The 56,341-nt window shown below is 70.0% G+C and carries 53 protein-coding genes and 2 pseudogenes (1 of these 55 running past the window's edge); 21 read left to right on the top strand and 34 right to left on the bottom strand.

Features of this window, described 5'->3' with window-relative positions:
* A protein-coding gene (locus AB5J50_RS27090; protein ID WP_369260867.1) for a serine/threonine-protein kinase crosses the window boundary here: on the top strand, positions 1 to 580 show its 3' portion. It extends 1,304 nt beyond the left edge of the window; the window shows 580 of its 1,884 coding nt (coding positions 1,305-1,884); the start codon falls outside the window, past its left edge; the stop codon is at positions 578 to 580.
* Positions 581 to 734: 154 nt separating this feature from the next.
* Here the strand turns inward: AB5J50_RS27090 and AB5J50_RS27085 are convergent, their stop codons facing one another.
* Together AB5J50_RS27085 and AB5J50_RS27080 are read right to left on the bottom strand one after the other, a co-directional pair.
* Positions 735 to 1,226, bottom strand: a complete 492-nt coding sequence (locus AB5J50_RS27085; RefSeq protein WP_369260866.1) for a hypothetical protein — start codon at positions 1,224 to 1,226, stop codon at positions 735 to 737.
* Positions 1,227 to 1,411: 185 nt separating this feature from the next.
* Positions 1,412 to 2,698, bottom strand: a complete 1,287-nt coding sequence (locus AB5J50_RS27080) for an adenylosuccinate synthase (protein ID WP_369260865.1) — start codon at positions 2,696 to 2,698, stop codon at positions 1,412 to 1,414.
* Between the two features lie 191 nt (positions 2,699 to 2,889).
* Between AB5J50_RS27080 and AB5J50_RS27075 the strand changes: the two genes are divergently transcribed.
* From AB5J50_RS27075 to AB5J50_RS27065, 3 genes are all read left to right on the top strand, one after another.
* Entirely contained in the window at positions 2,890 to 3,741 is an 852-nt protein-coding gene (locus AB5J50_RS27075; RefSeq protein WP_369260864.1) for a diacylglycerol kinase, read from the top strand.
* A gap of 192 nt (positions 3,742 to 3,933) precedes the next feature.
* Positions 3,934 to 4,347 (top strand): hypothetical protein, encoded by a 414-nt coding sequence (locus AB5J50_RS27070; protein WP_369260863.1) that lies wholly within the window; start codon positions 3,934 to 3,936, stop codon positions 4,345 to 4,347.
* 100 nt (positions 4,348 to 4,447) lie between these two features.
* Positions 4,448 to 5,211 (top strand): IS5 family transposase gene (locus tag AB5J50_RS27065; RefSeq protein ID WP_369265526.1). Its coding sequence is split into 2 segments (ribosomal slippage): positions 4,448 to 4,747 and positions 4,750 to 5,211, totalling 762 coding nucleotides; the frame shifts between segments, so codons are not numbered across the junction.
* A 135-nt stretch (positions 5,212 to 5,346) separates the two neighbouring features.
* On the opposite strand, the gene eutC is transcribed toward AB5J50_RS27065, so the two are convergent.
* Together eutC and eutB are read right to left on the bottom strand one after the other, a co-directional pair.
* Positions 5,347 to 6,147, bottom strand: coding sequence for an ethanolamine ammonia-lyase subunit EutC (gene eutC, locus AB5J50_RS27060; RefSeq protein WP_369260862.1), 801 nt, complete (start codon positions 6,145 to 6,147; stop codon positions 5,347 to 5,349).
* Entirely contained in the window at positions 6,144 to 7,538 is a 1,395-nt protein-coding gene (eutB, locus tag AB5J50_RS27055; RefSeq protein ID WP_369260861.1) for an ethanolamine ammonia-lyase subunit EutB, read from the bottom strand. The genes eutC and eutB overlap by 4 nt, the downstream gene beginning before the upstream one ends.
* 216 nt (positions 7,539 to 7,754) lie before the next feature.
* Between eutB and AB5J50_RS27050 the strand changes: the two genes are divergently transcribed.
* Both AB5J50_RS27050 and AB5J50_RS27045 read left to right on the top strand, forming a co-directional pair.
* Complete coding sequence (locus AB5J50_RS27050; RefSeq protein WP_369260860.1) at positions 7,755 to 9,275, top strand: APC family permease; 1,521 nt, start codon at positions 7,755 to 7,757, stop codon at positions 9,273 to 9,275.
* 77 nt (positions 9,276 to 9,352) lie between these two features.
* Positions 9,353 to 9,718 carry a hypothetical protein gene (locus AB5J50_RS27045; RefSeq protein ID WP_369260859.1) on the top strand — a complete coding sequence of 122 codons (366 nt, stop codon included), beginning with the start codon at positions 9,353 to 9,355 and terminating at the stop codon, positions 9,716 to 9,718.
* A gap of 59 nt (positions 9,719 to 9,777) precedes the next feature.
* On the opposite strand, the gene AB5J50_RS27040 is transcribed toward AB5J50_RS27045, so the two are convergent.
* Complete coding sequence (locus tag AB5J50_RS27040; protein WP_369260858.1) at positions 9,778 to 10,323, bottom strand: GbsR/MarR family transcriptional regulator; 546 nt, start codon at positions 10,321 to 10,323, stop codon at positions 9,778 to 9,780.
* A 131-nt stretch (positions 10,324 to 10,454) separates the two neighbouring features.
* On the opposite strand from AB5J50_RS27040, the gene AB5J50_RS27035 reads away from it, so the two are divergent.
* Both AB5J50_RS27035 and AB5J50_RS27030 read left to right on the top strand, forming a co-directional pair.
* Positions 10,455 to 11,372: an ATP-binding cassette domain-containing protein gene (locus tag AB5J50_RS27035; protein ID WP_369260857.1), complete on the top strand. Its 918-nt coding sequence runs from the start codon at positions 10,455 to 10,457 to the stop codon at positions 11,370 to 11,372.
* Positions 11,369 to 13,000, top strand: coding sequence for an ABC transporter permease (locus AB5J50_RS27030; RefSeq protein WP_369260856.1), 1,632 nt, complete (start codon positions 11,369 to 11,371; stop codon positions 12,998 to 13,000). Before AB5J50_RS27035 ends, AB5J50_RS27030 begins: the two co-directional genes overlap by 4 nt.
* Positions 13,001 to 13,102: 102 nt before the next feature.
* On the opposite strand, the gene AB5J50_RS27025 is transcribed toward AB5J50_RS27030, so the two are convergent.
* The 6 genes from AB5J50_RS27025 to AB5J50_RS27000 form a co-directional block, all read right to left on the bottom strand.
* A complete protein-coding gene (locus tag AB5J50_RS27025) occupies positions 13,103 to 14,323 on the bottom strand; it encodes a cytochrome P450 (protein ID WP_369260855.1) in 1,221 nt (406 codons plus the stop codon).
* Positions 14,324 to 14,458: 135 nt separating this feature from the next.
* Positions 14,459 to 15,142 carry a response regulator gene (locus tag AB5J50_RS27020; RefSeq protein ID WP_369260854.1) on the bottom strand — a complete coding sequence of 228 codons (684 nt, stop codon included), beginning with the start codon at positions 15,140 to 15,142 and terminating at the stop codon, positions 14,459 to 14,461.
* On the bottom strand, positions 15,139 to 16,485 hold the full coding sequence (locus tag AB5J50_RS27015; RefSeq protein ID WP_369260853.1) for a sensor histidine kinase: 1,347 nt from the start codon (positions 16,483 to 16,485) through the stop codon (positions 15,139 to 15,141). Before AB5J50_RS27015 ends, AB5J50_RS27020 begins: the two co-directional genes overlap by 4 nt.
* 455 nt (positions 16,486 to 16,940) lie before the next feature.
* The gene (locus AB5J50_RS27010; RefSeq protein WP_369260852.1) at positions 16,941 to 17,621 is read right to left on the bottom strand and encodes a response regulator; all 681 of its coding nucleotides are present in this window, start codon (positions 17,619 to 17,621) and stop codon (positions 16,941 to 16,943) included.
* Positions 17,618 to 19,237, bottom strand: coding sequence for a histidine kinase (locus AB5J50_RS27005; protein ID WP_369260851.1), 1,620 nt, complete (start codon positions 19,235 to 19,237; stop codon positions 17,618 to 17,620). The genes AB5J50_RS27010 and AB5J50_RS27005 overlap by 4 nt, the downstream gene beginning before the upstream one ends.
* 10 nt (positions 19,238 to 19,247) lie before the next feature.
* Positions 19,248 to 20,456, bottom strand: a complete 1,209-nt coding sequence (locus AB5J50_RS27000) for an acyltransferase (RefSeq protein WP_369260850.1) — start codon at positions 20,454 to 20,456, stop codon at positions 19,248 to 19,250.
* 102 nt (positions 20,457 to 20,558) lie between these two features.
* On the opposite strand from AB5J50_RS27000, the pseudogene AB5J50_RS26995 reads away from it, so the two are divergent.
* Positions 20,559 to 20,753 (top strand): annotated as a pseudogene (locus tag AB5J50_RS26995) (hypothetical protein); the annotation flags it as partial.
* On the opposite strand, the gene AB5J50_RS26990 reads toward AB5J50_RS26995, so the two are convergent.
* Positions 20,677 to 21,603: an alpha/beta hydrolase gene (locus AB5J50_RS26990; protein WP_369260849.1), complete on the bottom strand. Its 927-nt coding sequence runs from the start codon at positions 21,601 to 21,603 to the stop codon at positions 20,677 to 20,679. The pseudogene AB5J50_RS26995 and the gene AB5J50_RS26990 sit on opposite strands and share 77 nt — an antisense overlap.
* A gap of 317 nt (positions 21,604 to 21,920) precedes the next feature.
* Positions 21,921 to 22,862, bottom strand: a complete 942-nt coding sequence (locus AB5J50_RS26985) for an alpha/beta hydrolase family protein (RefSeq protein ID WP_369260848.1) — start codon at positions 22,860 to 22,862, stop codon at positions 21,921 to 21,923.
* A gap of 183 nt (positions 22,863 to 23,045) precedes the next feature.
* On the opposite strand from AB5J50_RS26985, the gene AB5J50_RS26980 reads away from it, so the two are divergent.
* On the top strand, positions 23,046 to 23,651 hold the full coding sequence (locus tag AB5J50_RS26980; protein ID WP_369260847.1) for a TetR/AcrR family transcriptional regulator: 606 nt from the start codon (positions 23,046 to 23,048) through the stop codon (positions 23,649 to 23,651).
* 247 nt (positions 23,652 to 23,898) lie between these two features.
* On the opposite strand, the gene kynU is transcribed toward AB5J50_RS26980, so the two are convergent.
* The 11 genes from kynU to AB5J50_RS26925 all read right to left on the bottom strand — a co-directional run bounded on the left by kynU (position 23,899) and on the right by AB5J50_RS26925 (position 35,068).
* Positions 23,899 to 25,092, bottom strand: coding sequence for a kynureninase (gene kynU / locus AB5J50_RS26975; RefSeq protein WP_369265525.1), 1,194 nt, complete (start codon positions 25,090 to 25,092; stop codon positions 23,899 to 23,901).
* A gap of 1 nt (position 25,093) precedes the next feature.
* A complete protein-coding gene (locus tag AB5J50_RS26970) occupies positions 25,094 to 25,972 on the bottom strand; it encodes a tryptophan 2,3-dioxygenase family protein (RefSeq protein WP_369260846.1) in 879 nt (292 codons plus the stop codon).
* Between the two features lie 157 nt (positions 25,973 to 26,129).
* Entirely contained in the window at positions 26,130 to 26,543 is a 414-nt protein-coding gene (locus AB5J50_RS26965) for a DUF3151 domain-containing protein (protein ID WP_327430366.1), read from the bottom strand.
* A 147-nt stretch (positions 26,544 to 26,690) separates the two neighbouring features.
* On the bottom strand, positions 26,691 to 28,178 hold the full coding sequence (locus tag AB5J50_RS26960; RefSeq protein WP_369260845.1) for an MFS transporter: 1,488 nt from the start codon (positions 28,176 to 28,178) through the stop codon (positions 26,691 to 26,693).
* Between the two features lie 85 nt (positions 28,179 to 28,263).
* On the bottom strand, positions 28,264 to 29,286 hold the full coding sequence (gene fbaA / locus AB5J50_RS26955; RefSeq protein WP_369260844.1) for a class II fructose-bisphosphate aldolase: 1,023 nt from the start codon (positions 29,284 to 29,286) through the stop codon (positions 28,264 to 28,266).
* 216 nt (positions 29,287 to 29,502) lie between these two features.
* Positions 29,503 to 30,051 carry an orotate phosphoribosyltransferase gene (pyrE, locus tag AB5J50_RS26950; RefSeq protein ID WP_327430363.1) on the bottom strand — a complete coding sequence of 183 codons (549 nt, stop codon included), beginning with the start codon at positions 30,049 to 30,051 and terminating at the stop codon, positions 29,503 to 29,505.
* A 10-nt stretch (positions 30,052 to 30,061) separates the two neighbouring features.
* On the bottom strand, positions 30,062 to 30,850 hold the full coding sequence (locus tag AB5J50_RS26945; protein ID WP_369260843.1) for an aldose 1-epimerase: 789 nt from the start codon (positions 30,848 to 30,850) through the stop codon (positions 30,062 to 30,064).
* A 219-nt stretch (positions 30,851 to 31,069) separates the two neighbouring features.
* A complete protein-coding gene (locus AB5J50_RS26940) occupies positions 31,070 to 31,939 on the bottom strand; it encodes an SRPBCC domain-containing protein (RefSeq protein ID WP_369260842.1) in 870 nt (289 codons plus the stop codon).
* A 67-nt stretch (positions 31,940 to 32,006) separates the two neighbouring features.
* Positions 32,007 to 33,656 carry a polyamine aminopropyltransferase gene (locus tag AB5J50_RS26935; protein ID WP_369260841.1) on the bottom strand — a complete coding sequence of 550 codons (1,650 nt, stop codon included), beginning with the start codon at positions 33,654 to 33,656 and terminating at the stop codon, positions 32,007 to 32,009.
* A 182-nt stretch (positions 33,657 to 33,838) separates the two neighbouring features.
* On the bottom strand, positions 33,839 to 34,384 hold the full coding sequence (locus tag AB5J50_RS26930) for a DUF2617 family protein (protein ID WP_369260840.1): 546 nt from the start codon (positions 34,382 to 34,384) through the stop codon (positions 33,839 to 33,841).
* A gap of 381 nt (positions 34,385 to 34,765) precedes the next feature.
* Entirely contained in the window at positions 34,766 to 35,068 is a 303-nt protein-coding gene (locus AB5J50_RS26925) for a hypothetical protein (RefSeq protein ID WP_369260839.1), read from the bottom strand.
* A gap of 116 nt (positions 35,069 to 35,184) precedes the next feature.
* Between AB5J50_RS26925 and AB5J50_RS26920 the strand changes: the two genes are divergently transcribed.
* Together AB5J50_RS26920 and AB5J50_RS26915 are read left to right on the top strand one after the other, a co-directional pair.
* A complete protein-coding gene (locus tag AB5J50_RS26920) occupies positions 35,185 to 36,372 on the top strand; it encodes a pyridoxal phosphate-dependent aminotransferase (RefSeq protein WP_369260838.1) in 1,188 nt (395 codons plus the stop codon).
* Positions 36,373 to 36,622: 250 nt separating this feature from the next.
* Positions 36,623 to 37,726: a mannosyltransferase family protein gene (locus AB5J50_RS26915; RefSeq protein ID WP_369265524.1), complete on the top strand. Its 1,104-nt coding sequence runs from the start codon at positions 36,623 to 36,625 to the stop codon at positions 37,724 to 37,726.
* 41 nt (positions 37,727 to 37,767) lie between these two features.
* Here the strand turns inward: AB5J50_RS26915 and AB5J50_RS26910 are convergent, their stop codons facing one another.
* From AB5J50_RS26910 to clpB, 4 genes are all read right to left on the bottom strand, one after another.
* Entirely contained in the window at positions 37,768 to 38,301 is a 534-nt protein-coding gene (locus AB5J50_RS26910) for a YbjN domain-containing protein (protein ID WP_369260837.1), read from the bottom strand.
* A gap of 69 nt (positions 38,302 to 38,370) precedes the next feature.
* Positions 38,371 to 38,691 (bottom strand): type II toxin-antitoxin system PemK/MazF family toxin, encoded by a 321-nt coding sequence (locus AB5J50_RS26905; protein ID WP_369260836.1) that lies wholly within the window; start codon positions 38,689 to 38,691, stop codon positions 38,371 to 38,373.
* Positions 38,688 to 38,912, bottom strand: coding sequence for a hypothetical protein (locus AB5J50_RS26900; RefSeq protein ID WP_327430354.1), 225 nt, complete (start codon positions 38,910 to 38,912; stop codon positions 38,688 to 38,690). The genes AB5J50_RS26905 and AB5J50_RS26900 overlap by 4 nt, the downstream gene beginning before the upstream one ends.
* 24 nt (positions 38,913 to 38,936) lie before the next feature.
* The gene (gene clpB, locus AB5J50_RS26895) at positions 38,937 to 41,534 is read right to left on the bottom strand and encodes an ATP-dependent chaperone ClpB (protein WP_369265523.1); all 2,598 of its coding nucleotides are present in this window, start codon (positions 41,532 to 41,534) and stop codon (positions 38,937 to 38,939) included.
* A gap of 169 nt (positions 41,535 to 41,703) precedes the next feature.
* Between clpB and AB5J50_RS26890 the strand changes: the two genes are divergently transcribed.
* Positions 41,704 to 42,117 (top strand): pyridoxamine 5'-phosphate oxidase family protein, encoded by a 414-nt coding sequence (locus tag AB5J50_RS26890; RefSeq protein ID WP_369260835.1) that lies wholly within the window; start codon positions 41,704 to 41,706, stop codon positions 42,115 to 42,117.
* 160 nt (positions 42,118 to 42,277) lie between these two features.
* Here the strand turns inward: AB5J50_RS26890 and AB5J50_RS26885 are convergent, their stop codons facing one another.
* Positions 42,278 to 42,613, bottom strand: coding sequence for a hypothetical protein (locus tag AB5J50_RS26885; RefSeq protein ID WP_327430352.1), 336 nt, complete (start codon positions 42,611 to 42,613; stop codon positions 42,278 to 42,280).
* A complete protein-coding gene (locus tag AB5J50_RS26880) occupies positions 42,610 to 42,813 on the bottom strand; it encodes a 5'-nucleotidase (RefSeq protein WP_327430351.1) in 204 nt (67 codons plus the stop codon). The genes AB5J50_RS26885 and AB5J50_RS26880 overlap by 4 nt, the downstream gene beginning before the upstream one ends.
* Positions 42,814 to 42,967: 154 nt before the next feature.
* On the opposite strand from AB5J50_RS26880, the gene AB5J50_RS26875 reads away from it, so the two are divergent.
* From AB5J50_RS26875 to AB5J50_RS26860, 4 genes and pseudogenes are all read left to right on the top strand, one after another.
* Positions 42,968 to 43,936, top strand: a complete 969-nt coding sequence (locus AB5J50_RS26875; RefSeq protein WP_327430350.1) for a helix-turn-helix transcriptional regulator — start codon at positions 42,968 to 42,970, stop codon at positions 43,934 to 43,936.
* Between the two features lie 6 nt (positions 43,937 to 43,942).
* Positions 43,943 to 44,944, top strand: a complete 1,002-nt coding sequence (locus AB5J50_RS26870; protein ID WP_369265522.1) for a LuxR C-terminal-related transcriptional regulator — start codon at positions 43,943 to 43,945, stop codon at positions 44,942 to 44,944.
* Positions 44,941 to 45,930 (top strand): annotated as a pseudogene (locus AB5J50_RS26865) (helix-turn-helix transcriptional regulator). The gene AB5J50_RS26870 and the pseudogene AB5J50_RS26865 overlap by 4 nt, the downstream one beginning before the upstream one ends.
* The gene (locus tag AB5J50_RS26860; protein ID WP_369260834.1) at positions 45,927 to 46,988 is read left to right on the top strand and encodes a helix-turn-helix transcriptional regulator; all 1,062 of its coding nucleotides are present in this window, start codon (positions 45,927 to 45,929) and stop codon (positions 46,986 to 46,988) included. Before AB5J50_RS26865 ends, AB5J50_RS26860 begins: the two are co-directional and overlap by 4 nt.
* Here the strand turns inward: AB5J50_RS26860 and AB5J50_RS26855 are convergent.
* Positions 46,873 to 47,985, bottom strand: a complete 1,113-nt coding sequence (locus AB5J50_RS26855; RefSeq protein ID WP_369260833.1) for a LuxR C-terminal-related transcriptional regulator — start codon at positions 47,983 to 47,985, stop codon at positions 46,873 to 46,875. The genes AB5J50_RS26860 and AB5J50_RS26855 overlap by 116 nt on opposite strands.
* Positions 47,986 to 48,350: 365 nt before the next feature.
* On the opposite strand from AB5J50_RS26855, the gene AB5J50_RS26850 reads away from it, so the two are divergent.
* Positions 48,351 to 49,019: a LuxR C-terminal-related transcriptional regulator gene (locus tag AB5J50_RS26850; protein ID WP_369260832.1), complete on the top strand. Its 669-nt coding sequence runs from the start codon at positions 48,351 to 48,353 to the stop codon at positions 49,017 to 49,019.
* A gap of 61 nt (positions 49,020 to 49,080) precedes the next feature.
* Here AB5J50_RS26850 and AB5J50_RS26845 read toward each other — a convergent pair whose 3' ends face one another.
* From AB5J50_RS26845 to AB5J50_RS26835, 3 genes are all read right to left on the bottom strand, one after another.
* A complete protein-coding gene (locus AB5J50_RS26845; RefSeq protein ID WP_369260831.1) occupies positions 49,081 to 50,988 on the bottom strand; it encodes a hypothetical protein in 1,908 nt (635 codons plus the stop codon).
* 260 nt (positions 50,989 to 51,248) lie between these two features.
* Entirely contained in the window at positions 51,249 to 51,956 is a 708-nt protein-coding gene (locus AB5J50_RS26840; protein ID WP_369260830.1) for an ABC transporter ATP-binding protein, read from the bottom strand.
* A gap of 173 nt (positions 51,957 to 52,129) precedes the next feature.
* Positions 52,130 to 52,504, bottom strand: a complete 375-nt coding sequence (locus tag AB5J50_RS26835; RefSeq protein ID WP_369260829.1) for a hypothetical protein — start codon at positions 52,502 to 52,504, stop codon at positions 52,130 to 52,132.
* A 496-nt stretch (positions 52,505 to 53,000) separates the two neighbouring features.
* Here AB5J50_RS26835 and AB5J50_RS26830 point away from each other — a divergent pair, with 496 nt between their 5' ends.
* Genes AB5J50_RS26830 through AB5J50_RS26820 form a run of 3 tightly spaced genes read left to right on the top strand, consistent with a single transcriptional unit; the run spans position 53,001 to position 56,334 of the window.
* Complete coding sequence (locus tag AB5J50_RS26830) at positions 53,001 to 54,545, top strand: circularly permuted type 2 ATP-grasp protein (RefSeq protein WP_369260828.1); 1,545 nt, start codon at positions 53,001 to 53,003, stop codon at positions 54,543 to 54,545.
* Positions 54,542 to 55,474 carry an alpha-E domain-containing protein gene (locus AB5J50_RS26825; RefSeq protein WP_369260827.1) on the top strand — a complete coding sequence of 311 codons (933 nt, stop codon included), beginning with the start codon at positions 54,542 to 54,544 and terminating at the stop codon, positions 55,472 to 55,474. The genes AB5J50_RS26830 and AB5J50_RS26825 overlap by 4 nt, the downstream gene beginning before the upstream one ends.
* Positions 55,475 to 55,479: 5 nt before the next feature.
* On the top strand, positions 55,480 to 56,334 hold the full coding sequence (locus AB5J50_RS26820) for a transglutaminase N-terminal domain-containing protein (RefSeq protein WP_369260826.1): 855 nt from the start codon (positions 55,480 to 55,482) through the stop codon (positions 56,332 to 56,334).
* Positions 56,335 to 56,341 lie beyond the last annotated feature (7 nt).

Below are 56,341 nucleotides of genomic sequence, written 5' to 3'. Positions count from 1 at the left end.
GCAAGTCGGCCAGAAGGGCGACACCCTGCTCGTGGTCAGCAAAGACGTCCTGTGCAAGGGCGAGGCCGACCTCGCCACGAAGACCTCCACCGAACGCGTCCTCAGCCCCGGCAAGGTCACGGCGACGGTCCGCTACGACCCGAAGGCGAACTGCAACGCATCCGCGGAGCAGCACCTGACCCCCAGAGGGGGCCGTCTGCACTGGGTCATGGCCAACCTCAGCGGCGACCTGCAACCGGCAAAGACCGGCAGCCGACCGGTACCCGCCGTCTACCTCGGCACCTGGAAGCCCGCCAGTCCCTCCACTGCCGCCGAACCCACCGACCGCCTCACCATCCACCAGGGCGGCTTCGGCAGCGAGGTGACCACGATGACCGAGACCAGCAGCACCAACGGCACCGTCTGCACCTACCGCGCGATCCTCGTCTCGGCCACCGACGCCGGCCTGGTCCTCGGCCCCGACATCGCCGACGGCTGCAACGCCAAAGCGACCCACATCTTCACCGTCACCGGCGAGAACAAGCTCCGGCGAACGGACGAGAAAACCGGCCACACCCTCGACCTCGTACGAGCGAACTGAGCCCCCGGGCGCCAACAGCCGAGGAGGGGGTCAGGGGCGGCCGTACAGCGTGAACGCCCGGCCGGAGGACCGGCCGGGCGTTCACGTTCAGGGGAAGGCGTGGATCACCGCGGGTCGATGGCGTGGAAGAAGGACACCGCGACGTCGCGGACGGTCAGACTCGGATGTGGAGGTGATTGTTCGAGATCGTGGAGGGCGTGGCCCTCAGATTGTGACCGGCCGCATCGCTGACGAAGACGTTGGAGTAGCTCACACTCTCCAGGAACAGCGTCTGTCCCGATGGGCACTTGAAGTCACCCGGTCCGAGCGGGCCCGTGGTCAAGGACCCGGTGGTCTGCCCGTTGCGCACGGGGAAATCGGCGGAGACGATCGTATCGGCCTCGAGGGTCTCCTTGTTCCTCGCCTTGGGATGGTTGCCGCCATTGTTGAAGCACTGGTACACAGCGGTCGCCGCCGCCGTGACCGTGATCCTGACGCTGGTCGTACCCGTTCCCAGGCCGACCTCCTTGAACGAGGTGATGAGGGCCCCGCTTGAATCCAGGGTGTTTCTCGCGTACCGGAATTGCGGGCTGTCGGCGAGTGCCGGCGTGGCGGCCAGCACGGTGCTGCAGGCAGCCGACACGAGTCCGAGCGCGATGCGTCGCATGTTTTCTTCCTCTTGTCCGTCAGGTTCCTCGAATGGATCGAGAAAGCCGTTCCTTGCGAAAGGAGTCCTATCGCAGAAAAGGGACAAAGTGGAGGAAAGTACCCCGTATGCCACATAGATGGCCCCGCCGGAATCATTCCGGCGGGGGCCACAGGCAGACGCGGGGAGCGGAGGCTCCCCGCGAGTTACGACAGGAACGAATTGATCTCGATCGTCTCGTCCCGGCCCGGGCCGACACCGATCGCGGAGATCGGCGCCCCGGACATGTCCTCCAGCGCCTTGACGTACGCCTGGGCGTTCTTCGGGAGGTCCTCGAAGGTCTTGGCCTTCGTGATGTCCTCCGACCAGCCCGGGAGGGTCTCGTAGATCGGCTTCGCGTGGTGGAAGTCGGTCTGGGAGTACGGGAGCTCCTCGACGCGCTTGCCGTCGATCTCGTACGCCACGCAGACCGGGATCTCCTCCCAGCCGGTCAGGACGTCCAGCTTGGTCAGGAAGAAGTCGGTCAGACCGTTGACGCGGGTCGCGTAGCGGGCGATGACCGCGTCGAACCAGCCGCAGCGCCGGTCACGACCGGTCGTCACACCGCGCTCGCCGCCGATCCGGCGCAGCGCGTCGCCGTCCGCGTCGAAGAGCTCGGTCGGGAAGGGCCCCGAGCCGACACGGGTCGTGTACGCCTTGAGGATGCCGATGACCCGGCTGATCTTGGTCGGGCCGACACCCGCACCCGTGCACGCCCCACCCGCGGTCGGGTTGCTGGACGTCACGAACGGATACGTACCGTGGTCGATGTCCAGGAGCGTGCCCTGACCGCCCTCGAAGAGCACGACCTTGTTCTGCTCCAGCGCCTGGTTGAGGACCAGGACGGTGTCCGCGACGTACGGCTTGAGCCGGTCCGCGTAGCTCAGCAGCTCCTCGACGACCTGGCCGGCCTCGATGGCGCGGCGGTTGTAGAGCTTGGTGAGCAGCTGGTTCTTGACCTCAAGGGCCGCTTCGACCTTCTGCGTCAGGATCGACTCGTCGTACAGGTCCTGGATGCGGATGCCGACGCGGTTGATCTTGTCCGCGTAGGTGGGGCCGATGCCACGCCCCGTCGTACCGATCTTCCGCTTCCCGAGGAAGCGTTCCGTCACCTTGTCCACGGTCACGTTGTACGACGTGATGAGGTGAGCGTTTCCGCTGATCAGGAGCTTGGACGTGTCGACGCCGCGCTCGTTCAGTCCGTTCAGCTCGGAGAACAGGACCGACGGGTCGACGACGACTCCGTTTCCGATCACCGGAGTGCACTCCGGCGTGAGGATTCCGGAAGGGAGGAGGTGGAGGGCATACTTCTGATCGCCCACGACTACCGTATGGCCGGCGTTGTTGCCGCCCTGGTAGCGCACCACATAATCCACAGATCCACCGAGCAGGTCGGTGGCCTTTCCCTTGCCTTCGTCACCCCACTGAGCACCGAGCAGCACAAGTGCGGGCACAGGCGTACACCCCTTCCGGGCGGGGCATGTCCAAGGTCGGGGACGTACGCGGCTGGTTTTCGATACGGCTGCGTACGCCGGCGACCTCCTTTGGCCGCGACCGTCGGACCGGATGCCCCGGAATAGACGAAGCCCCTGGCGCAATAGCGCAAGGGGCTCTTGCAGCAAGATGGTACCCGAGGAAGCGAGGCATGACCGAGGTGGCGGCTTCCGACCAGCTCTTGGTGGTCATCGACCCGGTCGCCCGTCGGACGGACGGCGAGTCTGTACGGATCGCGAAAGACGTGCTCAGCGCGGGTGCGGCGACGAAAGTGTGCCTGCCGGAGGGGCCCGAGGAATTCGCTCGGGCATTGGCCCGACGAGGGTCCCGGCGACCTGTCGTGATCGGCGACGACCGGGCCCTGCTGCGGACTGTGTCCCTTTTGCACCGGCAGCGGGAGCTCACCGCGTGTGGGCTGTCGCTGGTGCCGGTGGGGGGTGTGCTGTCGCTGGCCCGGTCGCTGGGGGTGCCGACCGGGGCCGTGGCCGCCGCGCGGGCCGTTCTCGACGGGGTCGAGCGGCGGCTGGACCTGCTCGTGGACGACAGCGACGGGGTGGTGCTGGGCGCGCTCCGGATCCCGTCGGTGCTGTCCCCGGTCCCCTCGGAGGTCCCCTCGGAGGCCGCGTCGCACCCCTGGCTGCGCACCTGCCAGTCCCTGGTCCGCACCCTCGCCGCGCGGCCCGCGCGGCTGGCTGCCGTGCCGGGGTCCGGGCCTGCGCGGTTGCGGATCGAGGTGGACGGGGTGCTGGTGGTGGATCTTGACCAGCCTGTGGAGGCGGTGTCGGTGACGCCCGGGGTGCTGGGGGGTGCGGAGGTGGAGATCCGGCCCGCGTCGGTGGGGGTCGAGGGGTCGCCCCTCCGGGTCGTGGGGCGGAGGGTGACTGTGTCCGGGGCCGACTTTCGGTATCGGGCGGATTCTGTGGTCGGGGGGCCTGTGCGGACTCGGACGTGGGTGGTGCGGGAGGGGGCGTGGGGGCTTACCTTGCCGCCGGGGCTCGCGTAGGGGGTTTCTCGCCCCCGCCGCCCCTACCCGTCCTATCCCGTCCCTGGGGGCTGCGCCCCCAGACCCCCCTAAAAGATTGCGCAGTTCCCCGCGCCCCTGGAAAGACTGGGGTTGCGCGTCGGCTGCGGGGCGGTGGGGGCTGGTCGCGCAGTTCCTCGCGCCCCTTGAGGGGCGCCTGGTTAGCCTGCTCGGATGGCCAAGGTGAGACTGAGCAACGACACCGACGGGATACTCGCGCTCTGGACCGAGCCGCTCGGTGAGGACCGTTGGATGAAGCCGGGCGAGCAGTTCACGGTCGTGGCCGGGGACTCGGAGCCCGCGCCCGCGGATGACGTGCCGTTCGACGTGGCCTTCCACGACCAGGGCATCAGCGTCTGGGTGAACGTCGGCTACGAGGCCGTCGTCTATGACCAGTCGGGCGCCGAACTGGACTGCGGCCACCAGCGCCCCCTCGAAGTCCTCCGCTCCTGGACCGAGTCGGCCGAAGCCGCCGCCACCAGAGCCGAAACCCGCCCTGACTTCTCACCATCGCTCCGCGAGTCGATACGCAAGACCGCCAGCGACATGCGCGACCAGCTCACCACCGCCGAGGCGGAGAGCTCTTAGCTTTTGGCTTTTGGCTTTTAGACGTCATCTCATTTGGCGTGTTCGATAGTCTGTGGTGGTGGGGATTGTTGAGCGGCTGGTGCCGGATGAGTTGTGGGAGATGTTCCAGCGGGTGGTGCCGGAGGCGCCTACGCGACCTCAGGGCGGTGGCCGACGTCGGCATGGTGACCGGGAGGTGCTGGCGGCGATCGTGTTCGTGGCCACGTCGGGCTGCACGTGGCAGCAGTTGCCCGCAGCGTCGTTCGGGCCGTCGGGTGCGACGGCCCATCGGCGCTTCTCCGAGTGGACGAAGGCCAGAGTGTGGGCCAAGCTCCACCGCCTGGTCCTGGACGAGCTCGGCTCCCGCGGCGAGTTGGACTGGTCCCGCTGCGCGATCGACTCGGTGAACATGCGGGCCCTGAAAAGGGGGACCTGACGGGCCCGAATCCTGTGGATCGGGGCAAGTACGGTTCGAAGATCCACTTGATCACCGAGCGGACCGGTCTGCCCCTGTCCGTCGGAATCTCGGGGGCGAACCTGCACGACAGTCAGGCCCTGATCCCTCTGGTGAAGGGCATACCGCCGATCCGCTCCCGCCGCGGACGCCGACGACGCAAGCCGGCAAAGCTCCACGCCGACAAGGGCTACGACTACTCCCATCTGCGGCGATGGTTACGCGGGCGCGGCATCGTGCACCGCATCGCCCGCAGGGGGATCGAGCCCTCACAGCGACTGGGCCGCCACCGCTGGACCATCGAACGCACCATGGCCTGGCTCGCCGGCTGCCGACGCCTCCACCGACGCTACGAACGCAAAGCCGAGCACTTCCTTGCCTTCACCAGCATCGCCTGCACCCTCATCTGCTACCGCAGACTCACCAAATGAGACGGCTTCTTAGGGGCGCGGGGAACTGCGCGACCAGCCCCCACCGGCCCGCAGACGACACACGACCCGGGGGGCTGGGGGCGGAGCCCCCAGGAACGGGATGGGACGGGTAGGGGCGGCGGGGGCGAAAAAAACTCACCCCACCGACAGCGCCGTGTCCGACTCGTCCTTCAAGGCAACCCCCGTGCGGCCCAGCTCCCGCGCCCCCCGCATCAACGCCACCAGCTTGGCGGCAGCCGCGGCATGGGTCAGACCCAGCGGCGGCCGGATGTTGGAGAGGCAGTTGCGGTCGGCGTCGGTCGTGTGGCCGGGGCGGGGGGTGTGGGTCAGGTAGGCGCCCAGGGAGTCGGCCGCCGACATACCAGGGCGCTCGCCGATGAGGACGACCACCATCGAGGCCCCCAGCGCATGCGCGATGTCGTCCCCGAGCGCCACCCGAGCCTGCTCGGCAAGCACCACCGGCGCGACCCGCCACTCGGCGGGCAGCAGCGCCGCCGTCTCCCGGATCACCGGCGCCGCATGCTCGTGAACCGCCCGGCTGGACAACCCGTCGGCGACCACGAACACCAGGTCCCAGTCATCGCGCGGCAGATGTGCACGGTCGATGTCGTCCAGCCGCCGCCCCAGGTCGGGGCGCTGAAGATACGTGAGCCGATCGGGGGCGGCACTGCGCACCCGTATCGTCGGAACGCCCGTCAGCGCGGCCGCCACCACGTCCGGCTCGAACGGCGAATGCACCGCGTCCCGCGCCGCCGCATGCGCGGCCTGCAGTTCGAGCCGGTGCCGGGTGGGCAGCGCCGACCCCGCACGGCCGAGTCCGATCCGGGCCTGGGTGTGGCGGCGCAGCGACGCCCACAGCGAGGCGTCGGACTCGGGCGGTGCCACCAACGCCCGTACGAGCGTTGCCAGTTGACCCAGTTGGCGGTCGTCCGTCATGCGGCTATCTCCTTGCCGATCGTCATCAAGGGGTGCGCCGTACCGGACACATCCCTGATGGCGCCACCGCCGTCCAGCAGTCCGATCCCGTCCAGCCACGCCTCGAACTCCGGTGCCGGGCGCAGCCCGAGGACCTCGCGCAGGTACAACGCGTCGTGGTACGAGGCGGATTGGTAGTTGAGCATGATGTCGTCACCGCCCGGCGTGCAGATCACGAAGGACGCGCCTGCCACGCCCAGCATCGTGAGCATCGTGGCGATGTCGTCGTCGTCCGCGTCGGCGTGGTTGGTGTAGCAGATGTCCAGGCCCATCGGGAGGCCGAGCAGCTTGCCGCAGAAGTGGTCCTCCAGGGCCGCCCGGAGGATCTGGCGGCCGTCGTACAGGTACTCCGGGCCGATGAAGCCCACGACGGTGTTCACCAGCAGCGGGTCGTAGCGCCGGGCCACCGCGTACGCCCGTGCCTCCACCGTCTGCTGGTCCACCCCGTGGTGCGCGTCGGCGGACAGCGCGCTGCCCTGGCCGGTCTCGAAGTACAGGGCGTTCTGCCCGACCGTCCCCCGCCCGAGCCCCTTGGCGGCCTCGTACGCCTCGTCGAGCAGCCCCAGGGTGACGCCGAAGGACGCGTTCGCGGCCTGCGTACCGGCGATGGACTGGAAGACGAGGTCGACGGGGGCGCCGCGTTCCATCAGGTCGATGCTGGTGGTGACGTGGCACAGGACGCAGGACTGGGTGGGGATGGAGTAGCGGTCGATCACTCCGTCCAGCAGTTCCAGCAGGTCCCGTACTGCCTTCGGACTGTCCGTCGCCGGGTTGATGCCGATCACCGCGTCGCCGGAGCCGAGGAGGAGTCCGTCGAGCAGGGCCGCCGCGACGCCCGCCGGGTCGTCGGTGGGGTGGTTGGGCTGGAGGCGGGTGGCCAGGCGGCCGGGCAGGCCGATCGTGGAGCGGAAGGCGGTGACCACCCGCACCTTGCGGGCGACCGCCACCAGGTCCGCGTTGCCCATCAGCTTGGACACGGCGGCCACCATCTCGGGCGTCAGCCCGGGGGCCAGCGCGGCGAGCGCCGTCGCGTCCGCCGCCTCGGACAGCAGCCATTCCCGGAAGTCGCCGACGGTGAGCGCGGACACGGGCGCGAAGGCCACCGGGTCATGGCTGTCCACGATCAACCGGGTCACGTCGTCGTCCTCGTACGGAATCACCGGCTCGGCGAGAAACCGTGCGAGCGGCACCTCGGCCAGCGCCCACCGCGCCGCCACCCGCGCCTGCGCGGACTCGGCGGCGAGCCCGGCGAGCCGGTCGCCGGAGCGCTCGGGGCTCGCGGCGGCGAGCAGCGACGCGAGGCCGGCGAAGGTGTATTTCCGGCCGCCGAGGGTGGCGGAGTAGGTGCTCATGACGGCGACCGTACGAAGGGGTACGGGGCCGGGTCCACACCCGGCCGGAGAGTTAACGCAGACGTTCGCTCCCGCACCGCTCTAAAGGTCTGGTTGACAAACATTTAACGCGGCTGCCGGTAAGACGACTCATTTGCCCAGCAGGATTCCGGCTCGTCGAACACCACCGATCACCGACCGCTCACCGACCGAGTGCATGAGGAAAGGGGCCACCCGATGGCAGTACAAGAGGGCGTGGCCCCCGAGGCCGCGGACACGGATTCCGTGCCCGGAGGGACAGTTCACCGGCTGAAGCCGAACGCGATCGGCCTCCTCGGTGTGGTCTTCATGGCCGTCGCCACCGCCGCGCCGATCACCGCCATGACCGGCAACGTGCCCTTCATGGTCTCCGCCGGCAACGGCATCGGCGCCCCGGCGAGCTACCTCGTCGCAATGGTCGTACTGGCGATCTTTTCCGTCGGCTTCACCTCGATGGCAAAGCACATCACCTCCACCGGCGCCTTCTACGGCTTCATCTCGTACGGTCTCGGCCGCACCGTCGGACTCGCCTCGGGCCTGCTGGCCACCTTCGCGTACGTCGTCTTCGAGCCGGCCCTGATCGGCATCTTCTCCACCTTCGCCACCGGAACCCTCAAGGACCAGACGGGACTTGACGTGCCGTGGTGGGCGTTCGCGATCCTGATGCTGGCCGTCAACGCGACCGGCACCTGGTTCGGCGTCTCCGTGGCCGAAAAGCTGCTGGTCGTGCTGCTGGGCACCGAGGTGACGATCCTCGCCGCGATGGCGATCTCCGTCGCCCTGCACGGCGGCGGCCCGCACGGCTTCACCTTCGGCCCGGTCAACCCGGTCAACGCCTTCAAGGGCACCAGCGCCGGACTCGGTCTCTTCTTCGCCTTCTGGTCGTGGGTCGGCTTCGAGTCGACGGCGATGTACGGCGAGGAGTCCCGCGACCCGAAGAAGATCATCCCCAAGGCGACGATGATCTCCGTCCTGGGCGTCGGCGTCTTCTACGTCTTCGTCTCCTGGATGGCCATCACGGGCAACGGCGAGAGCGAGGCCGTCTCGGCCGCCTCCTCCGCGAACCCCCTCGCGCTCTTCTTCAACCCCACCGAGCACTACGTCGGCCACTGGGCCGTCGACGTCATGCAGTGGCTGATGATCACCGGCTCACTGGCCTGCGGCATGGCCTTCCACAACTGCGCCGCCCGCTACATGTACGCCCTGGGCCGCGAGGGTGTCCTGCCCTCCCTCCAGCGGACCATCGGCCGCACCCACCCCCGGCACGGCTCGCCGCACATCGCGGGCCTGGTCCAGACGGTCGTCAGCGCGATCCTGATCGGCGCGTTCTGGGCCGCCGGCAAGGACCCGTACACCGGTACCTACGTCCTGCTCGCCATCCTCGGCACCATGGCCATCCTGATCGTCCAGGCCGTCTGCTCCTTCGCGGTCCTCGCCTACTTCCGCACCCACCACCCCGAGAGCAAGCACTGGTTCAAGACCTTCACCGCCCCCCTCCTCGGCGGCCTCGCCATGCTCGGCGTAGTGGCCCTGCTGGTCTCCAACATGGGCGCCGCGGCGGGCACGGAGTCCGGCTCCCTCATCCTCAAGTCCACCCCGTGGATCGTCGCCCTGATAGCGGTCGGCGGCCTGGCCTACGCGACCTACCTGAAGCGCCGGGCCCCGGAACGGTACGCGCTCCTGGGCCGCACGGTCCTGGAGGAGACGAAGGAACGGTAGTTCCCCGCGAGTTGACCGGCGCCCCGAGCGCCGAGGGGGCGGGCGCCACGGCGTCCGCCCCTTGTCATGATGTACGGGTGGTCAGCGACGCGGAGTGGAAGAGGATCCGTGGCCGGCTGCGCTTCGGGCAGGTCCTCACCGGCACCGTCGTGAAGGTTCCCCGGCCGGGGGCCATCGGTGTCTTCGTCGACGTCGGGCTTGAGGTGGGCGGATTCGTCGACGTCCTTCTCCTCCCCCTCGTCCCGGAGCGCTGGCCCACGGAAGGCACCGTCACCGCGTTCGAGGTGTGGTGGGCGGACGAACGGTGGCAGCTTCGGCTGAAGCCGGTGGATCCGGCCTACCTGCGCGAGGACTTCGCCGAGTTCGCGGCGCGGTGGCGGCCGAGGTGGTCCACGGAGGTGGGGCAGCCCGTCGAGCCCGCGCCGGAAGCCGCCGACGGGTAGCGTTCGCGCCTGCGGCCGGGCGACGGGGCCGGTTGGCGCGGCCTGTTGGCGCGGCCGGTTCAGCTGTCGCCGAAGACCCGGTCGCGATGCACCCGCCAGCGTTCCATCATCTCGGCGATCTCGCCGTCGACGAACTCGAAGAAGGCGAGGGTCTCGGCGAGGCGGCGACCGGCGGGGGTTTCGCGGCCCAGGCCCTCGACGCCCTCGCGCAGGGCGTACTCCCAACGCTTGAGGACCGCCTCACGGTTGGTGAGGGCCTCGTACCACTGGTTGCTGTGGACGCGGTAGCGCTCACGGCGGGATCCGGGCTCGCGCTCCCGCGAAACCATGTGCTGCTGCGCCAGATACCGCACCGCGCCGGAGACCGCGGCCGCGCTGATCCGCAGCTGTTCGCCCAGCTCGGCGGAGGTCATCGTGCCGGTGTCGGAGGCGAGCAGCGCCCCGAAGACACGAGCCGGCATCCGCTGCATCCCGGCCTCGACGAGCTGCGCCGCGAAGCTCTCGACGAACTTGGAGACCGCTTCGGCGTCCCGCTCCGCCACCCTGGGCTCCGCGGGCTCCTCGGGCTTCACGGGCCCCTTGGGCTCGGCCTTGGGCTCGGCCATCCCTGGATCATCTCCCCTGCTCACATTTCCCCTGCCCATTCCCCCTGCTCACACGCCGCCACCCAGTGTATCCGGGGTTCATACGCTTCCTTAACTTCACAAATTTGTGAAAGTAGCGTACGTTCTGAACCATGACGAAGGCGATCACGGTCTCGGGGCTGCACAAGTCGTTCGGCAGGACACACGCGCTGGACGGCCTCGACCTGGACGTCGAGACCGGCGAGGTGCACGGCTTCCTCGGCCCGAACGGCTCAGGGAAGTCCACCACCATCCGTGTCCTGCTCGGCCTGCTGCGCGCCGACTCGGGCGCGGCACAGCTGCTGGGCAGGGACCCGTGGGCGGACGCGGTGGAACTGCACCGCCAGGTCGCCTACGTCCCCGGTGATGTGACGCTGTGGCGGAACCTCTCCGGCGGCGAGGTCATCGACCTGTACGGCCGGCTCCGCGGCGGTCTCGACAAGGCGCGGCGTGCCGACCTGATCGAACGGTTCGAGCTGGACCCAACCAAGAAGGGGCGCACCTACTCCAAGGGCAACCGTCAGAAGGTCGCCCTCGTCGCCGCCTTCGCCTCGGACGTCGACCTGCTGATCCTCGACGAACCGACCTCGGGCCTCGACCCGCTGATGGAGGAGGTCTTCCAGCGCTGCGTCGAGGAGGAACGCGACCGGGGCCGCACCATCCTGCTGTCCTCGCACATCCTCAGCGAGGTGGAGGAACTCTGCGACCGGGTCAGCATCATCCGCAAGGGCCGGACCGTCGAGAGCGGCACACTCGCCGAACTGCGCCACCTGACCCGTACGAGTGTCACCGCCGAACTCGTGGGCGCGCCCGACGGGTTGGCGTCACTGCCCGGGGTGCACGACGTCGACGTACAGGGCAGGCGTGTGCGGTTGCAGGTCGACACGGACAAGCTGAACGCCGTACTGCGTTCGCTCACGGACTCCGGCGTACGGTCGCTGAAGTCGACCCCGCCGACGCTGGAGGAGCTGTTCCTGCGGCACTACCAGGAAGATGCCCCGGCTGCTTCCGAGGGGGCGAAGGCGCGATGACCACCACGGATGCCACGGGCGCCAAGAGTGCCTCGGCCTTCGCGGTGCGGGCCGGAGGGTCCCGTCAACTGGCGGGAACGGGCGCGCTCCTGAGGTTCGCGCTGCGCCGCGACCGCGTGATGATGCCGCTCTGGGCCGGTGTGATCGGCCTGCTGGTGCTCTCCATGCCGAACTCGCTGAAGACCGTCTACAGCACCCCGGCCGAACGCGCCGACGTGGCCCGCCAGATGCTCACCAACAGCTCCCTGCGCGCCACGTACGGGCCGGTGTTCAGCGACTCGCTCGGCGGACTCACCGCCTGGCGCATCGGCTGCTACGCCGGGGTGTTCGCCGGAATCATGAGCCTGCTCATCGTCGTACGGCACACCCGGGACGAGGAGGAGAGCGGGCGGCAGGAACTCATCTCGTCGGCGATGGTGGGCCGCCGGGCCCCGCTGACGGCCGCGCTGCTGGCGGCGTTCGTCGCGAACGGCGTCCTCGCGCTGCTCATCGCGGGCGGGCTGGCGGGGCAGGGCGGCGCCGGGGCACTGGCGTTGGGGCTCGCCGTCGGCGGAGTCGGCATGGTCTTCGCCACGATGGCGGCGATCGTCGCCCAGTTGACGGAGAGCGCGCGGCTCGCGAAGGGGCTGACGGGCGGGCTGCTCGGTGCGGCCTTCGTCCTGAAGGCGGCGGGCGACTCGGCGACGGACGACGGATCCTCGCCGCTGACCTGGATCTCCCCAGTGGGCTGGCTGGAGGAGATCAGGTCCTTCGCGGACGAACGCTGGTGGGTCCTGCTGCTGTTCGCGGCGGCGGTCGCAATCCAGGGCGCGGTCGCCTACGAGCTCGCCGGGCGCCGCGATGTCGGCATGAGCTTCCTGCCGACGCGGCCCGGGCCCGCCGCGGGACGGCTCGGTACGGCGGGGGCACTGGCCTGGCGCCTGCAGCGGGGCGCCGTGCTGGGCTGGAGCCTCGGGTTCCTCGCCGCCGGGGCCGCGTTCGGCGGGATGACGAAGGGGGCCTCGGACCTCGTCGGGAACAACGACAAGACCCGCGAGATCATCGAACGGATGGGCGGGCAGACCGGGATCACGGACGCGTTCCTCGCCACGATGGTCGGGATGCTGGGCATGGTCGCCGCGCTGTTCGTGGTGGCCTCCGTCCTGCGGCTGCACGGCGAGGAGACCTCGCAGCGGGCGGAACCGATCCTGGCGAACGCGGTGGGCCGACTGCGCTGGACCTCCGGCCACCTGGCCATCGCCTTCGGCGGCGCCGTCCTCATCATGCTGCTCGGCGGCCTCGGACTCGGCCTCGGCTACGGCGCCGACCTGGGCCCCATCCTCGGCGCCTGCCTCGTCCAGGTCCCGGCGATCTGGACTCTGGGCAGCCTCGCGGTCCTGCTCTACGGCCTCTCGCCCCACCTGGCCCCCGGCGCCTGGGGCGTGGCCGGCCTCGCCCTCCTGCTCGGCTGGATCGGCCCCGCCCTCAACGTCCCCCAAACCGTCCTGGACCTCTCCCCCTTCGGCCACCTCCCCAAGCTGCCGGGCGGCGACATGGCATGGACGCCGGTACTCGTCCTCACGGCCCTCGCGGTGGCGCTGACAGGGGTGGGGCTGGCGGGGCTGCGGCGGCGGGACCTGAGCGGGTGAGCCACGAGGACTGGACGGCGCCGCGTCCCGCACCGGATCGGCAGAGGTGCGGGACGCGGCCGGCGTCGTCGTGGCGGCCGGCGTCGGCTCCCTCCAGGGCTTTCAGATGTCCACCCGCAGGCCCTCCAGCCCCCGGATCACGAAGTTCGGCTTGCGCTCCGGCTCGGCTGCCAGGGACAGGGTCGGGGCCCGCTCCAGCAACGCGGCCATGGACGCCGCCAGTTCGATACGGGCCAGCGGTGCGCCGATGCAGTAGTGGATGCCCGCGCTGAAGGAGATGTGCGGGTTGTCGGCGCGGGTGAGGTCCAGCCGCTCCGGCGCCTCGAAGACCTTCGGGTCATGGTTCGCCGAGCCGAAGAGCATGGCGATCTCCGCGCCACGAGGGATCGTCGTACCGTCGATCTCGATGTCGTCGAGAACCCACCGCTCGAAGAGCTGGAGCGGGGTGTCGTAGCGCATCAGCTCCTCCACCGCCGTAGGGATCAGGGAGTGGTCCGCACGCAGGGCCGCCAGCTGCTCGGGGTGCCGGAACAACGTCCACCACCCGTTCACCGTGGCATTGACCGTCGCCTCGTGCCCCGCGTTCAGCAGCAGGACACACGTGGAGATCATCTCCTGCTCGGTGAGGCGGTCCCCCTCGTCGTGCGCCGCGATCAGGCCCGAGATCAGGTCGTCGCCCGGCTCCTTGCGACGCGCCTCGATCAGCTCCCGCAGATACTCCGTGAACTCGACCGACGCCCGGACCGCCTTCGCCGCCGTCTCCTCGGACGGCTTCAGCTCGTACATCCCGCAGATGTCCGCCGACCAGGGCCGCAGCGGCGCCCGGTCGGACTCCGGGATGCCCAGCATCTCGGCGATCACCGCCACCGGCAGCGGCTCCGCCACATCGGTCAGCAGATCGCCGCCACCGGCCTCCACCAGACCGGCGACCAGCTCACCCGCCAACCGCTCGACGTACGGCTTCAGCTGCTCGACCGTACGCGGCGTGAACGCCTTCGACACCAGCCGCCGGATGCGCGTGTGGTCCGGGGGCTCCAGGTCGAGCATCCCGTGGTCGTTGAGCACATGGAACGGCTCGTGCTCGGCCGGCGGCGCCGTCCGCCCGAAGTCCTCGTGCTCGAACCGGTGCTGATACGTCCGGCCCAGGCGTCGGTCCCGCAGCAACGCCGACACATCCGCGTGATGCGGCACCAGCCACTGCTTCGTGGGCTCGTAGTAGTGCACCCGGCCACGCGCACGCAGCTCCTCGTACGCCGGGTACGGGTCCGCCACGAACGCCGGGTCCCACGGGTCGAAGGCCTGCGGAGTCTCCAAAGCTGCCATGAACGGACGCTAGCCCGACGCACCCCCCTCTGAACAGGGGCGTCTCGACCAGCGGCGTCTCGACGAGGGGATCGCCCCAGGCCTGTGGCAGGGACCCCCGTACCCTGCCGCCTGCCCCGCCCTCGCCCCGGTTGCTCACCGCGGCGTGACCAACCGTGCCTCGTACGCGAACACCGCCGCCTGGGTTCTGTCCCGCAGGCCCAGCTTCACCAGGATGCGGCTCACATGGGTCTTGATCGTGGACTCGGCGACGACGAGACGCCCCGCGATCTCCGCGTTCGACAGGCCCTGGGCGATAAGGACCAGCACCTCCGTCTCCCGCTCGGTCAGATCCCCGTACGCCGCCTGCGCCGTGGACGAGAGCCGGGGCGCGTCCGCGAGCTTGGAGAACTCGGTGATCAGCCGCTTGGTGACGGAGGGAGCGAGCAGCGCCTCCCCGGCCGCCACCACCCTCACCCCATCGGCGAGCTGCCGCGCCGAGGCATCCTTGAGCAGGAAGCCGGAGGCTCCCGCGCGCAGCGCCTGGTACACGTACTCGTCGAGGTCGAACGTCGTCAGCACCAGCACCTTCGCGGCACCGTCCGCGGCGACGATCTCCCGGGTCGCCTCGATCCCGTTCATCTCCGGCATCCGGATGTCCATCAGCACGACGTCCGGTGCGAGCTCACGGACCCGCTCGACCGCGTCCCGTCCGTTCACCGCCTCGCCGACCACCTCGATGTCCGGCATCGCGCCGAGCAGCACGGAGAAGCCCTCGCGGACCATCACCTGGTCGTCGGCGATCAGTACGCGAATCGCGCCGCTGGTGCCGCCCGTCATCCGGACTCCTCCATCGCGGGCACCGGCAGGAACACCGTCACCTCATAGCCCCCGTCGTCCGCCTCGCCCGCCGTCATCTCGCCGTCCAGCATCGTGACCCGCTCGCGCATGCCGGTGATGCCGTGCCCCGCGCCGTGCGTGGACTTCGTCAGGCTCGTCACCGGCGCGGGGCCGTTGACTATGCGCAGGCCGAGCCCGCCGAGGACGTAACCGATCTCCACACGGGCCGCCGCACCCGGCGCATGCCGCAGCGTGTTGCTGAGCGCCTCCTGGACTATCCGGTACGCCGACAGCTCGACGCCCTGCGGCAGTTCGCGCACCGCGCCGGTCACCGCCTTCTCGACGGTCAGACCCGCGTCCCGCACATTGGCGAGGAGTGCGTCGAGATCGGCGAGGGTGGGCTGGGGGGCGTCCGGAGCCTCGTAGTCCTCGGCCCGGACGACACCGAGCACGCGGCGCAGCTCGGTCAGTGCCGCCACCGCGTTCTCCCGGATCGTGATGAAGGCCTGCTCCAGCTCCGGCGGCGGGTTCTCCACCCGGTAGGGGGCGGCCTCCGCCTGGATCGCGACCACCGACATGTGGTGGGCGACCACGTCGTGCAGCTCGCGGGCGATCGTCGTGCGCTCTTCGAGAAGGGTGCGCTTGGAGCGCTCCTGTGCCGTCTCCGACTGGTGGGCGGTGACCTCCTGCTCCGCCTCTCGGCGTATGTGCAGGACGGTGACGACGAGGAGGGCGAGGGCGGTGACGAACAGCAGCGGCACGGTGTTGGTGTCGTAATACCCCCCGCCGAAGAAGGTCTCGGCGACCATCCCGTACACCGCGGTCAGCACCCACATCCATGCGGCGGTGCGTGGCCTCGTCCTCAGCGCCACGACCGTCAGCACCACCAGGTGGGCGGCGAAGCTGCCGGGCTGCCACGGCCAGTCGCTCCAGCCGGTGCCGAGCACGGCGGCGACCGGTGTCGCCGCGAGCGAGAACCAGAAGGCACCGACCGGCCGGATCAGGGTCGCCAGGACCGGGAGCAGGGCGAGGAGTCCGGACACCAGCGTCCCGACACTGCCGGCGTCGCCGTCCACGGAGGCCACGGCCATCGCCATCAGTCCGGCCGCCGCCACCGCGGCGTGCGGGGTCCAGGCCGCGTACTCCCTTATTTTTTCGGGCAGGCGTCGGGTGAGCGGGCCGTCCAGCCGCATCCGCGGCAGCGGGCGGTAGGCGAAGGCGTCGTGGAACAGGTCCTGCCGCAGCCCGCGCAGGGCGTCCGCGGCCAGCCGGAACTCCGGGCTGCGTGGCTTGGCACCGCTTGGCGGTGTCATCTGCGTCTGGGTCTGGGTCGTCTCGGTCACGTTCAAAACGGTAGGCCGCCGCGGGGGTCTCGGTCGTCACCTGCGAGGAGGGTCCTTTCGGATCCGTCTCAGGTACTACGGGTATGGCCGGGGTCCGTCGGCCGGTGGGTCGGTCGGTGGGTGGGAGTGTCGCCTGCCGTCGGTGGGTGGGGCGCCCCTGTGCGGGTGAGTGGGGCGGGGCCGTGCCGGTGGGTGGGGCGGGGCCGTGCCGGTACGTCCAGCCCGTCGCCGGTGGGCATTACTGCCTGCTGCCACAGCATGAACTTGCCCATAACCACGTAAGCGACGGGCTGGACGTACCGACACGGCCCCTTCGGTGAGTCGCCGACTGCGAGTTGCCTGTCGGTTGGGGGTGGGTGGGGGCTGTGCGTCGGCTGCGCCGCCGTCCCGGGTGAGGGGGCGTCGTGCGTTGCCGGGTGCGCCGCCGTCTCGGTTGGGGGCTTGCGGGGGGGGAGTCAGTAGCCCGACGGGCGGACCAGGCCCGACTCGTAGGCGAAGACTGCTGCTTGGGTGCGGTCGCGTAGGCCCAGTTTTACGAGGATGCGGCCTACGTGGGTCTTCACGGTCTGTTCGGCCACCACCAGGCGTTCGGCGATCTCCGCGTTCGACAGGCCCTGGGCGATGTGTGCGAGGACCTCCGTCTCGCGTTCGGTCAGTTCGCCCACGCGCTGCTTGAGGGGGGCGCGAGGGGTGGAGTCGAGGCGGGAGAACTCGGCGATGAGGCGGCGGGTGATGCCGGGGGCGAGCAGGGCGTCGCCCGCCGCTACCACCCGTACCGCCTCGGCGAGCTGGTCGGAGGACGCGTCCTTGAGCAGGAAGCCGGAGGCGCCGGCGCGCAACGCGTCGTACACGTACTCGTCGAGGTCGAAGGTGGTGAGGACCAGGACCTTGATGTGAGGGGTCTTCTCGGTGATGCGGCGGGTGGCATCGATGCCGCCGAGCTCGGGCATGCGGACGTCCATCAGGACGACGTCCGGGGCGAGCTCGGCGACTTTGACGATCGCGTCGAGGCCGTCGACCGCCTGGCCGACCACCTCGATGTCGGGCTGGGTGTTGAGCAGCACGGTGAAGCCCTGGCGGACCATCTGCTGGTCGTCTGCGATCAGTACGCGGATGGTGCCGCTCGCGCTCGTCATGGGGTCTCTTCTCCTGGGAGGCATGTGGAGTTGTCGTCGGTGGAGCCGAGGGGCGGGGGGTCGTCCTTCGAGCCTTCGCCTGCGGGAGCCGCGCCGTTGCGGGGCAGGAAGGCCGCCACCGCGAAGCCGCCGCACGACGTCTCCGAGGTCACGAGGGTGCCACCGAGCATGGCGACGCGCTCCCGCATGCCGAGCAGACCGTGCCCGGCGCCCGGGGACGGCGGGGCGGGGCGCTCGGGTCTCGAGTTGACGACCCGGACCTGGAGGCCGCGCGGGAAGTGCCAGAGTTCGACGCGGACCGCGGAACCGGGCGCGTGCCGCAGGGCGTTGCTCAGCGCCTCCTGGATGATCCGGTACGCCGACAGCTCGACGCCTGGCGCGAGGGGGAGCTGCTCGCCGGTGATCTCCGTGGTCACGTCCAGTCCGGCGGCCCGGGTGTTCTCGACGAGGGCGTCGAGGCGGTCGAGCGTGGGCTGCGGGGCGTCAGGCGCGGCGCCCGTACCGGCACCGAGGCCGTACGGGTCCTCGGGGTTCTCCGAGCGCAGGACGCCGAGGACGCGGCGCAGTTCGGTCAGCGCCTCCAGCGCGTTCTGCCGGATGCCCTCCAGGTTCTCCTTCAGCTCCTCGGTGGGGTTCTCGACCAGGTGCGGGGCGACCTGGGCCTGAATGGAGATCACCGACATGTGGTGGGCAACCACGTCGTGCAGTTCGCGGGCGATCCGGCTGCGCTCCTCCAGGAGGGTGCGGCGGGCGCGCTCCTCCTCGGTCAGCGAGGCCTGCTCGACGAGCTGGGTGCGGGCCACGCGACGGCCTCGGAGGGCGGTGCCGAGGAGGACGACGGCGGCGAAGACGACGATCGCCATCAGCCCCGTCGAACGGTAGACCTGCCCGCCGACCAGCCCCTGCACGACGTAGGTCGCCAGGGCGGTCAGGGACAGCGCACCGACGGCCACGCGCGCGGGTACCCGTAGGGCGAGGAGGAAGAGCACAAAGGCCTGCGCGGTGATCGCGGGCGAACTCCACGGCCAGTCCGGGCCCGGCGGCAGGAAGTCGACCGGCATATGCCCTCGTGCCGCCGCGGCGGCCAGCACCGTGGCTCCCAGCGACAGCCACCAGGCCGGCACGGGCCGCCACAGGGCGAGGGCGATCGCCGCTCCCTGCGCGAGCCCGGTCGACGTGCCCAACGCGAAGCCCAGCCGATAGGAGTTGTTCAGCGCGTCCACGCCCGCGAGCGCCACCCCGAGAGCGACCCAGCACACCACGACATGCGGCAGCCAGCGCAGCCACCGCGGCCGGGACAACGGCGGCAACGGCGCGGCCGACGACGACCCGAGGTCGGTCAGGACCGAGCCGACGAGAGCTCTGACGCCCCATGTGCGGGCGGCGGAGCGGGTGTTGGACGCCGCAGCGTTGCCGGAGGCTTCCTGCGGGTTGGGCTTGTTGGGCTTGCGCGGGGCTTTCCGAGGGGTGGACTCGCCCTTGCCGTCCTGCCGTTGGGGACGGCGCGTCGTGTCCCGCGGACTGAGCCCGGCGTCGTGGGACACCGCAGGCACGGTGGGCGGCATGGGAGGTGTGGAGGGCTCACTGTCCGGGTCCCGGTGCTCCTCGCTGGTCACGTGGCCAACCCTAGGCACGAGGGCTCGCCTTCGCTCCCGCCCTGCCGGGGCGGCGGTGGACGCGGACGACTCGCGACGGGCGGCCGGCGCGGCGGCGCGGCCCCTGTTCGTAGGTGCGAAAGGCGGACCAGCAGACGGCGAGGGCGAGGGCGAAGACGGGCAGCCAGGCGAGCCGGGCGGCCACCCAGCCCAGCCCGTCCGGGGTGGTGTGCAGGCCGGGGAGACGGCCCATGAGGAGGCCCAGGGCGGTGACCGCCATCATGGACGTCTGGTGCCACAGGAATATCGTCATCGCGGAGAGATTGGCGAAGGCGATCCCCGCCCAGGCCGCGGGGCGCCGCATCACCCGGCGCAGCGGCTCGCGCAGCAGCAGGGCGAGGCCGCACTGGGCCAGACCGAAGGTGACCGCGGCCAGAGTCGGCGGGTCCAGGTTGGAGACCGCGGCGCCCGGGACGCCGACCATCGACGCCGGATAGCCGGCCCACGCCACCAGCGCCGCCGTCACGGCCGCACCGCCGGTGAACAGCACCCAGCCCGCGCGCCGCCGGTCCAGCTCACCGCGTGTCCAGGCCGCGCCGAGGGTGTACGGCACCAGCCAGCCCGCCGCGACGTTCACCCAGCCGAGCCAGGACGGGCCGCCGAGGCCGAAGCGAATGAGGTCCACATGGAGAACGACGGCCAGCGGCCACAGCGGGTTGATCCGCGTCACCAGGGGCGTCGCCGCGGTCAGTCCGGCGAAGACCAGGAGGAACCAGAGCGGGGACAGGGCGAGCTTCACCAGCGTGTGGACCGTCGCGAAGTCCGCGCCCGACGCGAGCAGACAGCCCGTGGCCGCCGTCCAGAGGGTCAGCACCGCCGCCACCGGCCTGAAGAGACGGCCCAGTCGGGCACGCACCCACTGCCCGTACGTCGTGCCGCGCGCCCGCGCCGACGCATAGCTCTTCGTCGCCACATGGCCGCCCACCAGGAAGAACACGGCGAGCGTCTGGAAGACCCAGGAGATCGGAGCCAGCCAGGGCATGTGCTGCAAGGGGCTCGCCGTGCGCAGCGCGCCGCCGTCCGCGACCAGGGCCGTCACCAGCCAGTGGCCGAGGACGACGCCGAGGATCGCGAGGGCCCGCAGGGCATCGACGGCACGGTCCCGCTCCCCGGGGGTCGCCTCGTCGATGCGGTGTGCGGCGGTGCGTATGGCGTTCAGCGCGGGACGGGGTCGGGGCACGCGGCCCACGGCCGGGGGTGACTCCTGCGGGGCGTCGGCGCGAGCCGGAGCGTTCTTCCGAAGACGCGGACTGACTTCACGCGGACTTGATTCACTCGATTCAGGCGGGCTCACTTCACGCGGACTCGATTTAGGCGCACTCACTTCACGCAGGCGCATTTCACGCCGCCGCATCTCACGCAGGCGCCTTTCCCGCCGCCGCGTTTCACGCAGGCTGATTTCACGCACGGGTCACCTCCGAGGTGTCGCCGAGGACGATGCGGGCGAGGTTGTCCAGAGACACCGAGCCCGGTGTGAAGTAGTCGCTGTGGCCGCCGTCGCCCGCCGCGAAGACGTGGGCACCGAAGGCAGGGGACACCGGGTCGGTCCCGAAGCCGACGGTCGTGCCGAAGAGGTCGGCGCTCGTGTGCGGAACATGCGCGACCCAGTCGTCGGCGCCTCGGGCCGCCCAGACGCGGGCGGACGTGTGCAGCGCCGCCGCGGAGTCCGCGCCGGTGCCCGGGCTGCCGACGAGGGCGATGTCCGCCACGTCCAGACCCTGGGCCGCGCGGCCGCAGACCACCGAGCCGTACGAGTGGCACAGCAGGGATATCCGCGCCGACTGGCCGACGACGCCGCGCAGTTCGCGTATGAACCCCTTCAGGCGCGGGGCCGCGTCTTCCGCCCGGCCCGTCGTCAGGACCGTGGGACTCACCGTGCCCGGCGTCTCGTAGCCGAGCCAGGCGACGACGGCCGTGTGCGGGCCGAGGCGGTCGTGCAGAGCGAGGGCGCCGGCGCGGAAGCGGCCGTACGTCTCCAGGGTGGTGTCGGAACCGGGGACCAGGACGGCCACGCGGTCGGCGTGGGCGAGGTCGCCGAAGACCTCGACGGCCTGGCCGGCGCCCCGGCCGTCGAAGGAGAGGAAGCGGCGGGAGGGGTCGGCCATGGCGCGGTCAGCGGCGGCGCGGGTGCGGTCGCCGTGGTCCGCGGCCATGCGGGCCGCCTCCGCGGCGTCGGCTCGGTTGGCCGCATACGCCGTGTCCAGCGTCGATCCCGTCAGCGGGGCGAGGACCGCGGGTGCCGGGGCGGGTATCCGAGGCCGGGCGGCGGCGGACACGGGCACGACCACGGCGCCCATGACCAGCGCGGCGAGCAGAGTACGACGCACCCGCCGGACGACTCGCCCCGCGCCCCGGCCGGACCCAAGCCCCTCCACCCCCGCAGCCCGGGCAGCCCCCAGCCCCTCTTGGCCCTCCTCGCGGCCCTCCTCGCGGCTCGGCGTCGCCCGGAATCCCATGGTGTCCTTCCCTCCCAGTCCGCCCATTCATCGGGCGTCGCTGGAAGGGAAGTTACGGACCGTGTCGTGTCGTCGGCGTCCCACTGGGGAGCTCACCTGAGAGGTAGCTCTCAGGTACTACGGGTATGACCGGGAACACTCAGGGGAACAGCCAACTCCCCATCCCACCAGGCAAGTTGGACGATCGGTCACCAGGCGAGCTGGGCGATCTCCTCGGCCACCACCGCGCACGCGTCCGCCGCCGGGTCGATCAGGGGGAAGTGGCCGACGTCCTCCAGGAGCGTCAGGCCGACCACCTCTCCCGCCTTGGCGGCCGCGTCGGCGTACGACTCGGCGACGGCCTGCGGGACGACGATGTCGGTGCGGCCCTGGACGAGCGTGGTGGCGATACCGGTAGGGAGGAGGAGCGCCGGGTCGGCGTACGGCAGGCGCTCCGCGAACTCACCTTCCCCGCCCAGGAGTTGTCGGACGGCACCGCCGCAGACGTCGAGCTCCTCCGCGACCTGGAAGTCAGCGATCGGGGCGAGGGCGACGACGCCGCGCAGGGGGGCGGGCCGGTCGGTGCGCCAGGGAGCGTCGGCGGGAAGGAGGTGACGCGCAGCGACCCACAGGGCCAGCTGACCGCCCGCCGAGTGGCCCGTGACGACCATGCGCCGGGCATCGGCCTGCGGCAGCAGCTCGCGCACGAGGGCGGGCAGCGCGTCGAACGCGGCCGCGATGTCGTCGAAGGTGTCCGGCCAGCGACCCGCGACCGGACCACCGGCGCCCCGCACCGGAGCCGGCCCGCCCTGCGCGGGGATCGGGCCGCCCTCCTGCTTGGCGGCGGGGCCACCCCGCCGATACTCGACGTTCGCCACGGCAAAACCACGGCGCGCGAGGAAGTCCGCGAACGGGGTGATGTGGCGACGGTCGTACGGGGCGCGCCAGGCACCGCCGTGCAGGACGACCACGAGAGGGGCGAGGACCGCGGGGTCCGGCTCGCGCGGGACGTAGAAGTCGATCACCTGGTCGGGGTCGTCGCCGTACGCGGCGGTGATGTCGGGGTCCACGGGCGGGTGCGAGAAGGCCGACGCCTCTTCCGCGGCGTCGCGCTCCGCTGCGGTCCCGTCGGCTGCGGCGTCGTCCTGCATGCTCCAACCTCTCAGCGGTGAAACGGATTTGGCGGACCAGGGGAGAATTCGGCCGTTGGCCGGGACGGTATCAGGCCCGTGACGTGCGTCTACACCGGGATATCACGCTCGGTGAGGGTTAAACGGTCCTGCTGTTTCGTTACGCTGGATGCGTCCGCATTCACGTCCCTCAAGGAGGTCGCCATGTCCGCCGAGCCCGGCACCGTACGTCCCGGAGGGCGCACCGCGCGTGTCCGTGCGGCCGTGTTGCAGGCCGCCGGGGATGTGCTCGCCGAGCAGGGGTTCGCGCATCTCGATCTGGCCGATGTGGCCCGGCGGGCCGAGGTGGGGAAGACGACCGTGTACCGGCGGTGGGGGTCGGTGACGGGGCTGGTCGCCGATCTGCTCGGCGACATGGCCGAACAGTCCGTTCCCCGTACGGAGACGGGGAGCGTGCTCGGTGACCTGCGGGCCAATGCCGCGCTGGTGCGGCGGACGCTGGCCGATCCTCGGCAAGGGGCGTTGTTCCGGGCGGTCATTGCTGCGGCGGCGTGTGACTCTCGTACGGCGGAGGCGTTGCGGCGGTTCTATGACGTGCGGGTCGCTGAGTGGGCGCCGTGTGTGGAACAAGGGGTTGTGCGGGGGGAGTTGCCGGTGGGGACCGATGCTGGGCTGGTCGTGCGGGCGGTGTCGGCGCCGCTGTATTACGCGTTGCTCACCACGGGGGTGGTTCCGGATGCCGCCGCGGCCGATCGTGCGGCCGAGGCGGCGGTTGCCGCGGCCGTGGCCGGGGTGTACGTCGTCGGGTGACAAGACCCCGTGGCCGGTTCTTTGGCTGCGGGGTGGGTGGGGGCTGGCCCAAAAGATTGCGCAGTTCCCCGCGCCCCTGAAGAGCGCGCCCGCGGTCGGCCACGCACGGAAGGGGCCGGGCCGGTACATCGTGAGCCCGTCGCTTACGTGGTCGCTTGCCCAGTTCCGCCGTGGCAGCGGACAGTAATGTCCACCGGCGACGGGCTCGCGATGTACCGGACCGGCCCCGACCCACCGACCCCGGCGCCTACCCCAGCGTCTCCCCCAACACCCTCGCGGCCCGCTCCACGTCCCCGAACCCCACGTACAGCGGCGTGAAGCCGAAGCGCAGGACGTCCGGGTGGCGGAAGTCGCCGACCACGCCGCGTTCGATGAGGCGCTTCATCACCTCGCCGGCGTCGGGGCAGCGCAGCGCGACCTGGCTGCCGCGTTCCGCGTGGGCGGACGGAGTGATCGACTCCACCCTGCCCCCGGTGACGTACGCCGCGACGCACTCCAGGAAGAAGTCCGTCAGGGCGAGGGACTTGGCGCGGACGGCGTCGATCGAGACGTCCTCCCACACCTCCAGCGCCGCTTCGAGGGCCAGCATCGAGAGGATGTCCGGCGTGCCGACGCGGCCCCGCAGCGCGCCCGGCGCGGGCGCGTACGACGGGCTCATGCCGAAGGGGTCGGCGTGGGAGTTCCAGCCGGGGAGGGGGGAGTCGAAGCGGTCCTGGAGGTCGCCGCGGACGTACAGGTACGCCGGTGAACCAGGGCCGCCGTTAAGGTACTTGTACGTGCAGCCGACCGCCAGGTCGACCCCGTGCTCGTCCAGCCCGACCGGCAGGGCGCCCGCGCTGTGGCACAGGTCCCAGACCGCGAGCGCGCCCGCGTCATGGATCGCGGACGTCAGCGACGGAAGGTCGTGCAACCGGCCCGTGCGGTAGTCGACGTGGTTCAGCAGGACCGCCGCCGTACGGGGTCCCACCGCACCCGGCACCTCCGACGGTTCCAGCGGACGCAGCTCGCAACCCGTCAGGCGCGCCGCCGACGCCGCGATGTACCCGTCCGTCGGGAACGTCGTCGCGTCGACGAGGATCTCGTTCCGGCCGTCGCGGCCGTCCCCGGCCAGGCGCACGGCTCCCACAAGTGCCTTGAAAACGTTCACACTTGTCGAGTCACCGACCACGATCTGCCCGGGCGCGGCCCCGACCAGCGGAGCGATCCGGTCACCGATCCGCTCCGGCGCCGTCCACCACCCGCTCTCCTCCCAGGAGCGGATACGGAGCTCACCCCACTGCCGGCGCACCACGTGGTCGACCCGCCCGGGCACCCCCACCGGCAGCGCGCCCAGGGAGTTCCCGTCCAGGTACACGACCTCGTCCAGCACGAACTGCTCGCGCAGCTTGGCGAGTTCGTCGGCCGCGTCGAGCTCGGCGGCCCTCTCCCGCAGCTCAGGCATGTCAGACATGGGACCTCGCCGTCCACAGCTCCGGGAATACGTTCTTCTGCGCCCGCTTCTCCAGCCAGGCCACCCCGGCGGAGCCGCCCGTGCCGGTCTTCGCGCCCATCGCGCGGCGCGTGGCGACGAGATGGTCGTTGCGCCATCGCCACACCAGCTCGGCGACATCGGTCAACGCCTCGCCGAGACGGGCGAGTTCATCGTTCTCGGGGCCCGCGTACAGGGACGTCCACGCGGCCTCGACCTCGGGAGAGGGCTCGTACCTCGCGGACACGTCCCGCGACAGCACGGCGTCGGGGATCGCGTGCCCGTGCCGCGCCAGCAGCCGCAGCACCTCGTCGTACAGGCTCGGTTCGTGCAGCGCCTTCTCCAGCTCGGCGTGCACGCGCGGCGCGCCCCGGTGCGGGACCAGCATGGACGCGGACTTCTCGCCGAGCAGGAACTCCATCCGGCGGTACATCGCGGACTGGAAGCCGGAGCCCTCGCCGAGGGCGGAGCGGTACGAGTTGAACTGGCCGGGGGTGAGCTGGCCGAGCGGCCGCCAGGAGGCGTTCAGCGCCTCCAGTTCCCGTACGGACCGCTTCAGCGCGGCCACGGCCGTCGGGACGTCGTCCGAGCGGAGGGCCTTCGCCGCCGTCTCCCACTCGTGGACGATGACCGTGAACCACAGCTCCATGACCTGGGTGGTGACCAGGAAGACCATCTCTCCGGGGTCGTCGGAGCGGGTGTGCTGGAGGTGGGTGAGGACGTCCGCCTGGACGTAGTCCTCGTACGGGGTGGTTCCCTGGAAGTCGAGATGCGGGGTCTCGGGCTCCTGAGCCTCTGCGAGCTGAGCCTCTGCGGGCTGAACCTCGACGGGCTGGGCCGGATGGGACGACATCGCTGTCTCCTGATGCGTACTCCGGGTAGCGGTCCGCCCCTGCCGTTATCGACACGGGGGCCCCGGTCCCCACCGGGCATCCTCCACAATCGTCCCCCGAAACCGCAAGGTCCGCCTGGTCACATCGACCAGGCGGACCCGCGTGACCTGCGTGGACTCAGCCCAGCGTCTGCGCCGCCGTCGGCGAGGAGTCCTTCAGGAACTGGCTGCAGCGCTCGTACTCCTCCTGCTCGCCGATCGCCTGCGCGGCACGGGCGAGGCCGTGCAGGGCGCGCAGGAAGCCGCGGTTCGGCTCGTGCTCCCAAGGCACCGGGCCGTGGCCCTTCCAGCCGTTGCGCCGCAGGGAGTCCAGGCCGCGGTGGTAGCCGGTACGGGCATAGGCGTACGACTCGACGACACTGCCACGCTCGTACGCCTCGTCGGCGAGCTGCGCCCAGGCGAGCGAGGAGGTGGGGTACTTCGCGGCGACATCGGCGGGCGCCGTGCCGTTCGCGAGAAGCTCGCGCGGCTCCGGGTCGTCGGGCAGGTGGGTCGGGGGCGGTCCCCCGAGGAGGTTCTCGTGAATCGTCATGGGTTCCAGTCTGCTGCACGCTGCGCTGTGCTTGGGCCGGTGTTCGGTGCGGGTGTCTTGGGGTGGCCGTCCCCTGGGGGCTGCGCCCCCAGACCCCCGCTCAAAAGATTGCGCAGTTCCCCGCGCCCCTGAAGGGGCGCGGGGAACTCAGGCGAGCCGTCCCCGAGACGTAGACGGCTCCAGCGGCGGCGCCGTCACACACCCGTGCGTACGGCACTCGGGGCGCCGGCAGTCGGGTGCCAGGCGGCGTACGGTCGTGAAGGCCAGCGCCGCCCCCACCACCAGGATGCCCGCGCACAGCGGCATCGCCCGCCGGAAGGCGGCGTTGAAGGCGTCCGCCGAGCGGTACGCATCCGGGCCCATCCCGGTGAGCAGCGGCAGCGCGGCCACGGCGATGAGACCGGCCGCGCGGGCCGCCGCGTTGTTGATGCCGCTGGCCAGGCCCGCGCGCGCGGTGGCCACGGAGGCGAGGACGGTGGCGGTCAGCGGCGCGACCAGCGTCACCATGCCCGCGCCCATCACCAGCAGCGCGGGCAGGACATCGACGACGTACGAGGCGTCCGGGCCCACCCGCAGCATCAGCAGCATCCCCGCCGCGCACAGCAGCGGGCCCACCGTGAGCGGGATGCGCGGGCCGATGCGCTGGGCGAGCTCGCCGGAGCGGGCGGAGAACAGCAGCATCAGGGCGGTCGTCGGCAGCAGCGCCGTACCGGCCTGGAGGGCCGAGTAACCCGCGACGACCTGGAGCTGGAGCGCGGTCAGGAAGAAGAACCCTGCGAAGGCCGCGTACACGCACAGGGTGACGAGATTGACGGCCGTGAACTGGCGCGAGGCGAAGATGTCGAGCGGCATCATCGGATCGGGCCGCCGCTTCTCGACGTACACGAAGGCGACCCCCGCGGCGACGCCCAGGACCGCCGTCACCACGACGAGCACGGAGCCGCTGCGGGCCTCGATCAGCGCGTACGTCACCAGTGCGAGCGACAGTGCGCCGAGGGCGGCGCCGAGCACGTCGAAGCCCTTGTGCGACTGGCCGTCGGCCGACTCGGGGACGTGCCGGAGCGCGATCGGGGCGCACACCAGCGCCACCGGGATGTTCAGCAGGAAGACCCAGCGCCAGCCGGGGCCGTCCACCAGCCAGCCGCCCAGGAACGGGCCGACCGCCGCGCCGACGCCCCCGAAGCCGGACCACAGGCCGACGGCCCGGGCCCGGTCGTCCGGATGGAAGGACGCCTGGATGAGCGCGAGCGAGCCGGGGGTGAGCAGCGCCCCGCCGACCCCCTGCAACGCCCGGGCGGCGATCAGCACACCGCCACTCGGCGCGAGCCCGCACAGCAGGGAGGCCGCGGCGAACCACACCACACCGATGACGAACACCTTCCGGCGCCCGAAGCGGTCCCCGAGCGAGCCGCCCAGCAGGATCAGCCCCGCCAGGGTGAGCATGTACGCGTTCACGGTCCACTGGAGATCCGCGAGGCTCGCGTCCAGGTCACGGCCGATGCGGGGCAGCGCGACATTGACGACCGTGGAGTCCAGCATGGCCATGCTGGAGCCAAGGACGGTGGTCAGCAGGATCCACTTCCCGGTGGGGGTGGAAATCCGTACGTCCGGTCTCTCCTGCGCCGGGGCAGCCATACCTCGGAGCATACGGAAGGGCCCGGCACCGCGGGGTGCCGAGCCCGAACCGATGGGGAGTACTCGCGGGAGTACCGGAGGGGTACTACTTGAGCTTGGTGCCCGTGGAACGCAGCGCCGCGCAGGCCTCGACCACACGCGCCGCCATGCCGGCCTCGGCCAGCTTGCCCCAGGTGCGCGGGTCGTACTTCGACTTCGTGCCGACCTCGCCGTCGACCTTCAGGACGCCGTCGTAGTTGCGGAACATGTGGTCCGCGACGGGACGCGTGAAGGCGTACTGGGTGTCGGTGTCGAGGTTCATCTTCACGACGCCGTTCTCCAGCGCGGTGGCGATCTCCTCGGCGGTCGAGCCGGAGCCGCCGTGGAAGACGAAGTCGAACGGGTTCGCCTTGCCGTGCTTGGCGGCGACGCCCGCCTGGAGGTCCTTGAGGAGCTCGGGGCGCAGTACGACGTTGCCCGGCTTGTAGACGCCGTGCACGTTGCCGAAGGACGCGGCGAGCAGGTAGCGGCCCTTGTCGCCCAGGCCGAGGGCCTCGGCGGTACGCAGCGCGTCGTCGACGGTCGTGTACAGCTCGTCGTTGATCTCGTGCGAGACGCCGTCTTCCTCACCGCCGGTGGGGGTGATCTCGACCTCAAGGATGATCTTCGCGGCGGCGGCCTTGGCGAGCAGCTCCTGGCCGATGGCCAGGTTGTCGGCGAGGGTCTCGGCGGAGCCGTCCCACATGTGCGACTGGAACAGCGGGTTCTCACCCTTGGCGACGCGCTCGGCGGAGATGTCGAGCAGCGGACGTACGTAGCCGTCCAGCTTGTCCTTGGGGCAGTGGTCCGTGTGCAGCGCGACCGTGATGTCGTACTTCGCGGCGACGATGTGCGCGAACTCGGCGAGCGCGACGGCGCCGGTCACCATGTCCTTGTTGTACTGGCCGCCCAGGAACTCCGCACCACCGGTGGAGATCTGGATGATGCCGTCGCTCTCGGCCTCCGCGAAGCCGCGCAGCGCAGCGTGCAGGGTCTGGGTCGAGGTCACGTTGATGGCCGGGTAGGCGAACTTGCCTGCCTTCGCCCGGTCGAGCATCTCGTTGTAGACCTCGGGGGTTGCGATGGGCATCTGTCCGCTCCTTGTATGTGCGGGTCTGCGTACTGCTGCTGCGGTACGTCGGGACTGGTGCTTTCGGCCCTGACCTAGGGGGGCGACGTCATCGTCGTCCCCATCTTTCCAGACTTGGCCGGATGCTCCAGACACCGCGTCCGGGATACGGGACACGGGATACGAGACACGGGACCCCGAGCGCGTCGGGGTCCCGTGCTGGAGCCTGGGAGATGCCTAGTCCAGGCCGAGGTCCGTCTTGGAGTACGCGAAGAGGTACGGCACGCCGGCCTGCTCGGCGACCGCCTCGGCGGCACCGGTGTCCCGGTCCACGATCGTGGCCACGGCGACGACCTCGGCACCGGCCTCGCGCAGCGCCTCGACCGCGGTCAGCACCGAGCCGCCGGTGGTGGAGGTGTCCTCGACCGCCAGGACACGGCGGCCCTTGACCTCGGCACCCTCGATGCGGCGCTGGAGGCCGTGGGCCTTGCCGGCCTTGCGGACGACGAAGGCGTCCAGCGTCTTCCCGCGCGCGGCGGAGGCGTGCAGCATCGAGGTCGCGACCGGGTCCGCGCCGAGGGTCAGACCGCCGACGGCGTCGAAGTCGATCTCGGCCGTCAGGTCGAGCATGACCTGACCGACCAGCGGAGCGGCCACACCGTCGAGCGTGATCCGGCGAAGGTCGATGTAGTAGTCGGCTTCCTTGCCCGACGAAAGGGTCACCTTGCCGTGCACCACGGCCTTGTCCTTGATCTCCTGCAGCAGGGCGCCGCGTACGTCACTCATGTCCGCCAGCTTAGAGGCGCCGCCAGCTCCAGGTCGTGGTGGCTTCGAGGGGCTCGATGGGAGTGACCAGGCGAGGGTGGGTGTTCAGCCCGTTGGGCGGCCCGGTCTGCGGCTCCACGCACACGGCGGCCTCCTGCTCGTCGTAGACGACCACCCACTCCTCCCGGCTGGCGACCTTCAGCTCGATCTGCCCCGGCCAGGTGAGCGTCACGTCGACCCCGCCCGGCATGCCGAAGCAGTCGTCCCAGGGGCTGGGCTTCGGCTCGATCCGGCGACCGGTGGGCAGGTGGTCGTCACCGCGCTCCTCCTGCCAGGCGGGGGTGAAGCCGACCTGTGCGTCCTGCTGGCCGAGGTTCCTGTTGAACCACGGGTGCCAGCCGATCTGGGCGGGGAAGGAATTGCCGTACGTCTCCACGGACATGGTGAGCGTGAAGGCGTCCTCGGTCAGGGTGAAGACCTGGGTGACGCGGCCGGGGTGGGGCCAGGGGTCCACGAGGTCGTGCGTGATGACGGCCTCGTTCCTGGCGGTGCGGGCGGTTTTCCAGGCGCCGTCTCTTGCCGTGCCGTGGATGGCGTGCGGTGGGGAGTTGAGCGGCATCTGCTGGACGGTCGCCCCGTCCAGGAACCGTCCGTCGCGGATCCTTCCGCACCACGGAACCATCGGGAAGCACCCGAACTTCTCGCCCTGCCGCAGCAGTTCGACGCCGCCGACCCGCAGACTTCCGACCCGTCCGCCGTTACCCGGCGCCACGGTCACCTCCGCGTCACCCGCGGTCAGCGTGATGTCTTCGTTACTCACGAAGTTGACCCTACTGGGACGACCCCACCCCCGGGGATTTCGCCCCCGCCGCCCCTACCCGTCCCATCCGTTCCTGGGGGCTGCGCCCCCAGACCCCCGCTGAAAGATTGCGCAGTTCCCCGCGCCCCTTAAGGGGCGCGGGGAACTGCGCGGCAAGCCCCCACCGGCCCGCAGACAAAACACAACCCACGGGGTCTGGGGCGGCGGGGGCGAGAAAACTCAGCGCCGTCTCCGCAGGGCCCGCGTCAGCGCGATCGCCGAGGCCAGCGCCAGCGCCGCCGCAGGGGCCGCCCACCGCAGAGTGGCACGGGCGGCGGTGGCCTCAGGCGCCGGAACGGGGGCATAGCGGCCACGCGGAGGCGCATGGTCCACCTCCTCCGCACTACGGCCGATCATCGTCCGCCGCGCATGCGCCGCCTCGGCCATGGCATCCTCCGGTCCCGGCTCCCCCGCCCCCACCACGAACTCCTCCCCGGCCAGCTCGTCATCCACCAGCGGATCGAGCGCGGGAGGCGGAACCTCGGTATCGAAGACAGAGGAGGACTCAGCCTCAGGCTCAGAATCGGGCTCGGACTCGGGCTCAGCCACCGCATCCAGCCCAGGCTCCGTATCCCCCTCAGTCACCGCATCCCGCTCAGCAGGCTCCCCCTCGCCCGAAGAGCCGCCCGAAGACCCCGCCCCCAAGTTCTCCGCGAACCGCCCCAGCAGCCGCGCCCCCGCCGAGAACACGGCATCCGGCGCCAGTTCCGCCACCCGCCCGTCCCCGGAGGCCATCCCGCTGAAGACAAGCGTCGTGCCACCGTCCGCCGGAACAAGACGCACGGCGAGCGCCAGTTTCACCGAGCCGGCGCCGCGGGCCTCGGTCGCGTCGCCCTCGACGGCGTAGGTGCCGTCGTCCTGGGCGATGACCCGGAGCGCACCGCGATAGGTGATCGTGTGGCCGCCGACGCGGACCTTCAGGCGGCCGGAGACGGGTGGCGTCCCCGCGTCCTGCTGGAGGCCGGGTACCGCGCGGGCCACCCGTACGGGATCGGCCAGCGCCTCCCTCAGCCGCTCGGCCGGAACCGGAACGAACACCTCATGCTCCATGTCAGCCGAGCCTACCCAGCACGGCCCGGACCGCACCCGCGTATCACCGGATTCGCCCGGCTCCGCCTCAGTCGGCGTACCGCGGATGCACCAGCGTGGAGGGCGGGAGCGAACCCGCGACGCGGGTGCGGGAGGCCGCGCGCGCGTCCGCCGCCAGGCCCGCCGGGGTCAGGGTGCGCAGGCGTGGGCCGTCCGGCGCGAGGCTCAGGGGTACGCCCGTGCGGGAGGCCAGGATGAAGCCCCAGTCGCCCGGGGCCTTCGAAGCACCGCCCGCCGTGCGGTCGGGGCCCGCCGCGAAGCCGGACTCCCGGCCGCCCACACGGTAGGGCGTGGTGCGGAGCCCGGCCGCTCGCATCGTCGTGTCGACCGTCCAGAAGACCCGGGGGCGGCAGGTCACCGGGCCCGCGTGCACGGCCAGCCGGCCGTCGGGGGCCAGGACGCGGTACGCGAGGCCGTAGAACTCCTGCGAGTACAGCTTCGTACTGGCCGTGATGCCCGGGTCGGGGAGGTCCGAGATCACCACGTCGTACGTCGACGGGGCGCCGCGCAGCCAGCGGAAGGCGTCCGCGTTCATGACGTGCACGCGTGCGTCGTCGTACGCATGGCCGTTCAGGGCGGACAGCGCCCGGTCGTGGCGCGCCAGCCGCACCACGCCCGCGTCGAGTTCCACCACGTCCACGCTGCGCACCCCGGGGTAGCGCAGCACCTCGCGCGCGGCGAGCCCGTCGCCGCCGCCGAGGATGAGCACACGCGCGTGCGGGCCGTTCATCGCGGGGTGCACGAGCGCCTCGTGATAGCGGTCCTCGTCGCGGCCGCTGACCCGCAGACGGCCGTCGAGGAAGAGGTCGAGCGGCCGGCCGTGCGTGCCGCCGGTGAGGACGATCTCCTGTTCCCCGGTCCGGAGCGCGACCCGTACGTCCGCCCCGTACACCGCGTGCCGCGCGGCCCGTTCGAAATCGTCGACCAGCACCGCGGCCGCGCCGAGCAGTCCGAGGACGACGAGATTGGCGACCAGCAGCAGCCAGCGTGCCCGGCGGGTCAAGTCCCGGCGGAACAAACCCAGTACGAGGGCTCCGCCGGCCACCGCGTTCACAGTTCCGGTGAGCAGCGCGCCCGTCAGCTGGCCGAGCATCGGGAGCAGGAGGAAGGGAAAGGCCAGGCCACCGACCAGCGCGCCCACGTAGTCCGCCGCGAACAGGTCCGCCACCGCGCCACCCGGGTCCTGGCGGCGGATGCGCTGTATCAGCTCCATCAGGAGGGGGACTTCGGCGCCGATCAGCAGGCCGATGGTGAGGGAGAAGGCCACCAGCAGATACCGGGATCCGTTCGCCCAGACGCCGCCCCAGTCACCCGTCCACGCGAACACCGCGTAGAGCGCCATCGCGCTGCATCCGCCGACCAGCGCGAGCGCCGCCTCGACCGCGCCGAAACCGGCCGCGGCGCGGGGGCGCAGCCGCTTCGCGGCGAGGGAGCCGATGCCCATGGCGAAGACCATGACGGAGAGCACGACGGACGCCTGGGTGACCGAGTCGCCGATCAAGTACGAGGCGAGGGCGACGAGTTCGAGTTCGTACACGAGTCCACACGCCGCGCATACGAATACTCCGGCGAGGACGAGGAACCGGCCGAAGCCCGGTCGTACGGGCAGCCGCGCCTGGCCCTGGACGCCCCAGGGTGGCGGCGCGCCGGGGGGAGCGGGCGCGTGCGGTTCGATCACCCAGCGAACGCTACGTCACACTGGCGCTACGCCTCGTCACCCACACGTGTGGAACCGTTGCGCTTTGGGATAACCGGGGTTGGAGTGGGCGTCACCGGGGGCTGCCGCCCCCAGAACCCCCCAGATCCCCGCTTCGGCCTGAACTGCCTCGTCCTCACACGCCGGACGGCGGCTGAATATGGTCAGCCCTCGCCCACCAGCACAGGAAGATCTCTCCCCGTCACCACCCGGACCCCCACCCTCGTCCGCGTCGCCACCAACTGCCCGTCCTGCGGGTACGCGTGCCACGTGCGCCAGTGGACCTGGCCCTCGTGGCGCTGGGCCAGCAGCGCGGTGAAGGCGTGCGGGCTGCCGGGGAAGACGCCGGCGAGGCCGTTGGGGTGGTCGGAGACCAGGGCCAGCAACTCCTGGGCGCGGCCCGCGAAGGAGCCGGGGGACAGCACTTCGACGCGGGCCGCGAACTCGTACTCCCAGTCGCCGACCCGCTTCGCCACGCCGAGCGGGAGGGGGGTGCTGGAACCCGGGATGCACGCGACCGTCTCCGAGCAACTGCCCTTCTCCTCCTCCAGGAGTACCTGGTGGGAGGCGCCGAGGAGTCTCAACTGGAGCTTCGCTCCGGCGAGTTCGAGGTCGAGGGTGGCGAGGGCCGGCAGCGGTTCCCGGCCCAGGGTCCAGGCGAGATCTGCCGCGCGCGTGTCGGTGTACGAGGTTTTCAGGGTCGTGAGCATGGGTCGGCTCCGCTAGCACGCAAAGGGAGGTGGGGATCCGGCGCACCCGGTCGGCACCGGGGGAACGGCCCGGTCAGCCCGGTCGGAAGGACACCAGAAGGACATCCGAAGGGCGCGTCCCACGGACGCGTCCGACGGGTGTCCGAGGCCTGTCGGCTCGGGGCTGCGTTGGTGATTTAGAGGGAATCATGAACTGTGGCGCCGCCACAGCGTTTTTACCCAACTTCGTAGGGTTTCCATCCCCCCGAGGGCTCCACAGCTCAACTGTTCAACTACGGCGCACGCCGGGCGCGCGGAAGTGCCCGCCGGCAGCCGTTGCCCGACAGGCACTTCCGAGTGCTCCGGATGCGCTTCCCCCACAGGGAGCTCAGCTGCCCCGTGTCAGCTGCCTCCGCCGCATCCGCCCCCGCCGCCACAGGAGGACCCGCCTCCGCAGGACGAGCCCCCGCCGCACGACGAGGAACCGCCGCACGACGAGTGGTGCCCTCCCGAGCCGCCGCCGCAGGACGAGGCGCCGTCCGCCCCGCCGGCCCACCAGCTGCTGCTGCTTCCGCTGTCCGAGGAGGAGCCGCGGTGGGACCTGCGGCCACTCTTCGAGAGGCTGACCTTCTGACTGCGGTCCGTGGCCACAAGGACCACGACGACCAGGATGCAGACGCCCGCCAGGATGAGGCCGATGATCATGGCGTCACCCTCCTTTCGTTCCCCCGAAAGCGGCCCCCCGTGGGCCGTGCCGTGGAAATGCCCCCGCGTCTCACGGCGCAAAGCAGAGTTGAGGAAGTCCAGAGCTTGGGCGCAGGATGACCGGCATGACCTCCACCGCACGCCCCTTCCTCAACCGCCGGCTCGCCGAGTTCGGGACGACGATCTTCGCCGAGATGTCCGCCCTCGCGATGAGCACCGGTTCGATCAACCTCGGCCAGGGTTTCCCCGACACCGACGGCCCCGAGGAGATCCGGGAAGCGGCCGTGCGGGCGCTGCGCGACGGGCGCGGCAACCAGTACCCGCCGGGCCCGGGCATCCCCGAGCTGCGCACCGCGATCGCCGCGCACCAGGAGCGCCGGTACGGCCTGTCGTACGACCCCGACACCGAGGTCCTGGTCACGGCGGGCGCCACGGAGGCCATCGCCGCCACCCTGCTCGCGCTGCTGGAACCCGGCGACGAGGTGATCGCCTTCGAGCCGTACTACGACTCGTACGCGGCCTGCATCGCGATGGCGGGCGGCACGCGCGTACCGGTGACGCTGCGCCCGCACGAGGGCAGCTTCCGCCTCGACCTCGACGAGCTGCGCGACGCGGTCACCGACAAGACCCGGCTGCTGCTGATCAACACGCCGCACAACCCCACCGGCACCGTGCTCACCCGCGAGGAGCTCACCGCGATCGCGAAGCTCGCCGTCGAGCGGGATCTGCTCGTGGTGACGGACGAGGTGTACGAGCACCTCGTCTTCGACGACGCCGAGCATCTGCCGCTGGCCACGTTCCCGGGGATGCGCGGGCGGACGGTCACCATCGGCAGCGCGGGCAAGACGTTCTCCTTCACCGGCTGGAAGGTGGGCTGGGTGACCGCGCCGCCGGCCCTGATCAGCGCCGTACGATCGGCGAAGCAGTTCCTGACGTATGTGTCGTCGGGGCCGTTCCAGTACGCCGTGGCGGAGGCGCTCACGCTGCCGGACACGTACTTCGAGGCGTTCCGCGCGGACATGCTGGCCAAGCGGGACGTGCTGGCGGCGGGGCTCACGGAGGCCGGGTTCGAGGTGTTCCGGCCGCAGGGCACGTACTTCATCACCACCGACATCCGGCCGCTCGGCGAGTCCGACGGCTTCGCCTTCTGCCGGGCCCTGCCGGAGCGCGCCGGGGTCGTCGCCATTCCGAACGCCGTCTTCTACGACCACCGGGAGGCGGGCGCGCCCTTCGTGCGGTTCGCGTTCTGCAAGCAGACGGAGGTGCTGGAGGAGGCGGCGAAGCGGCTCAAGGCGGCCTGGTAGTCAGGCTCGGCCCGGGCTCTTCCCCCCCAACCGGCCCGGGCTATCTAACACCGGTGGCGCCGTCCGTACGGGCGGCGCGCCGGGGGCGCCCGAACCGTACCCGCGCGGAGGAGCACAGGTCGCGAGTGCCCCTGGGGGAACGCAGAGTTCGAATGTGACCCACCCGAGTACCCTCGCTCGCCCCGCCCGCACGGAACCCGGGGACCGCGCCCGGCCGTCCCGCGCCGTGCGGGGCCTGCCGGTCGCCGTGGTGACCGCGCTGGGGCTGTTCGCCGCCGCGCGCCTCACCGGCGTCCTCGTGCTCGCCGCGACCGCCTGGGCCACCGGCGGCCACCCGCTCGCGCTGCTCGCGCGGTCCTGGGACTCGGTCTGGTACCTGGGGATCGCGGCGCACGGCTACGGCCGGACGCTGACCTTCCAGCCCACCATCATCCACAGCGACCTGGCGTTCTTCCCGCTGTACCCGGCGCTGGTGCGCGCCGTCGCCGCCCTGAGCCCGCTGAACGCGAGCATGGCGGGCCTGCTGGTCGCCTGGCTGTCGGCGGCGGCTGCCGCCGGCGGGATCTACGCGATCGGGGCCCGGCTGCGGGGCCGCGCGGTCGCCACCGCCCTCGTGCTGCTCTGGGGCCTGCTTCCGCACTCGGTGGTGCTGTCGATGGCGTACACGGAGCCCGTGCTGACCGCCTTCGCCGCCTGGTCGCTGTACGCGGTGCTCAGCGGGCGCTGGCTGTGGGCGGGCACGCTGGCGGCGCTCGCGGGGCTGGCCCGGCCGAACGGGTTCGCGGTGGCCGCGGCGGTCCTCGCTTCGGCGGCGTACGAGATCTGGCGGCGGCGCGGGCGAAAAGTTCCCCACAGGCTGTGGACGGGCGCCGCGCTCGCGCCGCTCGGCTGGGGCGGCTTCGTGCTGTGGGTGGGAATCCGCAAGGGCGATCCGCTCGGCGGCTACTTCGACGTGCAGCGGCTGTGGGGTTCGCGCTTCGACTTCGGGGCGGGCTCGCTCCGCTTCGTCAAGCACCTGCTCCTGCACGGGGACCGTTTCGTCTTCCCCGTGACGTTGGTGATCGTCGCGGCGGCCGTCCTGCTGTACGCGCTGCTGATCGCGGACCGGGCGCCGCTGCCGCTCGTCGTCTACAGCGGCGTACTGCTGCTGGTCACGCTCGGCGGCTCCGGGTTCTTCGAGTCGAAGCCACGCTTCCTGCTGCCGGCGTTCCCGCTGCTGCTGCCGCTGGCGGCGGCGCTGGTGCGGACGGCGAGAGCCCGGCCCTGGCACGCGACCCTGGTGGTCGGCGCCCTGGCCGGGCTCTCGTTCGCGTACGGCGCGTATCTGGTGGTGCTCGCGCACACGCCGCTGTAGGACCTGGCGGGAGGAGCGCTCGTCAGGACCTGACCGGAGGATTACTCCTCGTCGTCGTCCTCGGGCTTCTCCGCCTCGTTGATCTCCTGCTCCAGGCCGAGCTGCTCGACGAGCCACTTGTCGAACTCGATGGCGGCCCGCACCCAGCTGACCGTCGACGACACGAAGTGCTCAAGGGCGACGCCGGTGCCGATCAGCATCTGCGCCTCGCCGATCAGGCGGACGGTGCCGTCGTCATGCGTGTGGCTGTAGACCTTGGGCCACAGCGTGCGGCGGTTCCAGTCGTCGATGGACTCCAGCAGAGTCGGCTTCTCGTCGATCTGGTGCGGCCGGTCGTAGAACGTGCGCACCGAGAAGACCTGCTGGTCGCCCTCGCCGCGGAACATGAAATACGTACGGAACTGCTCCCACGGCGCCGCGAGGTCACCCTCGTCGTCGACGACGTACTTGAGCTCCATCTGTTCGAGGAGCTGCTTCACGAGGTCCTGATCCGGGACGACGGGGCCCGCGGGGCCGCCGGACTGCGGCTCGGGCTGGCCCCCGAAGTTCGGAATCGAGGACGGGTCGATGCTCACCGTGTATTTCCCTTCGTACGGATCCTGCCATCCTCCCCCATCCGGGGCGGGGAGTGGCAACCCCGGCACTCAGAACAGGCCGAGCTTGAGCAGAAGCGCCTGGTCGAGTGCCCTGATCTCCTCCGCGTCGAGCGTGCCCTTGAAGTCTCCGAGCCGCGTGGGCGCGACCGAGTAGATCTGATCGGTCAGGATACGGGTGGTCTTGCCGTCGAACTCGATCTCGGGCCGGTATACGGCAGGGCCGGCGCTCGTCGAGGTGAGCGCGACCGTGATCGTGCTCGTCGAGAAGCGGTCGGACTGGATGACGACCGCGTAGCGCCGACCCTGCTGTTCGCTCCCCTGCGCGCCGGGCAGGGCCTTGATTTCGTAGATCGCCCCCCGGAAGATCACTCGGCGACGCCCATGAACCGTTGGATCGCCAGCATCTCCGCCTGGTCGTCCGGGTCGGCGGCCAGACGCTCGGCATCCACCTTGGCCTGCTCGATCAGCCGCTCCTTGTACGTACGCAGGAGCGCGTAACGCACAGCCTCAGTCCGTGATCCGTACTCCTCAGCCAGTGTCCTTATGGCTGTCTCCATGGCCTCGTCCGTGCGGACGTTCAGAGTTCCCATGGAGACAGCGTATCGCGAAACGTATTACAGCGTCTTGCCCGTCGCCGGTCCCACGATCAGGCCCTCCCCGAACACCTCCACCCGTACCGTGTCGCCGTCCTTGACCTCGCCCGCCAGGATCTCCTTGGCGAGGCGGTCGCCGATGGCGGTCTGGACGAGGCGGCGCAGCGGGCGCGCGCCGTACGCCGGGTCGTTGCCCTCGTCGGCGAGCCAGGCGAGGGCCGCGTCGGTGACCTCCAGGGTCAGCCGGCGCTGGGCCAGGCGCTGGGCGAGGCGGTCGATCTGGAGCCTGGCGATGCGCTCCAGCTCCTCCTTGCCGAGGGCCGAGAAGACCACCAGGTCGTCGAGCCGGTTCAGGAACTCCGGCTTGAAGGAGGCCCGTACGACCTCCAGCACCTGCTGCTTCTTCTCCTCGGCGCTGGTGAGCGGCTCGACCAGGAACTGGCTGCCCAGGTTCGACGTGAGGATCAGGATGGTGTTGCGGAAGTCGACCGTCCGCCCCTGACCGTCCGTCAGCCGCCCGTCGTCCAGCACCTGGAGCAGGATGTCGAAGACCTCCGGGTGCGCCTTCTCGACCTCGTCGAGCAGGATGACGCTGTACGGGCGCCGGCGCACGGCCTCGGTGAGCTGGCCGCCCTCCTCGTAGCCCACGTACCCGGGCGGGGCGCCCACGAGCCGCGCGACGGTGTGCTTCTCGCCGTACTCGCTCATGTCGATGCGGACCATGGCCCGCTCGTCGTCGAAGAGGAAGTCGGCGAGCGCCTTGGCGAGTTCGGTCTTGCCGACGCCGGTCGGGCCGAGGAAGAGGAAGGATCCGGTGGGCCGGTCCGGGTCCGCGATTCCGGCGCGCGTACGCCGTACGGCGTCGGACACGGCCTGCACGGCCTCCGCCTGCCCGATGAGCCGGCGCCCCAACTCCTCCTCCATGCGCAGGAGTTTCTGCGTCTCGCCTTCGAGAAGCCGTCCGGCGGGGATGCCGGTCCAGGCGCCCACGACGTCGGCGATGTCGTCGGGTCCGACCTCCTCCTTGACCATGGTGTCCTTGGCGGCTTCTTCCTCCTCCTCGGAGGCCTCCTCCAAGTCCCTTTCCAGGGTGGGGATCTCGCCGTAGAGCAGCTTGGAGGCGGTGTCGAAGTCGCCGTCGCGCTGGGCGCGTTCGGCCTGGCCGCGCAGCTCGTCGAGCTTCTCCTTCAGCTCACCGACGCGGTTGAGGGACTGCTTCTCCTTCTCCCAGCGGGCGGTGAGGCCGCGCAGCTCCTCCTCCTTGTCGGCGAGGTCGCGGCGCAGCTTCTCCAGCCGCTCCTTGCTGGCGGCGTCGGTCTCCTTGCCGATCGCCAGCTCCTCCATCTTCAACCGGTCGACGACACGCTGGAGTTCGTCGATCTCGACGGGGGAGGAGTCGATCTCCATGCGCAGCCGGGAGGCCGCCTCGTCGACGAGGTCGATGGCCTTGTCGGGCAGGAAGCGGGAGGTGATGTACCGGTCGGAGAGGGTCGCGGCCGCGACGAGCGCGCTGTCGGCGATCTGGACCTTGTGATGGGCCTCGTACCGCCCCTTGAGCCCGCGCAGAATGGCGATGGTGTCCTCGACGGTGGGCTCGGCGACCAGCACCTGCTGGAAGCGCCGCTCCAGCGCCGCGTCCTTCTCGATCCGCTCGCGGTACTCGTCAAGAGTGGTGGCACCGACCATGCGCAGCTCACCACGCGCGAGCATGGGCTTGAGCATGTTGCCGGCGTCCATGGCGGAGTCGCCGCCGGCCCCGGCGCCCACGACGGTGTGCAGCTCATCGATGAAGGTGATGATCTGCCCGTCGGAGTCCTTGATCTCGGCGAGCACGGTCTTGAGCCGCTCCTCGAACTCACCCCGGTACTTCGCCCCGGCCACCATGGCACCGAGGTCGAGCGAGACCAGCCGCTTGTTCTTGAGGGACTCGGGCACGTCGCCCTTCACGATCCGCTGCGCGAGCCCTTCCACGACGGCGGTCTTGCCCACGCCCGGCTCACCGATGAGCACGGGATTGTTCTTCGTACGACGGGACAGCACCTGCACGACCCGCCGGATCTCGTGATCCCGCCCGATGACGGGATCGAGCTTCCCGTCCCGCGCGGCGGCGGTGAAATCGGTACCGAACTTTTCGAGCGCCTTGTACTGGCCCTCGGGATCCGGGGTCGTCACCCGGCGCCCTCCCCTGCTCTTCTGAAACGCGTCCAGCAGCTTCTTCGCACTGGCCCCCTGCTGGGAGAGTACGTCGCCGGTCTGGCCGCCCTTCGCGGCGATACCGATGAGCAGGTGCTCGGTGGAGAGGTACTCGTCGCCGAGCTCCTTGGCCTTGTCGGCAGCCTCGGCGATGACGGCGAGCAGCTCGCGGTTGGGCTGCGGGGGCGCGACGGTGGACCCGGTCACGCTGGGCAGACCGGCGAGGACGCGCTCGGTCCCGGCACGGACGGAGGCCTGGTCGGCGTCGACGGCGGCCAGCAGATCAATGATGTTCTCGTTCTCCTGCCCCGCCAGCAGAGCGAGCAGCAGGTGGGCGGGGGTGAGGTCCGGGTGCCCCTCCGACACGGCCCGACTGGTGGCCGCGTTGATCGCGTCCCGGCTCCTATTGGTCAGCTCGGCGTCCACGTTCGCGTTCTCCTCCTCCTGGTGTCCCACTGACTCACGGCGTCTCCGACCGCTGCCTGAGACCCTTGCCTGACTCGGCCAACGTACACAAAGTTGAGTCTATTCCACTCAAGGCGTGACGTGGAGGCCATACGGCGTACCGCAGACAGCTCCGGCTACATTTCGGACCATGGCCGCATACCCCGTAGACCCCCGCGATCCCGACCCCGCCTACCTCAGCTTCTGGCGCGAGCGGCATCTGTGCACGCTGACGACGCTCCGGCCCGACGGGAGCCCGCACGTGGTGCCCGTCGGGGTTACATACGACCCGGAGGCGGGTCTGGCTCGGGTGATCACCAACAAGTCCAGCGCGAAGGTGGGCCATGTACTGGCCGCGGGCGCGGACGGCGCCCGGGTCGCGGTCTGCCAGGTCGACGGCCGCCGCTGGGCGACGCTGGAGGGGCGCGCGAGGGTGTCCGTGGACCGGGCGCGCGTCGCGGAGGCGGAGCGGCGGTACGCGGAGCGGTACGGGAGGGTGCCGGCGCCGAATCCGGCGCGGGTGGTGATCGAGGTGGAGCTGACGTCGGCGATGGGGCGGGGCTGACGCGGGGACAGCCGGGCTACGGCCGGTTTCAGCCCTTGCCGAGATGGGCGGAATCCTGAAGGTTTCACGTAAAACTGCAGCGGCGTCACCGTGTTCAGGTCACGGTGACGCCGCTGCGGGGGGAAGTACCTGCGCGATCTACTACGACGGGGGAATCGCGTCAGGCACTGCGGGGGGTGGCTGCAATGGTCTGTACGTCCGGGGCTTCCGGTTCAACAAGCTGGTGGTCACGCTGGTCAAGGTTCACAAAGATCATTCCGTACCGAATGGCACACCGGACCGGCTGCGGCGCCCCCCGAGGCCGCCGCAGACACCGGTACGCCCGTACGTCCTCGTCGTCGTCCCGGGTGACGACGACAGGCTCTCCGAACACCGTCACCATCAACGAGTCACCACTGTGGGGGATGGCGGTGACCAGGTCGATGAAGTGCCAGCCGGAGCGGTAGGCGGTGGCCATTTCTCGGCGGAAGGAGCGGTCGTCTGGTGGGATGGTCATGCGCCCGCGTCCACCGGAGCAGCGTCCCAGACCGGATCCAAGGCCGCGTCGGCGTTGGTCACGGTCGCCGGTACGGCGTTCCAGATCACATCCGCTTGAACCGCGGTCGCAGGCTCGCTGTTCCAAATCACATCCGAGCCATGGGCCGCACCGAAGACCAGTCCCGCCGAGAAGGCCAGAGCAAGTACCGAGCGAAGCATTTTCCTGCACATGTTGGGCCTCGTCCTCACTTCCCAAGTCTTCTCCCCCGCCCTGAAGACGATGGCTCATCAGGACACGTCAAGCCACCTGCGAGGTGCATCATGTTCCTGCACGTTCAGGACCCTGGGGGGTGGAGAATTGCCCAATAGCCACATGAACCAGACACATGGTCACGGGGTGGCGGATCTTTGCGAGGTGGGCAGGCAGCTCTATGCCGAGGCTTTGCGCCTAGGACGCATCCCTCGTGCGGACGTGTCCCCTGCGCCCTGCCTGGTGGAGTTTGCGCTCCTCCAGCCCGATCCCGACGATCCGGACCTGCTCCGGCCGGTCTCACCGATCGCTGCCCTCGCGCAGCGTCTCCACCCCATCGAGCGGGAGATCCAGGAGCGTCGGCATCTGGCCATCAGCCTTACCGACTCTTTCGAGCCCTTCATGTCCATCACGGCCCAGGACCGGCCGACCACCCACGCCATCACGGTCCTGGAAGGCATGCCCCGCATCAATGAAGCCATACAGCGGGCCACGGCGGAGTGCCGGTCTGAAATCCTCACCGTGCAGCCAGGCGGTGGACGTCCTGAGGATGTCTTGAACCAGGCAGCGGAGATCGGCCACGGGATCATCGAACGCGGCATCGTGATGCGCACCCTCTACCAGCACACAGCTCGGCACAGCCAGGGCACCCTGGAGTACGCCGAGCAGATGGCTCAGGGCAAGGTGGAGATACGTACGCTTGAGGAGCTCATAGAACGGTTGATGATCTTCGACCGGGAAGTCGCCTTCATACCCGCGCAGGACGACCGGCGCGTAGCTCTGGAACTCCGCCACCCCGGACTCGTCCAGTACCTCGTCAAGGTCTTCGAACAACTCTGGCGCCGTGCCGTCCCCCTCCTCGCACAGGCACCGTACGCCCCGCCCACTGACGGCATCAGCGGCGTCCAGCGGTCCATAGCCCACCTACTCGTGGAGGGTCACGTCGACGAGGCTATCGCCCGCCGCCTCGGCATGAATGTCCGTACCTGCCGCGCCCACATAGCCAAGCTCGCCGCCGCGCTGGGAAGCGGCAGCCGGGCGCAACTCGGCTATCTCATCGCGCAGTCCGGTCTCCTGGACAAGGACAGCTGAGTGCCGATCGACGACGGATCGAAGCTCACCGGGACCCATCCACACGGAGTAGAGGACCTATGCGACGCAGGCGTGGCCCTGTACAAGCGGGCCCTGCAGAAAGGACGCGTGCCCACCGAGGAGGCCGACCCCGTTCCCTGCCTGGTCGACTGCGGACTGCTCCAGCCGGACCTACAGGACATGCGATGGTTACGCCCCGTTGCCCCTGCCGTGGCTCTTTCCCGGCTCTTGCGCGCCACCGCCGAGGACATCGCCCGGCAACGACAGCGCGAAGCACGCCTGGCTGAGGCCTTCGAACCGCTCATGGCCATGGACGCCGGACAGACGTCCACCAGGGACACGCCCGCGAATACCGTGTTGAGCAGCATCGACCAGATCAACACCGCGATTGCCCGGGCCATGGCCGCGTCCTCGCACGAGGTGCTGACGATCCAGCCCGGCGGAAAGCGTCCCGTCGGTCTCCTGGCAGCCGCGCTCCTGCTGGAACAGGAGATGCTCTCCCGCGGCTGCCGCATGCGCACCCTGTACCAGCACACCTCCCGGCACGACCCCGCAGTCCTCGCCCACTACGAGCGTCTGGAAGGCGACGTCGAGGTGCGCACCCTCGACGAGGTCACTGACCGCCTCATCGTTGTCGACCGGAGCGTGGCCTTCATGCCCGCGAACACCAAGCGCACGGTGGCCGTCGAGGTCCGACATCCGGCAGTGGTCGCCTACCTCGCCACCACCTTCGACCGGCTTTGGCGCCTGGCCACCCCCATGTACCCCGAAGCCGCCCCGCAACCCACTCTGAACGGCATCACCCCCCGCCAACGAGCCATCGCCGGCCTCCTCATCGAAGGCCTCACCGACGCCGCCATCGCCGACCGCCTCGGCATGAACATCCGCACCGCCCGCGTCCACATAGCCAAACTCGCCGCCACCTTAGGCAGCGAAAGCCGCGCCCAACTGGGCTACCTCATCGCCGAGTCCGGGATCCTCAAGCAGGAGGCGGGTGAGGCGGAGTGACGGGGTCGCATCGGTCGCACGGGGTCGAGGATCTCTGCGCGGAGGGCGTGGAGCTCTACACGCGGGCCCTGCGCGAAGGGCAGGTGTCAGGTGAGGACGCGGACGCCGCCCCGTGTCTTCTCGACCTCGGCCTGCTCCAACCGCATGTCGAGGACATGTACCGACTCGAACCCGTGGCCCCGACCCTCGCCCTGCACCGGCTGCTGCGCGGCGTCGAGGACCGCATCGTGGACGAACGGCGCCGCGAAGAGCAGCTGGCCACGGTCTTCGAGCCACTCATGCGGATCGACGGGGCCCCTACGAGCACGACGGACACGCCGACGATCAGCGTGCTCAGCGGTATGAAGCGGATCAACCGGGCCATCACACAGGCCATGAACGACGCGTCCCAGGTTCTCGCCATCCAGCCGCACACCAGTCACATCGGTCCGCCGCCTCAGGTCCACGTCGAAGCCCTGGGCCGCGATCAGGCCTTCCTCGACCGTGGCGGCCGCATCCGCACCCTCTACCAGCACACCCTCCGCCACGCCCCCACCGTCCTCGCACGCTACGAAGAGCTGGAGGGCGACGCGGAAGCCCGCACCCTCGACGAAGCCACCCAGCGGCTGCTAATCATCGACCGCACCGTCGCCTACATTCCGGCGAACAAGGACCGCACACTCGCCCTGGAAGTCCGTAACCGGCCCTGATCGACTTCTTCCTCGCCACCTTCGACCGCCTCTGGCACCTGGCCACCCCCATGTACCCTGAGGCCGCGCAACAGCCCACCCTGAACGGCATCACCCCCTGCCAACGCGCCATCGCCGGCCTCCTCATCGAAGGCCTCACCGACGCCGCCATAGCCGACCGCCTCGGCATGAACATCCGCACCCACCCGCGTCCACGTAGCCAAACCCGCCGCCACCCTCGGCAGCGACAGCCGAGCCCAACTCGGCTACTTCATAAGCCAGTCGGGATTTCTGGAGCAGGAGGTGTCTACGGAGTGACGGCACCGCACTCAATCCACAGCGTGGAGAAACTGTGCGCGGCAGGATCGGAGCTGTACGAACGGGCTCTGCGCGAAGGCGGTGTGCCCAGTAGGGACGCCGACCGAGCCCCCTGTCTGATCGACTTCGGACTGCTGCAGCCGGGCGTCGAGAACCTGCGATGGCTGGAACCCGTCGCGCCGGTCGTTGCCTTCCACCGGCTGCTGCGAAACGTCGAGAACCGCATCGCGGACGAACGGCGGCGCGAAGCCCAACTGGCCGAGGTGTTCGAGCCCCTGATGCGACTCGAAGGCCACCCGACCACGACGCCGGAATCGACGGCTATCAGCGTCCTCAGCGGCATAGAACGGATCAACCTGGCCGTCACCGAGGCCATGGCCGACGCCTCCGTCGAAATCCTCACCATCCAGCCCCACACCAGTCACACCCGCGCTAGCCCCGAACTCCACGCCACCGCCCTGGGCCGCGATCAGGCCGTGCTGGACCGCGGCGGCCGCATCCGCACCCTCTACCAGCACACCCTCCGCCACGCCCCCACCATCCACGCTCGCTACGAAATACTGAGGGGCGATGTCGAGGCCCGCACCCTCGACGAAGTCACCAACCGTCTGTTCGTCATCGACCGCGCCATCGCCTTCATCCCCGCCAACGAGGACCGCACCCTCGCCCTGGAAATACGCACCCCAGCCATCGTCGGCTACTTCGTCGACACCTTCGACCGCCTCTGGCACCTGGCCACCCCCATGTACCCCCAAGCGGCCCAGCCGCCTTCCTCAAACGGCATCACCCAGCGCCAACAGGCCATCGCCGCGCTCCTCATAGAGGGCTACACCGACGCGGTCATAGCCGACCGCCTCGGCATGAACATCCGCACCGCCCGAGTCCACATCGCCAAACTCGCCGCCACCCTCGGCAGCGAAAGCCGCGCCCAACTCGGCTACCTCATAGGCCGGTCGGGGATTCTGGATCAGGGACAGCACGAGGACCCGGAACAACACCTGGAACAACATCCGGGACAACCCCCGGACCGACATCCGGAACAGCATCCGGACGCGTGACCGGCTCAAGCTCCGGTGCCCGAGGAGGCCCGTCCAGCCCCGCCTGAGCGATCCGTACACCCAACTGCGTACGGCTGGCGGCTCCCAGCGTCTCCGACAGCCGTGCGATGTGCGCCCGGCAGGTACGGACGCTGATCCCGAGCCGCTCGGCGACCACCGCGTCCTGGTGTCCCTCCGCCAGCAGGGCGGCGATCGACCGCTCGCGGTGTGTGATGCCCTCGATGCCCGTCGAGGGGAGCGGGGACGTCAGCGGGATCGCCAGGCGCCACAAGCGTTCGAAGACCGTCACCAAGTAGTCCACCAGGGCCGGGTGGCGAAGTTCCAGGGCGATGGTGCGGTCCGTGTTGGCCGGGATGAACGCGACCTTGCGGTCGAAGAGGATCAGCCTCTCCACGACCTCGTCGAGCGTCCGGGCCTCCGCCGCGCCGCCCATCAACTCCATGTAGTTCAGCAGGCCCTGGCCGTGCCGGGCCACATGTGTGTACAGGTCGCGCATCCGGACGCCGCGGCGGCGCATCTCCAGCGCGCGGTGCAGGCCCTCGGAGAGTTCGTCCTCGCGGCGGATGCCGCCCGGCTGCACAGCCAGGACCTCGCTCGCGCACTCCTCCGTCGCCTTGTCCATCGCGGCGCGGATACGCGGGAGTCCGTCAAGGACCCGGATCGCCACTCCCTCGGCCGGCGCCTGGACGCGTCCGCCGAGCCCCGCGTACCACTCGAAGGCCGACACCGCCTCGCCCACCCGCGCCTGGCTCGCGCTGACCTCCTCGTACACCCCGCGCAGGAGTCGCGTCATGACCTCCTGCGGCGAGGTCGGCACCAGCCACCCCATGTCGTCGGGGTCGGGGTGCATCAGCGCCAGCTCCAGCAGGCAGGGCACCGCCTCCGCGTCCTCGCGGGGCACACGGCCGCGCCGCACGGCCCGGGAGTAGACCCGGTCGCCGGCCTCGCACAGTCGGTCAGCGCCGTGCGGATGCGTGTCCGTCCCGTGCCCGGCCATCTTCCACCTCTGGCTCCAACCCCTGGCGTAAGCCCCGCGTAATCAGCGTCTGTCGCAGCGCAACTATGCGCGGACCCGTCCGGCATCGCAACACGGCTGTCCCGCCCACGCACCCCCTCTCGCCCACGTTCATAGGGAATTGTCCCTACCTCCGCCCCGTCCCCTGCAACAAGATGACGGTGGCGCCGAGGTATCCGCAGAGCGCATTCTTTGTGACGGCGGGGATTCAATCTCTGCGCCCGCCGACAAAAACGCCTGCGGAATTGACTGTTCCGCGCGTAGCGGCACCCTGAGCGACCCTGGCCGGATATCCCCCATCCGGCCAGGGTCCTTATGATTCGCCGCGCCAACGGGGAGAGGTATGAGTGATACGGATCGGGATTTTTGGGCGCCATTCGCTGGAACGTGCGGAAGTGCGTCAGGCCGTTGAGCACGACGATCAAGTACGTGTCGTCAGCGAAGGCTCCATCGCCGCGGCGTCCCGACTCGCACGTACCGTACGGCCGGACATACTCGTGCTGAGCCATTCCAGCGTCGATGACGCGCTGGAGACACTCAGGGAGTTGGACCAGTTCGCCACCACGCCCAAACGGATTGTTCTCGTCGATCGCGTCACGGAGCCGGGAGCCCGGAGACTCCTCGGCAAGGGGGCGAACGGAATCCTTCACAGCGGCGACCGCGAGGAGAACCTCCTGTGGGCCATCCGTGCGGCCGCCGCCGGCAGCGTCGCGCTCGCACCAGAGGTAGCTCGGCCCGTGATGAACCGCTACCTCGAACCCAGTCACGCCGCGGAAGAAGTGAAAGCCGCTCGGGAGCAGTTGAGAACTCTCAGCCCACGATGCCACGAGATCCTGAGTCTCCTTGGCGAAGGACTCACGAACCTCGCTATCGCCGAAAAGCTCAGCATCAGCACACACACCGTAAAGGATCACGTGCGCACGATCTACGAGACGATCGGAGTCGAAAACCGCGTACAGGCCGCCCGAATCGCGTGGCGAGCTCATTCCCGCCAACCGCAACTCCCCACATTATGAGGGGTGCCGCGCGAAGAGATCACGTCCAATCGTGCATGTAGACGGAATGGCCAGGCGCAACTCAATCGGACGAAGGTTTCCATACCTCTGCCGCCCGCACCGCCGCATACGCTCCCCAGGAGGCAAGCACCAGGGCACAGACAAGAGCACCAACCGTGATAGGCGCCATGGACGCAGGTGTCGCCACAGAAGTATTGGTGAGCGGGGTCGCCAGCCACCACGACACCAACACGCCGAGCGCCGCCGCCAAGACCGCGGGCATCAGCAGAGACCACATGGCCACTGACCGGAAGATTCGGCGGCTGCCTGTCAGCACGGACAGCGGGGCAAGCTCCCGTCCGAACCGGAGAAATTCAGCCATCGCGCTGATCCCGGCCACCAAGCCGATGACGCCCACTCCCACGAGCGACATCAGTCGCACCCACCCGGTGGCCGTCTCCAGCTTCCCCGTGTCGGACAGGTCCCCCAAGGGCCGAACAGACGCCTTCATCGCCAGGGACCGGCCGGCCATCCCCTGGATTTCCGGTACCGAAAGCTGCTTGCGGTCCTTGCCCACGATCAACAAGGTCACCGAACTGCGCCTGCTATCACCGATTTTCGAGACCGCCCCACGTCGCGCATATCCCTTCACTCCCTGCGCCACCCCGGTTCTGCTCAGGATTTCCCGAAGGCGTACGTCATCGCTCGCCGCCGAGATCCGTACAGCCGTCTTCGAGCACGGCAGACCGATCTCCCGAAGGGCGGCACAGTCGCCCACGATCTCAACCGTGTCACTCGTCTGCCGTACGCCCAAGGACAGCGCGTCCGACGCCAGCCCGCTCTCGAAATCCCGTACCCGCTCACTTCCCGCGTAGGGAGTGACCCTGAGGACGGTCGTCCCCACTCTCTTCTGAGTCTCGATCGCGGTCTTCGTGAACTCCCCGAATACCCCCGTCCACAGCTGCGTCTGGGCGGCAAGTCCTATGGCGATCACCATGGAAGCCACCAGCCTCGACACCGAACGCGAGCCGACACCCAGTCGGCGCCCGGAGACGAGGAGCCCCGGCGCACCGAACCGCCGACCGACGCTGGTCATGAACGGCCCCAGCCGCCCCACCGCGGCCCCGATGACCGCGGGAAGAGTCGCGAGCACCACTACACAGCCAGTGGCATAGACAGGTATCCGAAACTCAAGGGGCGCGAGTTCTGCGCCCCGCACAGTGGCCAGCAGAGCGAAGGGGAACACCCATGCCATCCACGCTCTGCGTCCCGATACGGAGACCGGCCTGGTTCCGCCCGAACGCCGGTATCCGGGCTGAAGAACAACCGTTACGAAGAGCACCACGATCGGAACAGCTGTCCAGCAGAGCAGCAACTCCGGCCATGCGTCACGCGCGTCTTCCTTCCAGAGGACGAATTCCACGAGCGGGTACGACGAGTCCAGCACGAGTGGGATCGAGGCACCCAGAGCCGCGAGACCCGCTCCGAGTGCTACAGGCAGCGCCGCCTCGCCGAGGGTGAAGGCCAGCCTGGCCCTCTTGCCAGCCCCCAGGGCTCCGAGCAGTGCCGTTCGCCTGTCCCGGGCCGCGGCTCCCACCCGGGCCGCGATGACCACGAGGAGAGCTGACGGAAGAAGTACCAATACGGCATATCCGGCGTAGAACTTCTGCGCCCCGAAATTATGAATGCTCTCCCCGACAAAACCAGCGGATGCCTCTGCCCCGAAGCCGCTGATCTCGAACATCTTGGATCGATCAAGCATCTTGGCACTGGGACGGACATAAGCGAAGCGCTCCGCCGGTGCTTCGAGACCGGCAGGACCGATGACGCCGCCGAACCTCCCGAACTGCCGCGAGACACCCTCGCGTTCACCGGACTTCAACAGAGCGGGGGACAGCACAGCCTCTCCCGGCTCGGGCCAGTGGGAGAGGCCGGGGGGAAGCGGCGCGTCCTCGCGTATCGGCTCGATGTACACGACGTCGTACGCCATGTTTCCGATACTTGACGTGGTCGGCGCCCAAAGCGCACGAGGAGTCTCGTGCGGGTAAGCCGCGATGAGACGGGGAGACCTTGCGACGCTGCGTTCTGCACGGGCGTCGAAGGAGGCCTGAGCCAACACCAGGCCACTCGCCGCGAGAGACAGCAGGATCGTGGCCAGAGCAAGGGCCCAAAAGCGCACCCGCCCCGCCTCCGCTGCCAGGGCAGCCGTGCGTCCCATGCGCAGCAACTGGCGGAACAGCCCTCGGTCGCTCACGTGCTTTCCCCCATTTCCGCAACCGCCGCGTCGGCTGACAACAGGCCTCCGTCGAGTCGGACTTGGCGATCCGCGCGGTGCGCAACACTGACGTCGTGCGTGACGACCAGGAGGGCACAACCTCGTTGCCGTGGCACGCTGTACAGCAGTTCTGACACGGCATCACGATGTACGGCATCCAGTGAACCCGTCGGTTCATCCGCGAGGAGCAGAGCCGGGTCATTCATCAATGCGCGCGCGACCGCCGTTCGCTGCCGTTCACCGCCGGACAGCGTCGCAGTGGCAGAACCCTCGGAGGGCACACCCAGTTCATCGAGCAGCTCAGCCGCACGCGCGTAGGACTCACCGGTCCTCTTTCCGGCCAGGAGCCCCGCCAGGGCCACGTTCTCCAGAGGAGACAATTCCGGAAGCAACTCACCGAACTGGAAGACCATTCCGATGTTTTCCCGGCGATGCCGGGCGAGCCCTCGAGACGACAGCCCGCCCTGGTCAACGCCCGCGACGCGAACCAACCCCGCGTCCGGTTGGACAAGACCGAGGATGCACGTCAACAACGTGGTCTTTCCACTGCCGCTGGCCCCCATCACGGAAACGGACTCGCCCGCGGCGACACGGAGATTGACCCCTGCCAGCAGTGACCGGCCAGGCAGGCCGTACTTCAGATTCTCGACTTCGAGCACAGCACGCTCGGTGTAGCCGCTCACTCGCACCTCCAGAGAGATTTCCATGCCGCTCGTCCGCCCCATGCCCCCTCCGCGAGCGGCGCCGTGAGTTCGACTCGCTGAGTAGACTCACGGCGCACGGAGGGGTGGCGGCCGCTACGATCGGCCGCCGCCCCTCCTGCTCTCTGAGGTGGGTCAGTTACGACCTGCTGCGACTACTCGACCCAACCACTGCAGGCATCGGGCCAGTTGTCGTACACCTCGCAGACCTGCATCTTGAAGATGGTGGAGTACTTGCCGCTCTCCACGGTCCAGGCGTTGCCGTCGTTGTCCTCGAAGTACGTGTCGCCGTAGGCCTGCTTGTTCCACAGGGTGAGCTTGTCGCTCGGGTGGGCAGTCCTGTAGTACTCGGCCTTCACGTCGTGGCCGTCGTCCTGGGTGTCCTGGATGTTCATGACCGACGCGGACTGTTCGGTCCACCCACGGGCACCACCCCGACTGGCCGAGAGCGCGAACGCCGGCGACGCTCCTGCGATGGCGATCACAGTGAGCACACCAACCGCGGCGCGGCGCATACCTCTACCGCTCATTGCACCTTCCTTCTTTCGTCGGAAACCTGTCAGCTCGTGCACAGGCTGGTACTCACTCCCCACGTCGTGCGGGGAGAGACCCAGTCGCGCTCGCCAAGAGCGAACCGGGCAAGGGACAGTGAAGCGTCACGCCACCCCTTCCCCACACCCCTCTTTCGGCGGGTTTATGCACTCCCCTCCTCCACCACCTGACGCCCGCACCTCCTCACCCCGCACACCTCCTCACCCCCATTTGCCCCTGAACATCCCCACCTCCTCCTCGCCCGTTGCAACAAGATGACGGTGGTGCGGCCCCGGCACCGGGTGCATGGTGGTACCGCTTCCCAAGGGCGCGACGGCGCTCCGAGCGGCCCTGGTCGATCACCCCCCTTTTCGGCCAGGGCCGCGGCGCGCGCCGGAGTGCGGTGGCGCACGGCGGAGCTCGCCGAAACACCGCGTGAGCCGGCGGAAATCGCCGAGTGATCGGCGCGTTACGTATCGCACTTAACGTCAGTCCATGGCGGACATATTTGACGCGTACGCGTTGGCCGATGCGTGGGACGAGATGTTTGAGCGGCCGGGTGAGGTCAGGACCGCCTATGAGCCGGTGCTGGCGGCGCTGCAGCCGATCGAACCGGGTGAACTGCGCTTCAAGGCTGATCAGATGGCCCGCGCGTTCACCGACCGGGGCGTGACCTACGCCTTCGCGGGCGAGGAGCGGCCCTGGCCGCTGGATCTCGTTCCGAGGATTCTCGACGCGCTCGAATGGGATCTCATACAACGCGGGGTCGCTCAACGGGTCAGGGCCCTTGAGGCCTATCTCAGCGATGCCTACGGGCCGTGCCGGGCCTTCGAGGACGGTGTCGTCCCGTGGCGGCTGCTGCTCAACTCACCGCATTTCCACAGAGCCGCGCACGGGGTCGAACCACCGGGCGGTGTCCGGATTCATGTCGCCGGGATCGATCTCGTACGGGACGAGGCCGGGGACTTCCGGGTGCTCGAAGACAACGTTCGCGTGCCGTCCGGGGTGTCGTACGTCATCGAGAACCGGCGTGCGATGACCCGGATCTTCCCCTCCCTCTTCGCCGAGCAGCATGTCGTCCCCGTGGACGGCTACGCGCAGAAGCTCCTCGCCGCGCTCAGGGCCGCGGCCCCGGACGGGGTCGGCGACCCGCGTGTCGTCGTGCTCACCCCCGGCCCCAGCAACGCCGCGTACTTCGAACACGCGCTGCTGGCCCGGCTGATGGGCGTGCAGCTGGTGGAGGGACATGATCTGGTCTGCCGAGCCAACCGTGTCTGGATGCGGACGACGCGCGGCGAGATGCCGGTCCATGTCGTATACCGGCGGCTCGACGACGACTTCCTCGATCCACTGCACTTCCGGCCCGACTCGGTGATCGGCTGCCCGGGCATCCTGAGCGCCGCGCAGGCGGGCACGGTCACGCTCGCCAACGCCGTCGGCAACGGAATCGCCGACGACAAGCTCCTTTACACGTACGTTCCCGATCTCATCCGGTACTACCTGGGCGAGGAGCCCGTCCTGCCGAACGTGGAGTCGTTCCGGCCGGACGAACCGGGCCAGCTGGACGCCGTGCTCGACCAGATCGACCAGCTCGTCATCAAGCCGGTGGACGGCGCGGGCGGCCAGGGCATCGTGATCGGCCCCAAGGCGGACCGGGAGACCCTCGAACGCACCCGTGCCGCCGTCGCCGCCGACCCGCGCGGCTGGATCGCGCAGCGGCCGGTCGCCCTGTCCACCTCCCCCACCCTCGCGGGCGAACGCATGGCGCCGCGCCACATCGACCTGCGTCCGTTCGCCGTCAACGACGGCAGTGACGTATGGGTGCTGCCCGGCGGTCTCACCCGGGTCGCGCTCCAGGAGGGCAACCTCATCGTCAACTCCAGCCAGGGCGGCGGCTCCAAGGACACCTGGGTGCTGGCGGAGGGGCCCGCCGAACATCCCGAGCCTGAGTTTGACGGCACCGTTCCGGACGTCGTCCCGCGCCAGCTCGGACCCGACGGCACCCCCGCCGTCGTACAGGAAGGGGCACAGCAGCAGTGAACGACGTGATCCTCTCCCGGATAGCCGAAGCCCTGATCTGGACGGGCCGTTACGTGGAGCGGGCGGACGCCACCGGCCGCATCCTCGACGCCTACCTCCACCGGCTCCTCGAAGACCCCTGGCGCGACGAGGACGTGGCCTGCCGGTCGCTGTACGCCATCCTCGGCGTGGACGCCGGCGACGAACGCGTCGACATGCAGCAGGTGTTGGACCAGCTGGCCTTCGACGCGCGCTCGACCTGCTCGATCGAGGGCGCGCTGGGCGCCGCCCGCCTCAACGCCCGCAGCGCGCGCGAGGCGGTGTCGTCGGAGATGTGGGAGTGCCTCAACTCCACCTGGCACGCCCTCGCCGACCAGCGTCTCGCCGCGCGCCGCACGGGCCCGTACGCCTACCTGGAACTCGTACGCCGCCGGGCCGCCCTCTTCTTCGGGCTCGCCGACTCGACGATGAGCCGGGACGACAGCTGGCGTTTCGTGGTGCTGGGCAGAAGCCTGGAGCGCGTCGACATGACCGTACGACTGCTGTCCGTACGAGTGCTGGACGCGGCGCACGCCCCCGACTGGCAGACGCTGCTCAGCGCGAGCGGCGCGGACGAGGCGTATGCCCGGGTGTACGGCGGTTTCGGCGACACTCCGCGGGTGGCCGAATTCCTTCTGCTGGACCGGGACTTCCCGCGCTCGGCCCTGCACGCCCTGACGACGGCGGAGGAGTGCCTGGCGGCGCTCGGCCGCCCGCGCCAGGATCCGGCGCGCCGCCCGATAGGCCGTATGCGGACCCGCCTTGAGTACCTGGACCTGTCGGCCCTGGAGGACCAACTCCCCCTTCTCCTCAAGGACTTGCAACACGCGTGCATGGCCTCGGCGGAGGCGGTGGCGGAAAAGTTCTTCCCGTACCAGGGGCCCGTCGAGTGGGCCCAGGAAGGAGCGTGAGCGAGATGACCACTCCCGTGACACGCCGTCTCCGCATCCGGCACACCACCCGTGTCTCCTACGCGCAGGCCGCCGTCTCCTCGCACAACGAGGTGCGGATGACCCCGCTGACGCTCCCCGGCCAGACGACCCTGGACGCCCGGGTCACCGTGAACCCCTCCACCTCCACCTGGTCGTACTGGGACTACTGGGGCACCCAGGTCACCGGCTTCGACCTGATGGAACCCCACGCGGACCTGACCATCACGGCGTCCAGCCTGGTCGAGACGGCTCCACCGGGCCCGCTGAGGGCCGCCCCCACATGGGCGAAGGTCGCCGAAGTGACGTCCCAGTCACGCCTGTTGGAGTACGCGGCGCCGACCAGCCGTACGACGGTGTCGCCGGAGCTGGTGGAACGGGCCCGGAGCCTGGCATCCGGCCTGGACCCCCACGAGACGGCAGTCGCGGTCTCCTCCCTCGTCACCGACCAGGTCCGCTACATCCCCGGCGCCACCGGCGTGAACACCAGCGCCATGGAGGCCTGGGAACAGGGCGCGGGCGTCTGCCAGGACATCACCCACCTCACGACAGGCCTCCTGCGCGGCCTCGGCCTCCCCACCCGCTACGTCTCCGGCTACCTCCACCCCGAACGCGAGGCCGAACTCCACCGCCCCGTCGCCGGCCAGAGCCACGCCTGGATCGAGTACTGGGCGGGCGACTGGACCGGCTACGACCCCACCAACAGCACCCGCGCCGACGAGTCCCACGTGGTCGTCGGGCGCGGTCGCGACTATGACGACGTGACGCCGCACAAGGGGGTGTACCGGGGGGTGGCCGGGGGGCCGCCTGAGGTGACGGTGGAGTTCACGCGGGTGGCGTGAACTCCGG

The sequence above is a fragment of the Streptomyces sp. R35 genome, assembly GCF_041053035.1.
Lineage (GTDB): Bacteria > Actinomycetota > Actinomycetes > Streptomycetales > Streptomycetaceae > Streptomyces > Streptomyces lutosisoli.
Note: the sequence above shows the minus strand (reverse complement) of the source record. Positions and strands in the feature narration are given on the sequence as shown.

Bases quoted from the DNA above. Each gene is read 5' to 3' on its own strand.
- AB5J50_RS27085 (WP_369260866.1), bottom strand. From the start codon at position 1,226: ATGCGACGCATCGCGCTCGGACTCGTGTCGGCTGCCTGCAGCACCGTG.
- AB5J50_RS27075 (WP_369260864.1), top strand. From the start codon at position 2,890: ATGACCGAGGTGGCGGCTTCCGACCAGCTCTTGGTGGTCATCGACCCG.
- AB5J50_RS27070 (WP_369260863.1), top strand. From the start codon at position 3,934: ATGGCCAAGGTGAGACTGAGCAACGACACCGACGGGATACTCGCGCTC.
- eutC (WP_369260862.1), bottom strand. From the start codon at position 6,147: ATGACGGACGACCGCCAACTGGGTCAACTGGCAACGCTCGTACGGGCG.
- eutB (WP_369260861.1), bottom strand. From the start codon at position 7,538: ATGAGCACCTACTCCGCCACCCTCGGCGGCCGGAAATACACCTTCGCC.
- AB5J50_RS27050 (WP_369260860.1), top strand. From the start codon at position 7,755: ATGGCAGTACAAGAGGGCGTGGCCCCCGAGGCCGCGGACACGGATTCC.
- AB5J50_RS27040 (WP_369260858.1), bottom strand. From the start codon at position 10,323: ATGGCCGAGCCCAAGGCCGAGCCCAAGGGGCCCGTGAAGCCCGAGGAG.
- AB5J50_RS27035 (WP_369260857.1), top strand. From the start codon at position 10,455: ATGACGAAGGCGATCACGGTCTCGGGGCTGCACAAGTCGTTCGGCAGG.
- AB5J50_RS27030 (WP_369260856.1), top strand. From the start codon at position 11,369: ATGACCACCACGGATGCCACGGGCGCCAAGAGTGCCTCGGCCTTCGCG.
- AB5J50_RS27025 (WP_369260855.1), bottom strand. From the start codon at position 14,323: ATGGCAGCTTTGGAGACTCCGCAGGCCTTCGACCCGTGGGACCCGGCG.
- AB5J50_RS27020 (WP_369260854.1), bottom strand. From the start codon at position 15,142: ATGACGGGCGGCACCAGCGGCGCGATTCGCGTACTGATCGCCGACGAC.
- AB5J50_RS27010 (WP_369260852.1), bottom strand. From the start codon at position 17,621: ATGACGAGCGCGAGCGGCACCATCCGCGTACTGATCGCAGACGACCAG.
- AB5J50_RS26985 (WP_369260848.1), bottom strand. From the start codon at position 22,862: ATGCAGGACGACGCCGCAGCCGACGGGACCGCAGCGGAGCGCGACGCC.
- AB5J50_RS26980 (WP_369260847.1), top strand. From the start codon at position 23,046: ATGTCCGCCGAGCCCGGCACCGTACGTCCCGGAGGGCGCACCGCGCGT.
- kynU (WP_369265525.1), bottom strand. From the start codon at position 25,092: ATGCCTGAGCTGCGGGAGAGGGCCGCCGAGCTCGACGCGGCCGACGAA.
- AB5J50_RS26970 (WP_369260846.1), bottom strand. From the start codon at position 25,972: ATGTCGTCCCATCCGGCCCAGCCCGTCGAGGTTCAGCCCGCAGAGGCT.
- AB5J50_RS26965 (WP_327430366.1), bottom strand. From the start codon at position 26,543: ATGACGATTCACGAGAACCTCCTCGGGGGACCGCCCCCGACCCACCTG.
- AB5J50_RS26960 (WP_369260845.1), bottom strand. From the start codon at position 28,178: ATGGCTGCCCCGGCGCAGGAGAGACCGGACGTACGGATTTCCACCCCC.
- fbaA (WP_369260844.1), bottom strand. From the start codon at position 29,286: ATGCCCATCGCAACCCCCGAGGTCTACAACGAGATGCTCGACCGGGCG.
- pyrE (WP_327430363.1), bottom strand. From the start codon at position 30,051: ATGAGTGACGTACGCGGCGCCCTGCTGCAGGAGATCAAGGACAAGGCC.
- AB5J50_RS26940 (WP_369260842.1), bottom strand. From the start codon at position 31,939: ATGGAGCATGAGGTGTTCGTTCCGGTTCCGGCCGAGCGGCTGAGGGAG.
- AB5J50_RS26930 (WP_369260840.1), bottom strand. From the start codon at position 34,384: ATGCTCACGACCCTGAAAACCTCGTACACCGACACGCGCGCGGCAGAT.
- AB5J50_RS26925 (WP_369260839.1), bottom strand. From the start codon at position 35,068: ATGATCATCGGCCTCATCCTGGCGGGCGTCTGCATCCTGGTCGTCGTG.
- AB5J50_RS26920 (WP_369260838.1), top strand. From the start codon at position 35,185: ATGACCGGCATGACCTCCACCGCACGCCCCTTCCTCAACCGCCGGCTC.
- AB5J50_RS26900 (WP_327430354.1), bottom strand. From the start codon at position 38,912: ATGGGAACTCTGAACGTCCGCACGGACGAGGCCATGGAGACAGCCATA.
- AB5J50_RS26890 (WP_369260835.1), top strand. From the start codon at position 41,704: ATGGCCGCATACCCCGTAGACCCCCGCGATCCCGACCCCGCCTACCTC.
- AB5J50_RS26885 (WP_327430352.1), bottom strand. From the start codon at position 42,613: ATGACCATCCCACCAGACGACCGCTCCTTCCGCCGAGAAATGGCCACC.
- AB5J50_RS26880 (WP_327430351.1), bottom strand. From the start codon at position 42,813: ATGCTTCGCTCGGTACTTGCTCTGGCCTTCTCGGCGGGACTGGTCTTC.
- AB5J50_RS26875 (WP_327430350.1), top strand. From the start codon at position 42,968: ATGAACCAGACACATGGTCACGGGGTGGCGGATCTTTGCGAGGTGGGC.
- AB5J50_RS26855 (WP_369260833.1), bottom strand. From the start codon at position 47,985: ATGGCCGGGCACGGGACGGACACGCATCCGCACGGCGCTGACCGACTG.
- AB5J50_RS26845 (WP_369260831.1), bottom strand. From the start codon at position 50,988: ATGGCGTACGACGTCGTGTACATCGAGCCGATACGCGAGGACGCGCCG.
- AB5J50_RS26835 (WP_369260829.1), bottom strand. From the start codon at position 52,504: ATGAGCGGTAGAGGTATGCGCCGCGCCGCGGTTGGTGTGCTCACTGTG.
- AB5J50_RS26830 (WP_369260828.1), top strand. From the start codon at position 53,001: ATGGCGGACATATTTGACGCGTACGCGTTGGCCGATGCGTGGGACGAG.
- AB5J50_RS26820 (WP_369260826.1), top strand. From the start codon at position 55,480: ATGACCACTCCCGTGACACGCCGTCTCCGCATCCGGCACACCACCCGT.